A 57,671-nucleotide genomic window follows, 5' to 3' on the forward strand; every position below is an offset into this window, starting at 1 on the left:
GCAATCGGGACGACAGGACGACGCCTTCCGGCTTTGGAAGAGCAATATCATGGAAAGCATGTACCATGGTATAAGTCCGGGTAATTTTCAACAATTGTCGCATTACGATGCCTTCCGCGGCGAACTATACCGGGATTTTGCAGATCCCATCGGGGTGGCTTCACGGACGCTAACGGAAGGCCTTTTCGGGTTTTACCCCAAACTGTTGGATGAACATATATTGGTGAAGCCAGGATTCCCGGAGGATTGGGATTTTGCCGAGATTGAGCTTCCCGAATGGCGTTATGCCTTTCGGCGAGAAGCGGAGAATCTCTATTACGACATCCATACGAAATATACGAAACCGGTAACCCTAAAAATGGAAGTGCCGCTTAATTTTGCCTATATAAACGCTGTAGAGGTGAACGGAGAGCCGGTAGATTGGTCGATTAAGAGGTCGTCTATCAATAAGCCCGTGTTGACGTTTGAAGCTCTTGCCGCAACAGATTTTTCTGTAAAAATAAACGGTTTGGGTCAGTTGGATTTCCCGGGGAATGCCTTGATCGAACATCCCTATACGGAGGAATTTACGCTTCCGCTATCAACAAATGTGAAACTTGTCGATATCTACGATCCGCAGCAGCTCATTACCGCGCAAACAGAACAAGTTTTTTCCTTTGTACAGAAAGAGCATAAAGGTACTTTCTTTGCGAAACTGAAGCAGGGAAACGTGACTTGGTGGCACGCGGTAGACCTTTCTTTGACGGCACCGGTTGACACGGATGCACAAATTAAGAAGGGGATGCAACAGCTGCGTCTACGAAATTATACGGATAGGCAATTGGATGGTCGCATTGAAAAAGCCGGGTTCGAGCAGGCCGTATCGTTTTCGCCATCAAATATTACGGAAATCGAATTGCCAAGTGCTTCGCTGACGAAGGGTACCAATGTTTTTCAGATCGATGTGGCGGGAACGCAGATACCGGTGAAACATGTACAGTGGGAGCTGCAAAACGAAGGGACATACCGTACGCAAGATCTCTCAACGCATTATAATGCGCAGCTCAGCGATATTTTTAAGCAGCGTTACTTATCGCCACGGACGACTCTCCCTACACTACAGTTGCCGTGGCAAGGTGTTGGCAATTGGTGCTATCCACTGGTAGAGCCTTCGATCACTGATAGCGGCTTAATGGCGGCGCGTAATAACGAAGAAGTAAATTATCTAGGTATTCCATTCTTGATTAAAGGGAAAACAAAAAACGTGACGTTTGTCAGCCAATGGGATAATTATCCGACGGTGCAGGAAATACCGTTAGCCGGCAAGGCAGATAAGGTATACCTATTGATGGCTGGCTCGACTAACCCGATGCAATCCCAGATGGTAAATGCGCGGGTCAAAGTGCTGTATGAGGATGGGGAAGAAGCTGTTTTGGAATTGAAAAACCCGACAAACTGGTGGCCGATCGAACAGGATTATCTGGATGATAATTATGCTTTCGAGATTCCCGATGAGGACATCCCTTATCGTGTAGCACTCAAAACAGGAGAATTATATCGTGGGGGTGAATGGAAGAGGTACACGGAGATTAAAGGGCTTAATAGTAGAGGGATTGACGGCGGTGCGGCAACCATACTCGACTTACCTTTAGATAGTTCGAAAAACTTGAAAGCATTACAGCTTATTGCAGAGACAAACGACGTGGTGGTGGGGCTTATCGCCGCCACATTATTGACAAAATAAAATCTATTGCTAACATACAAAAAATACATATAGATGAGCAGAAATTTGATAACGGGACTTGGAGCGGCCCTCTTGATCTTCGCCTCCTGCCAGACGACGCCCGAGAGCGAAAAAATTGATAGAAAAGCGGTTGTGCAGCGTCACAATATCGTTAATCAATCCGCCGATACGCTGGCTTCACTAACCGTTGGAAATGGTGTGTTTGCTTATACGGTAGATGTCACCGGGATGCAGTCCTTTCCGGTATATTACAAAAAAGGCGTCTCATTGGGTACACAATCGGAATGGGGATGGAATACCTTCGATAACGATGAAAACTACTTGTTTGAAGAAACCTTAAAATCATATGATTTTAATCATGAAGGACGGGATGCAAAATACAGCGTTCAGCACAAAGAAGGTGGACGGAATACCGGAGCGACAGAATATTACCGGGTGAATCCCCACCGCCTGCAGCTTGGAAACGTAGGTTTGGCGTTTACTTTGAAAAACGGTGAGCCGGCGAGTGTAGAGGATATTCAGCAGGCTGAACAAACATTGGATTTATGGACAGGATTAATCCATAGTAAATTTACGATCGAAGAAGAACTGGTAGAAGTGTGGACAGCGGCGGCACAATCAGCCGATAAAATTACGGTAAAAGTATCGTCACCGTTGATCGCAGCCGAACGCCTGCGAGTGTTTGTACGTTATCCTTATCCGTCAGGGCAGTTTCTGGATGAAGCCGCTTATTACGGTCAGGCGGAGGAACATGAGAGTAAGATTGTTGCCCAAACCGGTGAATCGGCTGTATTGGAGCATATTCTTTCGGGAACAAACTATTTCACGGGTTTGAATTACAGCAAAGGAGCGATCGCAGAGGCAGATAAACATTATTTTGTCTACCAACCGGCGTCGGATTTGGATACATTTGAATTTTCTTTCGCCTTTGCAGAGGAAAACAGTTTTACCGATACTGCGCCGACCTATGAAAAAGCTGCTCAAGAAAGTCAGGAAAGTTGGAAAGCGTTTTGGGAAAGCGGAGCCGCAGTAGATTTTGAAGGAAGTACCGACCCGCGGGCGCATGAATTGGAACGCCGTTTGGTGCTATCTCAATACCTGACAAAAGTACAGTGCGGTGGAGACAACCCTCCTCAAGAGACAGGACTTACCTTCAATAGCTGGTATGGCAAACCACACACCGAGATGCACTGGTGGCATGGTGTGCATTTTGCACTCTGGGGGCGTCCGGAGATTATGGAAAAGACATTGAACTATTATTTCCATACGTTTGAAAAAGCAAAAGCACTGGCAGAACGTCAAGGATATAAAGGGGTGCGGTGGATTAAAATGTCAGACAACGATGGGAATGAAAGCCCTTCGTCGGTAGCGGCCTTCCTCATATGGCAACAACCGCATATCATCTATATGACAGAATTGGCGTATCGCGATCAGCAGGATAAAAGTGTTTTAGAAAAATATAAAGACCTCGTGTTTGCTACCGCCGAGTTTATGGCAGATTATGCCTATTATGATGAGGAAAATGATCGGTATAACTTAGGATTGGGTGTGATTCCAGCACAGGAAGTTTTTCCCGCTGCGAAGACCATCAACCCTACCTATGAGGTTGCTTATTGGGATTGGGCGTTACGCATAGCACAGGAGTGGAAAGAGCGTTTAGGAGAGCCACGCGTGGAGGCTTGGGATGAAGTGATCAACAAGCTGGCTGTATTACCGATGCAAGACGATGTTTATTTGGCAACCGAAACAGCGACAGACTCATACACGTTCCCCAAATGGATGACGGACCATCCAGCCGTACTTGGCGCGTTGGGCATGGTTCCTGAATCGCCTAAATTGGATAAAGCCATAATGAAGAATACGCTGGATACCGTATGGGCGAAATGGTCGTGGGAAAAAACGTGGGGATGGGATTTCCCGATGACGGCGATGAACGCGGCTCGCTTGAATTTACCTGAGAAAGCGTTGGATGCGCTCTTTATGGATATCCAGACGAATACCTATCTCAAAAATGGACACAACTACCAGGATGGACGATTACGTATCTATCTGCCCGGGAATGGGGGTACACTGACCGCCGTGGCGATGATGCTCGAAGGGTGGGATACTTCGGACGGCGAATTTCCGGGTTTTCCGAAAGATGGCACATGGAAGATAAAAAAAGAAGGATTTAAAAAGATGCCGTAGTGTAATATGAAGAAGCTATTTCTATTTATTTTATTGGGTTGTGGAAGCATTGTTTCCACAGCCCAAAACTTCACGACAAAACAAGAGGTGGTGAAGCAATTGCGTTTGGCGAATGATTATTTCATGAAAAAGTGGCCCGATCCAGGGAAAAATATCATCACCAATAAGGAACGTCGGGCCAATATCTGGACACGTGGAGTGTATTACGAAGGGCTCATGGCTTTTTACGGGATAGACCCAAACAAACGATATTACGATTACGCCATAGAATGGGGTGACAAACACGACTGGAAGCCTGTTCGTGGCGAAGTGTATACCCGACATGCGGATAACCAAAATTGTGGGATGACCTATATTGATCTTTACCGTATTGATCCACAGCCAATCCGGATCGAAGCGATTAAAATGAATATCGATTCGGTGATCAATAGCGGCCGTTACAACGACTGGACCTGGATTGACGCGATACAAATGGCGATGCCGATTTTTGTGAAGCTAGGTGTGACGTTGAATGACACAAAGTATTTCGATTACATGTACAAAATGTACCATCATATTAAATATGTGGAAGGCGGGAATGGACTGTACAATTCGGAAGATAAGCTATGGTGGCGCGATAAGGATTTTATACCGCCATATACCGAACCGAACGGTGAAGATTGTTATTGGTCTCGTGGTAATGGTTGGGTGTTGGCAGCATTGGCGCTTGTATTGCAAGAGTTACCGACCAGCGACCCGCACTACGCGGAGTATCTACAAGATTTTAAGAACTTGGCTGAGGGCGTAGCGCCTTTGCAACGTGCAGATGGCTTTTGGAACGTGAGTTTGCACGATCCGAATCACTATGGCGGGAAAGAAACAACGGGCACAGCGCTTTTTGTATATGGCATGGCTTGGGGTTTGAACAACGGTATCTTGGATAAAGCGACATATTTGCCTGTAGTAGAAAAAGGTTGGACAGCGATCAGCAGCGAAGCGATCCAACCGAATGGATTTTTAGGTTACGTGCAATCCACGGGGAAAGAGCCTAAAGATGGCCAACCGGTTACTGTGGACAAGATGCCTGACTTTGAGGATTATGGTTTAGGCTGTGTATTGCTTGCCGGAACGGAGGTATATAAGATCGTAGAATAAATGGTAGGTGCCGATTACAAAGTCGGCACCACTTTTTTTATTTTTCCGTCTTCATGAAACGCTAAATTATCAATACAAACTTCCCGATGATACCCTGCAGCTCGTCCCATATCGATGCCGTCTGGACGGCTAAAGCGATGGTAGACGATGTACCACTGATCTGTACCGGGTATTTGCAGTACGGAATTATGCCCAGTGCCATATATTCCCTTTTCAGGGACTTTTGACAAAATAAGATTGTCTTCCGGAATTTCCATAGGTCCTGTCGGAGATTTAGACATCGCGTAGCGAACGCGGTAGTCCTCACTGCGGGTGTCGTTTTCCGAATAGAGGAAATAGTAAATCCCCTTGCGGTAAAAAACTTCCACCGCTTCCCGGAAGTGCGGTAGAGAAAATGTTTGCAATGTCTCTTTTTTCATCGATACCATGTCGTCGTTTAATTCGACAACAGCAACGTAACCATTGCCCCAATAGAGATAGTCTTTTCCCGATACCGGATCATGGAATATATCGGGATCTATTTCGGCACCCCGGTTTATTCCCTCCGGTTTCCAGTCGACCAAAGGCTTGCCCGAATCGACAAATGGCCCGGTCGGCTTATCCGATACGGCTACGCCGATTTTCCCTGCACCGGTGTAATAATAATAATATTTGTAGCTGCTATTTTTTTCTTTCTCGATGATACACGGAGCCCAAGCCTTCTCACGCGCCCAGGGAACATTCTTTGCCAGATCCAGGATCACACCCTCATCCTTCCAGTCCACGAGATTTTCAGAGGAGAACGTCTTAAAATAATGACCACTCCATTCCATAAATCCATCACTGGTTGGGTATAAGTAGTATTTTTTGTCTTTCTGCGAATACATAATCTCTGGATCAGCGTAATAACCGGCTATAATGGGATTTTTGTTGATCTTCGGAAAACCTGCTGGTTTGTCCCATTTGTCAATCAGTCTTCGCAGCTCTTCGTTGGTAACCGAAACGATCGAGCCATGGCGCGGTTTGAAATCCATCGATACCTCTTGATCAATGGATGTGAAGTTTTCCAAGTCTTCACTTTTCGTAAAGTGAAATTCCTTTTTGCGGTAAACATCGTACATCAGGATATAAGTATCCGAATTGTTCAGCTTAAAGACGCTGGAGCCCTCGACAGACTCCTGCGTTTGTTGTTTATATCCGTCTTTTTCTTCCCATTTACCTGAGGTAAGCGACGCCGTTGTAGCCAGTTTGATACCGTCCCCATGGCCTTCGGTTTTATAGAACATGTAATAGAGGCTGTCTTGATAGTGGATAATATCGCCATCAATACATGGTTTACCATCTTTCGGAAAAAACAATTGTTTTGGCTCCGTTTCCAGATCGGTAAAATCTGCATTTGCGTAGGCATAATAAATAATATCCGGGCCATCTCCATGTTTCATCGACCAATAGATCATGTATTTGCCAGCTTCTTTATCATAGATCGTCTGTGGCGCCCATACCCGTTTTAGATCTTCCTGTCCACGATATTTCTGTTGGATATTGACAATATTGGAACTCCAGTTAACGAGATCGGTCGATTTTAATAGCACCATAGCGCGATTAGAATCCCATCCTTTGGAAGCCATCATGTCCGTCGCGACCATATAGAATGTCTTTCCATCTTCAGCACGCAGAATATGCGGATCCCGCAGTCCACCGGCAGAGCTAATTTCTTTGCTATTCAAAACAGGTTGGTTGTCATTGAGTGCAAAATAGTTGTACCCATCTAAGCTAATGGCAAACCGGACTGCCTCACCGTTTTCACCTCCTCCGAAATAAGTAAAGAGGTATCCAGTAAGGTCTTTTTCAATGGTGTTGTCTTTATTTTGAGCAGATAAAGATGTGCTCAATAGGAACAAGAACGATAGGAGGACAGTTGTTTTGATTTTTTTCATATAACAGGTTGTATGAATAAGTTACACTATTTACAATACTATACTTTTTTTATCATGTAGGCAACCTGTGGTATCCTAGTCAATGTATGATAAAACGCCGCAATTCAAATACTTACAGCAGGTGTTTTGTAGGCAGGACGGTGCAGGTTGCCATCGATATAATATATGGTTATATTCGTGAATACCAGATGTAAATCCATATATCAAAAGGAATTTATTCTACAAAAACACACACTATGACGCGTATCAAAACCCTTTGTTGTATCGTATTGACGTTGCTCCTTATAGCTCCTGCCTTTTCACAAGATACCCGAGAACGCCACTATATGTATGAGATTTTAAAACCAAACCATGCGACCAAGCCGGAAGTGAATGGGTTTGCATCGAAACGGGCCGTGGAACCTCTTGGTCGTGGATTGACGTTGGCACATATGAAAGAGAAAGGTGCGGTTCATATCAGCTGGCGGCTGTTACAAACAGATGCGGAGACGGTGTCGTTTAATGTATATCGCTCTGTGAATAACAAAGAGAAAAAACTGAACCAAAAACCAATAACCGCTACAACAGATTTTGTGGATACGTCGAGTAAAGCTGCGCATGCAACGTATTGGGTGGAGAGCGTCAACGGGGAAGAGAAAACGAGAAGTGAGAAAATATCTTTAACACCAGTTGCTGGCGATGAAGCAAACTACCATTGTATAAAATTGAAAGACCCAAATGTAACAGCGGGTAGAGTAGCAGTAGCGGATTTAAATGGTGACGGAAAATACGATTACATCATTCGCCATCCGAATAGTAATGTAGACCCCGGCGTTCCTACACCGGATGACGGTACAACTTATAAGATTGAGGCCTATTTGCACGACGGTACGTATTTATGGACGAAGGATTTAGGACTAGGGATTGAACCGGGTGTGTGGTATTCACCCTTTATCGCGTATGATTTTGATGGAGACGGAAAAGCCGAAATTGCCTTAAAAACTGCCGGAGATGATTATCTAAAGAACGATGCTGCACGCATATATGGGGGCAGTGAATATTTGTCAGTCTTGGATGGGATGACCGGAGAGGAGATAGTCCGTGTGGACTGGCCGGAACGGAATAACCGATACGGGGATGTAAATCGTCAGAACCGGAATCAGATCGGTATGGCTTATTTAGATGGTAAGACGCCTTGTATTCTCGCAACACGAGGCACTTATCGACTGATGGTCGTAGATGCTTGGCAGCTTAATAACGGTAAATTAGAACGGTTATGGCGATGGGACGGTGACGAAGAGAATCCGGTTGTACGAAGTCAGGGAGCGCATAATATGGTGAGTGGTGATGTGGATGGTGATGGAAAGGATGAGATTCTGCTTGGCTCCTGTATGCTCAATAGCAACGGAACATTACGCTGGTCAACAGGTCTAGGGCATTCCGATAAAGCCTATCTTACCGATATAGATCCCAATCGGGAGGGTATGGAGGTCTTTCTCGCTATTGAACCTTGGATAGACAACGGCTATGGCGTGAGTACGGTCGATGCAAGTAGCGGAGAGCGAATCTGGGGAGTTGGGCATAAAACTTTTCACGTGGGAGACGGCATGGTGGCAGATATCGATCCTACCCGCCCGGGACTTGAATGTTTCGCTTCAGAAGACAAAAAAGGTGGCTCTACAGATAAATATATGTTGAGTGCGGACGGAAAAAAGCTGGCTTCCAATGCGGATGTCCCGCCTTGCCGAAATTGGATTTGGTGGGATGCCGGAAATATCCGCCAACTGTTTTTCGGGGATGATAACCGTTGGGGAGCAGAGTCCACGTCGGGAGGAAGGAGTCAGTCGATAGGCTATTGGAAAGGTGCAAAAATTGCTAATGGTATCTACGGCGATATTATTATGATTGCAGACCTATTTGGTGACTGGCGTGAGGAGGTGGTGACTGCCCTGCCGGGCGAACTACGGGTTTATCATACGGATATTCCGGCGAAGGATCGTAAGGTGACCTTAATGCAGGATCCCATTTATAGAAGTTATGTACTCCAACGCTCACAGGGTTATCCGCAAGCACCGGTTCCATCGTATTATTTGGGAGATTAAGGATAATAGTCGTTTTAATAATTTTTATAAAATATAGGTCGTCACGAATGCGATAATATAGAAACATCGTAAAATACGATTCCACGGCATAAACCAAATATAAGCATGGGTGAGAAAAGATTTGTATTTTAGCATGCTTTATACGGACACAATATAGACTATATAGTGGAATGGAAAATACCATCTTTATAGATGATTTGCGTAATGGAGAGGAAGAAGGATTGGTTGCGGCATATCGTCTTTATCGTCAGCCCTTACTTTTTTTTGTGATACGTTATGTGGGAAGCCGGGAGACCGCGGAAGATATCGTGGCCGATGTCTTTGTTAAAGCATGGAATGCGCGCGATATTTTCCATCGTGTAGACAGTTTACGAGCCTACCTTTATACCGCTGCTAAGAACGCCAGTTTGAATTATTTGCGCAAACCCCAGCCTGTATCCTTGGAAGATGTACCGGCCGACTTTCAGGAAACGGGCTTTGATGAGGATATATTTTCGGGCATACTACGTACCGAATTGATCAAAAGCATTTTGGAGGAGGTGGATAAATTACCGCAGAAACAACGTGAGGTCTTTCAGTATACCTTTTTGGAAGACCTAAATGTGGAAGAAATCAGTGAAAAGCTGCAGCTCAGCGCGACGGCAGTTTATGCGAATCGTTCCCGTGCTATTGCGACTCTGCGCGAATTGCTGATGAAAAAAGGAGTCGTAGTGACATTGTCTTTGTTACAAGCCCTGTTTATGAGATAATGCTATTCTTCGCTTGTCGAGATAATATTTTCTTGTTGATAATCAATTGTTTAAAATTATTTTCATTTTTTGTGTAAGATTTTCCCGTCTTGTGTGTCCCACTACTACAATACGATTATAAATCCATGCAACGAATAGATCAAATTGTCCTTCAGTGGAAACGATATTTTATACATACAGCTCCTGATAAATCTGTTGAAGCTGATGTCAGGGCCTACGTCGAGGAGCATCCATCGTTGAAGGAATTGTTCGACGAAATGGGCGACAACGATCGGTTTATAAGAGCGGTTAAGCTCTATAACAGTTTGTCCCAAGATCGTGATCAAGGAGCCGATGACCCTCTTTTAGCAAAGATTCTCGATCGGATACAAGAAACGAAGCGGATACAGCGTGTGGATCAAAGGAAGCGACTTCGCTACTGGCTGGCGGGTGCCGCTGCATGTATTGCGTTGGTGTCGGGTATTTTATTGTTGAAACCTTCGGAGGACGTTCAACCTGCAGATGCCATGGAAGTAGCAGCGCATATTCTGCCAAGCCAAAATGGGGCCGTGCTGTCTATTTCGGACGGGCGGAACATACAACTACGCTCGGAAGAAAGTGGGATTATTACGGGCGAGCAGCTCCGCTATGCTGATGGAAGCCCCTTGTTTGAAGACGGAGCACCAGTGAACGATGCCATGATGACCCTATCCGTACCCCGGGGAAGTGACTTCTATGTGGTTTTGGCTGATGGTACCAAAGTATGGATGAATGCCGAAAGTGAGCTACGTTACCCACAGACGTTTACCGGGACAAAGCGCGTAGTACAACTGACGGGAGAAGCCTACTTTGAAGTTATCAAGAATAAACAAAAGCCCTTTGTTGTGGAAACACCAACGGAGCATATTGAAGTTTTAGGGACCCATTTTAACGTCAATTCCTATCCGAAGGAGCGTAAATCATCGGTTACACTTGTGGAAGGAAAGGTAGTGGTTTCGGTGGATGGACAGGATCGCCAGGTACTTCATCCGGGTCAACAATCCATCGTGCAAGGTAAACAGTTGCGGGTTCAAAATGTGAATATCGACGAATATATCGCCTGGAAAAATGGAGAGTTCATGTTCAACGAAGAAAGCTTGATGAGCGCTGGGCGTAAGATTGGGCGATGGTATAATTTGGAAATAGATGTTGATCCCGCTTTGAAAGATCTCTATCTCTGGGGTTCTGTACCACGAAAGGAAAACTTCGGTGAAGTGTTAAAGCTGATCCAGCTGACGAATAAACATGTAAAAGTAAAAATTGAGGGAAGGAGGGTGTACTTTATGAAATAAAGACTTTTACGCATTCGGAAGGAGAAACGAAGAACTGGGAAAGGTGGAGCTTCCCCAGTCAAGATGGTTTAACTTCCATAAACTGTGTTATAAACTATTCATGTAAACTTAAAAACCAATCAAAAGTAATGAAATTTTGCGTTTTATTCCTATGGTGGCGCTATCTATTGCGCGACTATAGAAACTTAATCATTATGAAATTAATCCTATTTCTTATCGTTGCCTTTTCCGTGCAAAGCTATGCAAGTGCACTGGCACAGACGGTCAGCCTAAACCGGAAGGAAGCAGCAATGAAGGATGTGTTCCGGGAAATTAAGAAGCAGACGGGCTATACGATTATCTGTGACGTAGCTATTTTAAAACAATCCGATCCGGTGACGGTCAGTCTCCAAAATGTTCCTCTTCGAAATGCTTTGAATACGATTTTCAATCACCGCGGATTGACTTACGTTGTAGATGGAAAGTCGATCGTGGTGCAGGTAGCGGAAGAAAAATCTGCCAAAATGTTTGTGCAGCCACTCATAACAACACAACAGCAGGTTACGGGTACGGTGAAAAGTGGGGAAGGATTTCCTTTGGTAGGTGTGAGTGTCGCTGTCAAAGGAAAAAATAACGCAACAGCAACAAATGAAAATGGCGAGTATACCATTGCAGCACAACGCAGTGATGTGTTGACTTTTTCCTCGGTAGGTTTTGTGGACCAAGAAGTGACGATAAAGTCGGTAATTGTCGATGTGGTTCTGGAAAGTGAGGAGTCTAGCTTGGATGAAGTCGTGGTGGTGGGATATGGTACACAGCGAAAGTCTGATGTTACGGGTGCCATCGGATCAGTAAGTGCAGAAGCAATAGCGCGCGCTGCGATGCCGAATGCTGTCGGTACATTGCAAGGTCAGGTTCCCGGCGTAGTGATTACGAAGAATGCAGGAAAGCCGGGCGGCAGTTTTAATATAAATATTAGAGGAGTTAGCTCCATAGGCGGTTCAAACGCTCCGTTGTTGGTCATTGATGGGGTTCCATCCAGTGCCGGATTGGAAGATTTAAACCCTACAGATATTGAAAAAATAGATGTGTTGAAAGACGCTTCTGCTACGGCAATCTATGGTTCAAGAGGGGCCAAAGGGGTTATCATCGTGACAACCAAGCGCGGTAAAAGTGGAAAGACGACCATCGCTTACGACGCTTATATTGGTTCTAGAAGACCCGCTAATCTTCCTGATATGTTTGATGGGGAAGAGTACGTGCAATTTCGGACAGAAATGTTTAAGGCACAGGGCAGAGATGCCTCTCGCAGCAACTCAGATTTCTTTACACCAGAACAATGGGAGCGGATTGATGCCGGAAATTTTACAGATTGGCCTTCATTAATATTACAAAATGGTCTCCAAATGAACCACAACGTTTCTGCAAGTGGAGGAGACGATAAAACACGTTTTTCTATTGGTGCAGGTTTACTTGAAGAAGAAGGTAATGTGGCGCCGGAGGGCTTTGAACGTTATAGTATCCGTGGAAATGTAGATCGTGAAATCAATGATAAATGGAAGGCCGGTCTTAATATGTATATGGCACAAAATCTTCGAGACATTGGTAGTTCCGAAGCACTTCGGTCAGCTTATCGTTTGCCACCGATAGTTGCAGGTCCTTACGATGCAAATGGTGAACGTGTGTTTCGGGTTTACGGAGTAGATCCAGTTACTAACCCTACATTTGATCAGGAAAATGAAATTCGCCACTCCCGCAGTTTCAGAACTTTTGGTAATCTTTATCTTCAAGTTAAGCCTATCGAGGAACTGACATTAAAGTCAACTATCTCGCCAAGCTATTATGCGCGACGAGCGGGACATTACTTCGGGCCGCTTTCTAAAGAACGTCTTGGTGGAACGCTCCCCACACAGGGAAACAATACGACAAGAGAAGAGTTTACTTGGGTGTTGGATAATCAGGCTATCTATGAAACACAAATAGACGTTCATAAGTTGACGGCAACTGTCGTGCAGAGTATGCAGAAAGATCGTATGGAATCCAATTTGATCACAGCAGAGGGGCTGCCTTATAAATCATTATGGTACAATCTGGCGACGGGACCGAATGTACGGGAATATGGTTCAGGATTTACACAATCTACGCTCGTTTCCTTTATGGGACGTGTTAACTATAGCTTTGATGAGCGATACTTATTAACGGCTACCGGAAGATGGGATGGATCCTCGAGACTTGCGGAGGGGAATAAATGGGGTTTCTTTCCGTCAGCCTCCTTCGCTTGGCGTATTTCACAAGAAGATTTTCTGACTGATATTTCGACTATTCAGGATCTGAAGTTACGTTTAAGTTATGGTGTGAGCGGGAATGACCGGATAGACCCTTATTTGACACAAGCAGCTTTGGGGCAAGCGTACTACGATTTTGGAGGTATAAATTCTCCTGGCTATGCGCCAAATCAATTACCGAATAAAAATTTAGTATGGGAGCGGACGAAGGAGCTAAATGCCGGTCTAGATTTCTCCTTTTTTCAGGGACGGATTACAGGGAATGTAGATGTATATGATCGGAAAATTGATAATATTCTCCTTAACCGGTTATTGCCAGCACCATCTGGATGGGAGTCTATTATGGATAATATTGGAAAATTGCAGAACAGCGGAATAGAAGTGGGATTGTCTACCATTAATATCAATACTGGAGAATTTATGTGGAAAACTGATTTTGTCTTCGATAAGAATAAGAATAAAATTCTTGAGCTAAGTGGAGGAAAACGGGATGATATAGGTAATAAGCTTTTTATCGGAGAACCTGCGCAGGTAAATTATGACTATGTATTTGATGGTATTTGGCAATCGGACGAGAAAGAAGAAGCCGCAAGATATAATCAGACACCGGGACAGGTTAGAGTTAAAGACTTAGATGATAATGGTATTATCAACGCGAATGATCGGGCGATTATCGGTAAGCGATTGCCGACATGGACGGGCGCTATAGGAAACACATTTAAGTATGGAGATATCGACTTATACATATTGGTATACACCCGTCAAGGAGAACAGTATAATAGTTCATTTGATGCAACGCTGATGAATTATAATTCACCTTACAATCAGGTTCAGGTAGATTATTGGACAGAAAATAATCCGTCGCAGACACATTTTCAGCCGGGAAATCCTGGGCCTTACGCGGGGATTATTAATTATCGTACGGTAAACTTTGTGCGTGTCGGTAATATCACATTAGGGTATCAGTTGCCCAAATCATTAATCAACCGAATTGGCTTACAAAACCTTCGGGTATATGCCACAGCAACCAACCCATTTACTTTTAGTAAATATGAAGGCTTTGATCCGGAATGGCCGAGCCAAAATAGTTATGGCACGGCAATTGGCTCAGCGTCTTACCTTTTCGGTGTTAATCTATCCTTTTAATTCTTAAATCGATAACATGAAAAAGATATTTTATTATATAGCGATTAGTCTCCTTACTGGCAATATGGCTTCATGCACCAAGTTTTTGGAGGAAAATAATATGTCGGGTATTACTGCCGAAAATTTTTATATTGACGCCGAAGGTTACGAATCGCTCGTTAGATCGTGTTACGCCTCACTCCGCAGTATTTATGATATCAATCCAAGCTTATTTGAGTATGGAACAGATATCATGACACGAGGAGAAATTGAACCGGTTAGTGGAACAGTGGGGGACTTAGTGATTCGTGCTACCGCGCTCAACGAATATAAAACGCTCACGGCGGATAATTCGGCAATAGATCGGTTTTTTAAAGCGGCTTATAGCGGTATCCAGCGCTGTAATACGGCAATAAATAGAGTGGATGACATACCCGATTTATCGGGTGAACTACGGGACAGACGTCTAGCAGAGGTACGCTTTATCCGTGCTTACTATTATTACCTGTTGGTGGAGAATTTTGGTAATGTTCCTATTGTGGAGGAAGAGATCAATACCGCGATCACCCATTTTGAGCCCCGAAGTGAAGAAGAAGTTTACAATTTTATGATTGCTGATTTACAGCAGTCTATCGAAACGGCAGATCGCACAGCAGTAGAATTCGGTCGCGTGACGCGTGACGCGAGTAAGCACCTCTTAGCACTGATACATCTTACGCGAGGATATAAGAATTTTGGAAATACCGATGATTTTCTCAAAGCAGTTAAACTTGCAGAAGAAGTAATCGATGGAGGCGTATATGTTTTGCAGCCAAGCTTTGCCGCTGTTTTTGATCCGAAGAACCAGCAAAATAAGGAAATTATTTTTTCAGTACAGTATGACCAAACAAGCCTAAAGCCGTCGTTAGGGACTGGGAATGGACAAAATGTACTTTTCGGCTGGAGACAATGGCGTGAAGCCGGCTTTCATGAAGAAACAGATATCTACAATCGGCGCTTGTCGGATTTTATGCCAACACAATTTTTGTACACACTTTATAATACTGCAAAAGATGCCCGGTATGACGTCACGTTTATCAGCAATTTTTACGCAACCAAAGACGACCTTTTAGGAAATGTACCGATAAAGAAAGGAGACTTACGTTTCTATTTTCCTTACCCGGATCAACCTTTTACCGATCAGGATGCACAAGCATTAAAAGCCGCAAATCCTCATGTAGAAATTGTTCGTTTCGAGGCATGGAAGCAAGATTTTAATGGAATAGGCGGCGAAATGAAATTCCCCATGGTTGGTAAATTTTTTGATCCAGAGGCAACAGCATTTGGAAATTCAGAAAACAATCACCGAAGTTCTCGTGATATCTTTATTTTCCGGTTATCAGAAACGTATCTTATTGCTGCAGAAGCCTATTTTAAAGCAGGACAGCCAGATAAGGCAGCCGAAATGCTGAATATTGTTCGTGACCGTGCGGCAAAGGAAGGGCAAAATCTTGCTATATCGGCGGCGGATGTAACATTGGATTTTATTTTGGATGAACGCGCTCGTGAGCAAGTGGGAGAGTATAAAAGATGGTTGGATTTGAAGCGTACGCATAGACTAGAACGGGCATTTGAACATAATATATTGACCAAAATGACAAATCCTGCCGGTACAGTGGATGAAAAATACTATCGGAGACCAATTCCGCAAACGGTTATTGATCGCGACACCGGAGAATATCCACAGAATGAGGGGTATTAGATAGCAACACCGCAGGTTGCCACAGGTTGCAACCTGTGGTGTTATTACATACATTTATAGACATGATCCAAAGACTGATAATAATTTTTTTGTTTGCCTGTATAACTATTTGCAGCGATGGGCAAACTCATTTTAAACAACCGGCCTACGACGCGATCCATTCCGGGGTTCCTTGGTTTGACCAGCATAGGAATACCGTAAGTGCGCACGGTGCAGGTATAATAAAAGAGGGGGATCGCTATTATTTATTCGGTGAATTTAAGACTGATTCGGCCAATGTATTTAACGGTTTTGCCTGCTATTCCTCGACGGATCTCTACAACTGGACATTTGAGTGTATGGCGTTGCCTGTGCAAGAAGAGGGGAAGTTAGGACCGAACCGGGTTGGTGAACGTCCGAAAGTAATGAAATCACCAACCACAGGTGAGTACGTCATGTTTATGCATGTAGATTCCTTAAACTATAAGGATCAATATGTAGGGTATGCGACAGCACAACATATCACCGGGCCTTATACGTTCAAAGGTCCTATTCTGTACGAAGGGAAGCCGGTCCGGAGATGGGATATGGGCGCGTTCCAAGATGAAGACGGAACGGGGTATCTCTTGGTACATCACGGAGACATTTACCAGTTGACAGCCAATTACCGTGGAATTGAAAAGCAAGTCGCCAGCAATGTTCCGGGTATGGGCGAATCCCCTGCGATGTTAAAGAAAAACGGTGTGTACTTCCTGCTGAGTTCCAATCTGACCAGCTGGGAGCGCAACGATAATCAGTATCATACCGCACGGAACATCGCTGGCCCGTGGACAGAACAAGGTTTGTTTGCACCCGAGGGTAGCTTGACCTGGAATTCCCAGTGCTCTTTTGTACTGCCAATTATGGGCACACAGGATACCACTTTTATGTATATGGGCGACCGTTGGTCGTTTCCGAAGCAGAATTCGGCGGCGACTTATGTGTGGCAGCCTTTGGAGATAGATGGAGAACATCTGTCTATTCCGGCTTATCAGGAATCTTGGACGGTCGATTTGTCCACAGGGCAATATAAACTCTTGCAAACGCAAGGAACGGAGATCGAAGGGAAAGTTCTGGATGCGGTGAACTTTCAAGGCAATTGGAAAGTAGACAGCATGGCGATTTATCGATCAGATAATAAAGACGATCATTTTTCGCACACGTTTACCGGAACAGGTCTAAAATTATACGGTGTGGCGCGGCCGGACGGTGGGTATGCGAAAGTTTGTATACGGGATCAAAAAGGTAATACGATCATAGAGTCCGTTGTCGATATGTATTGTTTATATCCTACCGAAACGCTCAAATTTGTGAGTCCGGCATTACCGAAAGATACCTATACTGTGGTCGTCACCGTAATGGGTGAACGCGGCAACTGGTCGGATAAAAGAAGAAGCAACTACGGTAGTGCGGGGTATGCGGTTGCTTTGAAGAGTATATGCATACAGCCCTAATCGTGAATATAATCTTTACATAACGAATAAGTTAAATGACGATGATGAAAACGAGGAATACATATAGGATGATATTGCTCTTGGTTCTTTTTTTCCTTACCGGAGGCAGACTTGCTGCTCAGAAAAACCAAGTAATACTACAACAAGTCAGCGTGGAGGCACCTTTTAAGATGCCGAAGATCAAAACACCGAACTTTGCACGAGTTGCGGATTTTGTCATTACGGATTATGGTGCAGAACCAGAAGATAAAGAAAAAAATGCTATAGCCATTGAGAAAGCCATCGCGAAAGCTGCCATTGCCGGGGGAAATGTGATTATCCCGGCGGGCGAATGGAAAACCAAGAAAATTCATTTGAAGAGCAATGTGAATCTCCATCTTTCCGAAGGTGCCGTATTGTTGTTTTCGCCCGATCCACAGGATTATCTACCGGCTGTATTTACCACTTGGGAAGGATTGGAATGCTACAATTATTCGCCACTGATCTATGCGTTCGAGGCGAAGAATGTCGCGATTACGGGAAAAGGAGAGGTCAGGGCAGATATCAGCCAATGGCGTAAATGGTTCCCGCGTCCGTCGGCACACATGGAAAGTATCAAACGCTTATATAACTGGGCGCAGGATCGCGTGCCGGTAGAAGACAGAAATATGGTCAATGATACATCGAATATGCGCCCGCAGTTTATCCAGTTTAACCGTTGTGAGAACGTATTGGTCGAAGATATCCAGATACGCAACAGCCCATTTTGGACCTTACATCTTTATCTGTCCAAAGATATCATTGTCAGGGGTATCGATATGTATGCCCACGGACATAACAACGACGGCATTGACCCGGAGATGAGCCAGAACGTGTTAATAGAAAATTGCGTATTCGATCAAGGAGATGATGCTATTGCGATCAAGTCGGGCAGAAATCCGGAAGGCTGGCGACTGAAAACGCCGTCTAAAAATATTGTCGTACGGAACTGTCTGGTCAAAGACGGACACCAATTACTCGCGATAGGCAGTGAATTATCCGGAGGTATCGAAAATATCTATGTTGAAAATTGTAAAGTGGCAGATGATAACGAGAAATTGATGCACCTATTATTCATCAAAACGAACGAGCGTATGGGCGGCCATGTTAAGCATGTATATTTCAAAAATATTGACGCCAATGCGATCCGGGAAGGTATTCTAGGAATTGATACGGATGTATTATATCAGTGGCGTACGTTAGTGCCAACCGTGGTTCGGAAATTGACACCGGTTCAGGATATCTACTTAGAAAATGTACAGGCAAAGGACGCCAAGTTTGTCGCCAAGATAAATGGGAATGCGGATTTGCCCGTACGCAACATCCACTTGAAAAATGTGACGCTTGTTAACGCTTCCGAAGAAGAAATTCAGACAAAGAATGTAGAAGGCTTTGTGATGAAATAGCAGGTTAAGAGAACACGATGAAAATATTTTTTACAGTTATTTTGTTTTGTTGCCTGATCTGGGCGAATGCCCAAGATATACCGGAAACATTCCGTAATCCGATATTGCCTGGTTTTAATCCAGATCCCTCTATTTGTAGAGTAGAAGATGATTACTATTTAGTCACTTCTTCGTTTGCGTGGTATCCGGGGTTACCGATTTATCATAGTAAAGATCTGACGAATTGGAAGTTGATAGGGCATGGTATTGAGCGATCGGATCAGCTGGATATGAGTTCTGTTGTAGAGAAAAATGGAATATGGGCACCCACTATTCGTTATCATGAGGGAGTATTCTATATTATTACAACATGTAATACGTGTGGCGGAAATTTCTATATTACAGCAAGAAATCCAGCGGGGCCTTGGTCGGATCCGGTTTGGATAGAGGATGCTCCGGGCATTGACCCGAGCTTATTCTGGGATGAGGACGGTAAATGCTATTACACCGGAAACAGATGGGATATTAAGTATGATGATAGTTGGCCGGGAAAATGTACGATATGGATACAGGAGATAAACTTAAAAGAACAAAAGTTGATCGGTGAGCCGAAAATGTTGATCCACGGGCATGCTAATAATGCCCGGTATGCGGAAGCACCACATATCTATAAGGTGAACGGTCGCTACTTATTGATGATTGGGGAAGGTGGTACCGACGAGAACCATTCTGTTTCGGTACATCATAGCAATTCTATTTTTGGACCTTATGTCGCTGATCAAATTAATCCGGTACTGACCCATCGACATTTAGGTGAAGATTATCCGCTGCAAGCTATCGGTCATGCGGATCTGGTACAAACGCAGTACGGAGAATGGTGGTCGGTCGTGCTTGGCAAGCGTACTGTTAATAATAAAGTGCCCCTAGGGAGAGAAACGTTTCTATGCAAAGTAGATTTTGAAGGGGAAACGCCAATATTTAATGCCGGGTATGGTAAAGTTCTTTTAGAACAACAACGTCCGAATTTACCTTGGACGCCTTGGAATGAAAAAAAAGTACTGCATCATGGGGATAAAAGCTGGTATTCTGTTCGTGCTCCTCGATATCCGTTTTATAAACTAGTTGGGAATAAGTTAGAGATGCAATTGATGAAGGAATCTGTAGACAGCTTATCTGCTGTTCCAATATTGCTTCAACGGGTGACGGATCATTATTTTCAGGCAATGACTAAATTGTCTATGAAAACAACATTAGCCAATGAACATGCTGGACTTATACTCTATCGGGCTACTGATAATTATTATTTCTTAGCGAAGGAAAAATCAACAGTAGCACTCTATAGAAAAATTGAAGGGGAGAAACAGTTGGTTGAACAGGTTCCGTATGATAAAGCCGATGTATATTTTCAGGTGAAGGTAACAGGCCTGGATATAAAATTCTATTTTGGAGCGTCCGAAACACAGATGAAACCAATCGGAAAAAGACAGGATTTGACGGCATTGGCAGATAGCCCCATTAATCGATTTAATGGCTTAGGAGTGGGGCTATACGCCAGCAGCAATAATCGGTTGTCTAAAAACAAAGCGGTATACAAAGTATTCGTATACAGGAAGTTAAAAAAATGAATCGAAGAAATAGTCATAACGGAGCAGGCAGCCTGCTCCACTTATAAAATTTAAATTTACAAGATATGAGAATATTCGGAATCCTATTTTTCTTGTTTGTCAATGTAGGAAGTTACGCACAAGACGGATTTAAGCTGATTAGCAAAGGACAAGGGACATCCATATATTACGGTGGGCAAACCGCCTTGGTACAGACTGCTTTGGAAATGTTGCTGAGCGATTCGGAACATGTTGCCGGACACCCTTTTCAACTGGCGAATAAGCTTGATAACGGAGCCATATTGGTGGGTATTCCCGGCGAAGACAAAACGTTTGATAAGCTGCTCTCCACTTACAAGATCGATGTAACATCGGTCGTAGGACAATGGGAGGCATTTCATATACAGTCTATACAGCAAGGTAACGAAAATTACCTGTTCGTCATCGGAAGTGACCCGCACGGTGCTGCCTATGGCGTATTGGAACTTTCCCGTTTAATTGGTGTCTCGCCGTGGGTATGGTGGGCTGACGTGGTACCCGAGCGTCAAACAGAAGTGGTCTTGCCGGCCGGTTTCCAGGATACCCAACGTCCCGATGTACAGTATCGGGGCATTTTCCTGAATGATGAAGATTGGGGGCTGACACCCTGGAGCGCCAAAACATTCGAGCCGGAAGCCAAGATAAAAGAGGGCATTGATCCAGATAAAACAAAAAAGATGCAGACCATCGGTCCAAAAACCTATAGCCGGATTTTTGAACTCTTGCTGCGGTTGCGTGCAAACACCATTTGGCCGGCGATGCATGAAGTAACCGTTCCATTTTATTTTGTTCAGGGCAACCGGGAAGCATCGGAGAAATATGGAATCTATATCGGGTCCTCCCACTGCGAGCCGCTGGCGCGAAACAGTGCTACAGAATGGGATATCGTTGGCGAAGGACGTTATAATTACCTTACAAATAAAGAAAATGTGGTTTCGTATTGGAGTGATCGATTGAAAGAACTGGGTAATTCCAACAATATCTTTACCCTTGGGATGCGCGGGAAACACGATGGCAGGATGGAAGGTGTAAAGGGAGTAGCAGAATATAAAGAAGCTATTGATCAAGTTATTGTTGACCAGACCGAACTTTTAAAAACCTATATCAATCCCGATCCCTCACAGATTCCACAGGTGGTTATTCCCTATAAGGAAGTATTGGATGTATACCGTGCTGGGATGAAGGTGCCCGATTATGCAACGTTGATGTGGTGTGACGATAATTATGGATATATCACCCATTTTCCGGATGCGAAAGAGAAACAACGGGCCGGAGGCAACGGCATATATTACCATATTTCCTATTGGGGCAGGCCGCATGATTATCTCTGGCTCTCCACGATGAGTCCTGCGCTGATCCACCAGCAGATGAAGATGGCTTATGAGCATGACGTGCGTAAGATATGGATCGTCAATGTGGGCGATATCAAACCCGGCGAATATCAAACAGAGCTCTTTTTGGACATGGCTTGGGATATCGATCGCGTGAACACCATGGGCGTAGCTCAGCATCTTCAAAATTGGTTGGCGCGTAGTTTCGGAGCCGAAGTAGGTAGGGAATTACTGCCGCTTATGCAGGAACATTATCGCTTGGCGCATATCCGTAAACCGGAGTTTATGGGCAACACACGCGAAGAAGAGGCTGATCGTGCATACTACCGGACGGTACGTGATCTGCCTTGGAGTGAAAGAACGGTGAACGATAGACTGACCGCATATTTAACGCTCTCGGCACAGGCAAACGCGTTGTCCGATCAAGTTTCCTCAGAGAAGAAAGACGCATTCTTTCAATTGGTAGCCTATCCGATACAGGGAGCGGTGGAGATGAACAAAAAGATACTGTATGCACAGCTGGCACGCCATGGAAAGGCGGACTGGCAGCAGAGCCATGATGCTTTCGAGCGTATCGTGTCGCTCACGCAAACATATAACCAGCTGAACGGTGGCAAATGGAACCGCATGATGGATTATAAACCGCGCAACCTGCCGGTGTTTGATCGCGTAAAAGAGGAGGTAGCATCCAGTCCCATGGTTGCAGATATACAACCGCCGATGAAACTCAATGGAACGGACTTTCAGGGATATACACAAGCTGTTGAAGGCTTGGGCCACGAAGGAAGAGCAGTCTCTATAACAGAAGGTACGGAAGTTTATTACGATATGGCCAGCCTAGTTGGCGATTCGTTGCTTGTGGAGGTCAGGTTATTGCCGGTACACCCTGTATCAGGAAGCGATATCCGGTTTGGTATTGCCTTGGATGATGAACCGCTTCAAGTGGTGTCTTACAAAACTCAGGGACGCAGTGAAGAGTGGAAAATGAATGTTTTCCGAAACCAGGCTATCCGCAAAATAAGCCTCCCGATCAAAGGGAAAGAAAAAGGGCGAATCAAAATCGCTGCGTTGGATGAAGGTGTGCTGTTGGATCAGATATTGGTATATTATAGCAGTCTTTGAAGCGAAGTAACACATAGGTGTTACTTTGGTACTGCGTAAAGTAAGAGGGCATGTTATTACAGGTTGCAGTCTTGCGCCTATATAATACTTGTATCTTATTTAGCTAACTGCAATTTAAAATGATTAGTTTATACACATAGAGGGATACGAATTCTGACAGGATTTTTCCTGTGATTTTATAGGCAGATGTTGTAAAAGTTATTCATTAAATGTAACTTAAACCGCTAATTGCATATTTATGCAACCGGTTTCCTTTAATCTGTTACCAAAAGATTAAGGGGAGTTAAATGTACCTGTATAATTAAAAACTTATATGATGAAAAGAAAAAGTTTTATTAAAAGTGCTGCTGTGTTAGCGGCTTCCACCATGTTTTATAAAGCAAATGCTTTTTCCGCCGAAAGCAAAACACTTAAAGTGGGGCTCATCGGTGTAAAAGGGATGGGATGGGCTAACTTAATGGCCTTACTGAAGCAACCTAACGTGCAATGTACGGCCTTATGCGATGTCGACGAACGCATTTTAGACCAGCGTATAGAGGAACTCCGGAAGAAGCAGATTGAAGTCAAACGCTTTATCAATTATAAAGAGTTGTTGGAAGGCGATCTCGTGGATACCGTCATCATCGGAACACCTGACCATTGGCATTGTCTACAATTAGTAGATGCAGTAAAAGCGGGTAAGCATGTGTATGTGGAAAAGCCAATAGGAAATTCTATCGGCGAATGTGAGCTCATGGTGGCCGCGGCACAAAAACACAATAGTATTGTACAGGTCGGACAATGGCAACGTAGTCAACAACATTTTAGGGATGCCATAAATTTTGTGCATTCGGGCAAACTGGGGAAAATTAGGTTGGTGAAGGCCTGGGCCTATCAAGGTTGGATGAAAAGTATACCGGTAAAACCCGATGAGCCAATTCCGGCAGGTGTCCATTACGATCAGTGGCTAGGTCCGGCAAAAGAAAGGCCGTTCAACCCTAATCGTTTCCACTTTGAATTTCGTTGGTTTTGGGATTATGCCGGTGGGCTGATGACCGATTGGGGCGTGCATATGTTGGATTACGCATTGTTAGGCATGAAGGTGTCCGATCCGAAATCGGTGATGGCTGCAGGGGGGAAGTTTGCCTATCCCGATGATGCGGCAGAAACGCCAGATACGTTAACGACGGTATTTGAATTTGATGATTTTAATATACAGTGGGAGCATGCTACGGGTATAGACCTTGGACCTTATGGCAAAGATCACGGGGTTGCGTTTATCGGTAATAACGGTACACTCGTACTGAACAGAAGGGGATGGGAAGTTATCCCGGAAGGCGAGCGGATGGCGGCCGTGTCGTTTCAAAAAAGTCAGGATAGTGGTCTGGACAACCATATGGCAAATTTCGTACAAGCCATACAGCGTAATGACCAAACTTTATTGCATGCGCCAATCGAAGCAGGAGCACATATTGCGATCTTTTCGCAGATGGGAAATATTGCTTACCGAACCGGAAAGAAACTCTACTGGGATAAAGAAAATCGAAAATTTACGGACATAGAGGCGAATCGTTATCTGGTATCGGCATACCATAACGGTTATAAACTGCCCCAAATTTAACAACACGGACTACGCAACTTATAAATAGATAATATGGCTCGATTAGTAACATTATACTCGCTCCAATGGGGAGATCTATCCTTGGAGGATGTATGTATCAAAGCAAAAGAATTTGGCTACGACGGACTGGAACTTGGATTACCCGATCATTTGGACGTACGGCAAACGGATGCCGAATATTATAAGGGCATCAAAGACCTGTTGGGAAAGTATGGATTGCAGCTAAAAACGATTTCTTCGCACTTGGTCGGACAAGCGGTATGCGATAGAATTGACGGGCGGCATAAAGGTATTTTGCCGGATTATATATGGGGCGACGGCGAGCCTGAAGGTGTTCGGCAACGTGCGGCAGCTGAATTGATATTAACGGCAAAAGCCGCAAAAGCATTAGGTGTAAATACGGTTGTCGGATTTACCGGAAGTCCGATATGGCATTTGCTATATGCGTTCCCTCCCGTTCCCGAATCGATGATTGAAGAAGGGTATAAAGCATTTGCCCACCGTTTCATTCCCATTCTGGATGCGTTTGAGAAAATAGGTGTCCGTTTTGCGCTGGAAGTACATCCTACGGAGATTGCGTTTGATACTTTTTCGGCTCGTCGCGCATTAGAGGCAGTCGATCATCATCCTGCTTTCGGGTTTAATTATGATCCGAGTCATCTAGGCTATCAACGTGTGGATTACGTGGATTTTATTTACCAGTTTCCAGAGCGGATTTTTCATGTCCACATGAAAGATGTCTATTGGAGTGATACACCCAAACAAGTAGGTGTTTTTGGCGGGCATGTCCCTTTTGGTGACCCGCGTCGTTATTGGAACTTCAGAAGCGTCGGAAGAGGTAAAATCAATTTTGAAGAGATTGTTCGCGCACTGAATGTTATTGATTATCAAGGGCCATTATCTATAGAATGGGAAGATAGTGCGATGGACCGTGAGCATGGTGCGCGGGAATCCTGTGCGTTTACGAAACGTATCGACTTTCAAGCTTCAAAGCATGCTTTTGATGCTTTTTTTGCAAAAGATTAACCTTGTTTATCGTGGAATATGAAAAGTAGAAAGTTAAAGATGGGCATGGTTGGTGGTGGTCTCACCGGTTTTATCGGTGCCATTCACTTGCGGGCCGCCCTTATGGAAAATAAGATCGAACTGGTTTGTGGTTGTTTCAGTTCAAAGCCGGAGGTCTCTAAAGAGTCGGGAAGGTTTTATAACCTTCCCGACAACCGTATATATAGCTCCTATCAGGAGATGTTTGCGCGGGAGATCGCACTACCGGAGGAGGAGCGGATGGATTTCGTCGTTATCGTCACGCCGAATAACCATCATTTCGAACCGGCTATGCTCGCCCTGGACAACGGTATGCATGTTGTGGTGGATAAGCCTATGACATTCTCTTTAGAAGAGGCAAAGATCTTGCAGCAGAAAGTAACGGAAACCGGATTGATATTAGCGGTGACACACGTCTATGCTGGTTATCCCGCGGTGAAGGAGATGAAGACGAGAATAACCGCAGGCGAACTTGGTAAGCTACGCCGCATCTATGTAGAATATCCGCAAGGCTGGCTGGCAGAACGTATCGAAATCGAAAGCGGAAACAATGCCGGTTGGCGTACAGACCCCAAGCTGTCCGGAAAGGCAGGCTGTATGGGCGATATTGGCACGCATGCATGGCATCTTTGTGAATATATCTCCGGATTGAAGGTTAAAGAGATGTGTGCCGAACTGAACACCTTTGTCCCCGGGCGTCCTATTGACGACGATGGCACAGCCATGATGCGGATGGAACAGGGTGTAAAGGCTTTGCTAGCGGCCAGTCAGATCGCTATTGGCAATGCAAACAATATTAGTATCCGTGTCTATGGCGAGAAGGGCAGCCTAAAATGGGTGCAGGAAGATCCCAATAAGTTATTCTTCAATACCAGCCATACTCCCGAGCAAATTATTTATATCGGTGGAGACTATCCTTATTTAAGCCAACGCGCGCAATGGAATATACGAACGCCGGGAGGACATCCCGAAGGCTTTATCGAGGCTTTCGCTAATATTTACCGTAATTTCGCGCTTACGGTAGCCGCGCATAAAGCAGGCGAACACCCAACAGCGGAAATGTTGGATTTTCCCGACGTGAACGACGGGGTGAGAGGCATGCAGTTTATTGAAACGATTGTGAAAGCGGGTTGGAATGACGATACAAAATGGGTGAGTTGGGTGGAGTAAGAGCTTTCTGCATGAGGTGAAAGTACGGGGTGGAGGAACAGGTTACCGCAGGTTGCCCGGGACAGCGCAGATCGATATCTTTGGAAATACCAAATGTGAATCGATTATAAAGACGATGGCTGCCATGTATAGATATTTGTTTTTTACCGCCCTTTTTCTGCTTACTGTTTCCGCTTTACAAGCGCAGCAACATTTTCTGGATCTCTCCGGTACCTGGCGTTTTGCGCTCGATAAAACAGATCGGGGTATAAAAGACCAGTGGTTCAATCAACGTCTTGCAGACGATGTAAAGTTGCCGGGATCACTGATCGAGCAAAATATTGGCGACGACATTACACTGGAAACGCAGTGGACAGGAAGCATCTATGACAGTTCATTCTATTACCATCCACGGCTGGAAAAATTTAGGCAAACGGGCAATATTAAGCTGCCGTTTTGGCTTAGCCCTTTGAAACATTATGTCGGACCGGCATGGTACCAGCGGGATTTTCAGCTTTCAGCCAGCGACCTGAAACAGCATCTGAACCTTTTCTTGGAACAGCCACATACCGAAACGGCGGTATGGGTGAACGGTCATTTGGTGGGTGCACAAAACAGCATGGTTGTTGCACACCAATTTAAACTTGCAGATGTGGTGAAAGCCGGCAAGAACACATTGACCATCCGGGTGGACAATCGGATCAAGGAGATCAATGTTGGACCAGATTCGCATAGCCTGACCGATCATACGCAAGGCAATTGGAACGGAATAACGGGTCGTATCGGTATTGAAAAGCGATCGAAAGTTCATCTAGAGGATATTCAGATCTATCCGGATATCCATCAGAAAACGGCCGCTATTCGGCTAAATGTGCAGACCACTCGTCCCAGAAAATTACGGATACGGTATATCGCAGAAGCCTTCAACAGCAATAACCAACACACGACTGCGGTCCACACGGAGTTGTTGCACGTGACAAACCAAGCCGATACCGTAAATTTAACAATGACGTTAGGAGAAGATATGCTATTATGGGATGAGTTCAATCCTAACCTGTATCGAACAACGTTCCGTTTATACGATGGAGAAGAGTTGCTCGATGAGCGAAAAGTGACCTTTGGTATGCGGGAATTTAAAGCAGTGGGGCACTATTTTTACGTGAATGGTCGGAAGACATTCTTACGGGGTACCTGTGATAATGCGGTATTTCCGCTGACAGGATACCCCAATATGGATGTGGAAAGCTGGTTGAAGATTTTTCGAAAAATCAAATCGTACGGACTGAACCACGTTCGCTATCACTCTTGGTGTCCGCCGGAAGCGGCTTTTCAAGCCGCCGATATCGTTGGCATGTATTTACAGCCCGAAGGGCCAAGTTGGGCGAACCACGGCTCATCATTAGGGCAAGGTCACCCCATCGATCAGTATATTTACGCGGAAACAAATCGTATGGCACAGCAATACGGCAATTACGCCTCCTTCTGCATGATGGCGTATGGAAACGAACCCCGAGGCAATCAAATTCCTTACTTAACTACCTTCGTCAACTATTGGAAAGCGAAGGACTCGCGCCGCCTCTATACGGGAGCGTCGGTAGGGGGAAGTTGGCCTGTCATACCCAATAATGAGTTTATGGTACGTGCCGGTGCAAGGGGAGTGGAATGGGATCGGAGACCGGAGAGTGAGCGTGACTTTAGTGCTAAAATTGCACAGTTTGACGTGCCTTTTGTAGCACATGAATTGGGGCAGCACTGTGTGTTTCCTAATTTTGAAGAAATCAAAAAATATACCGGTGCGTACCGCGCCAAAAACTTTGAGCTTTTTCAGGAAGACTTAAACGACCACCATATGGGTGATCAGGCAAATACGTTTCTTCATGCCTCCGGAAAGCTTCAGGCATTGGCGTATAAGCATGAAATGGAACGCGCTTTCCGTACGCCCAACTATAGTGGTTTCCAACTGTTATCCCTGAATGATTATCCGGGACAGGGTACGGCGTTGGTGGGTTTATTGGATGCCTTTTGGGATGACAAGGGATATATCGACGCCGCAGAATTCAGAAAAGCTTGTGATACAACGGTACTGCTGATGCGGACGGCAAAATTTGTTTACGATAATTCCGAAAACATTCGTTTTTCTGTCGATGTGGCACATTACGGTCAAGATGCCTTGAAAAAACCGACCCTGATTTGGCGTTTGTTAAATGACGAAAGAAAAAAATATAAAGAAGGGAAATTGACCGTAGATAGCGTGTCGCTTGGACTTAATGAAAATATCGGCGTTATCGATATTCCGTTAGATGGTATCGAAGACGCCCGGGAGATGAAATTGGAAATTCGGTTGCTGGGATCGCAGATCAGCAATGATTGGGATTTTTATATTTTCCCGAAAACTTTACCTGCTCTTTCCGGTGAGATTTACTATACAACATCGTTGAACGATACCGTGCGTCAGGTACTGGAACAAGGCGGAAAAGTATTCTTGAACTTAGCCGGGCAGATTACACAGGGCAAAGAGATAGCACAACATTTTCGTCCCGTATTCTGGAACACCTCTTGGTTCAAGATGCGGCCACCGCATACCTTGGGCATCACGCTCGACGAAACACATGTAGCTTTCGCTTCTTTCCCGACACAGAACCATAGCACGATGCAATGGTGGGATATCCTGCATCAAACACAGGTGATGCATTTGGAAGATTTCCCGACCACATTTCGTCCGTTGGTACAGCCGATTGATACGTGGTTCCTGAATAGACGGCTGGGATTAATTTTTGAGGCGAAAGTGGGAAAGGGCAAGATCATGGTGACCTCGGCAGACCTCTCCGATAGCACGAACAATCTGGTCAGAAAAAATCTATACCATAGTCTTGTCAATTATATGACGTCGTCGTCCTTTCAGCCAGAACAGGAAATTGGACTGGAACTGATTGGAGGGTTAACCCATAATAACTCTAAATTGACCTTCGAGGCCTATACGGAGGCGAATCCGGATGAATTAAAGCCTGACCTAAAGGAGATGTTACAGCAGTAGAGAGTATACATTAAATAAGGCAGGATACCGCAGGTTGCTAGTGATTTAACAAAAAGATAACTTCGTAAGGAATAAATTGTAACAGCAATTTTACGGCAAATTAACTCCGTAAACTTAGTGACGAGGGCTGTAGGAAGCGGTCAAGGTATTTCAAATTATAAACACATATTAGAACATTGTTTCATGAAACATTTTACGCCAAAAAAACTTATTTCTCGAATGCTGGCGGTGGTATTTTATATCACCTGTAGCATGTTTTATGCATCTCTTTTGGCTGCACAGACACAGGCTGTCAGTGGCAGGGTAACGGATGCATCAACCAATGAAGTTATCCCTAACGCGACGGTATCGGTAAAAGAAAGCAGTATCCAGTCCAGCACGGATGCAGACGGTAGCTTTCGTATCGAGGCAACGCAAGGACAAACGCTCGTTATTAGCGTAATAGGCTATTTATCCAAAGAAGTAGCTGTCAGTGGAAGTCAAATCAATATTTCGCTGGAACCGGATCAACAGGATCTGGAGGAGATTGTGGTGGTCGGTTACGGTACGCAGCGTAAACGAGACGTAACCGGTGCGATCTCACGCGTTTCGGGAGCAGAATTGCAAGAGCGACCGGTCCAAAATATATCAGAAGCCCTGCAGGGAAAAGCAGCAGGTGTAAGTGTCGGCAGTAATATACGGCCGGGAGAAACACCCGCGATTACCATTCGCGGAAACCGTTCTTTGAGGGCAGAGAATGATCCATTGATTGTCGTTGACGGTATTCCGTTGATAAGTGGTAGTTTAGGCGATATTAGCCCCAATGATATTGAGACCTTGGATGTACTAAAGGATGCTTCGGCAACAGCGATTTACGGTTCCCGAGCGGCTAACGGGGTGATCTTAGTGACCACCAAAAAAGGACAGGTGGGCAGGGTTACCGCAAACTATCGTGGTACCGCGACAATCGATCATTATAAATCCCTCACCGATTGGATGAACGGTGGACAATATATTGATCGTTGGCGTGAAGGCCTCATGAACGGCGGTATGTATAACACCAATATTCCTGCTGACGGTTTTTCGCCTACGGCGATGTGGTTTCCTGACCCATTTTTAGATGCGAGTCAGATGGGGCTTTCACAGGATATCATTACACGGAATAATGTATGGCAGGGTTACGAATGGGAGGTATTTGGCGAAACCGTGAAAATGCGGCCTACTACAGAAGCCGAACGTTCGATGGGCTGGCCGGAAGAGGTACCGATATACAATTCGGGTAATATTCCGACCTACGACTGGGTAGGTGCGGTGACAAGACCGGGCGTAACCCAAAACCATCAGGTGTCGGTGTCGGCGGGTACTGAGAAATCACGTTTGTATGCATCGTTAGACTACTTTGATCAACAAGGTGTGTTAAAAGATCAAGATTATGAACGTATTAATTTAAATCTGAATGGGGATATCAAACCGACCGATTGGTTGACATTTGGCGCAAGTATCATGGCGTCGACTTCGTTACAGAACTATGGTATTCTTGGCAACAATACCTCGAACACAGGTTCCAAGGATCTACTATCAAGAGCGTTAAATCAATTTCCTTATGCGGTACCGCAGAGTGAAGATGGTAATTGGATTGTTAATCCGGGTGGAAACCTGCAGTTGTACAATCCACTGATCGATATTGATCAGGTGAAGAATGAGCGCAAAGCGTATGCTGTGTCGCCCACTTTATTTTCGGAACTCCAATTGTTACCATGGTTAAAATACCGGTTTAATTTCGGTGCCCAGTTTCGTAATTATCGATCTGGCGCCTGGACAGGTCCAGAAGCGACAACGCATTTAACCAATCGCCCCAACACGGCGGGATATACCAATGAACAGCGTTTCTCCTGGGTAGCTGAGAACTTGCTCTACATCGATCAGAATTTCGGGGAAGACCACCGGCTGAATGTTACTCTGCTACAGTCTGCTCAACGAGAGCAAAGAGAAAATATAGCCACCAATGTAACGGGGACAATCTACGACATTAGCTACTGGTACGACCTTGCTGCGAATACCAATGGTAAGCCGAATGGCTATGGTTCTGGGTTTTCAGAAGAAACAATGATGTCTTGGATGGGGCGTGTGAACTATGGCTATAAAGGGAAATATTTGATTACGGCTACTGGCCGTTACGATGGAGCGTCGGTATTAGCTCCAGACCATAAATGGCGTTTTTACCCCTCTGTTTCCGCTGCCTGGAACGTAATGGATGAAAACTTTATGTCTTCCCTTACCTGGGTCAACGAGTTGAAACTACGTGGCGGATACGGGGTGACGGGAAATTCAGCTGTTAACCCTTATACCACGTCGGGTCCGCTGAGTAGAAACCCCTATGCATTTGGCGATGTGGCGGCTGTTGGGTATTTACCGCAACTGGTTCGAAATCCATTTTTGGGTTGGGAGCAAACCGCGCAATACAATATTGGTATAGATTTTAATTTATGGAACAGTAGAGTCAGTGGTTCATTGGAAGCTTATCAGGGAAATACCAGTGATCTTATCCTAGAACGGTCGTTACCTCCGGTATCTGGCTATGTTGAAAAGCTGGAGAACGTAGGGAGAACACGGAATACCGGATACGAGGTCACCTTGAATACGGTGAATATTCAGAAAGAGCACTTTACCTGGTCTACGTCTATCAACTGGAATACCAATAAAGAGGAGATTGTAGAATTGCAAAACGGAAAACAGGATATGTTGGCGGATCGCTGGTTTATTGGTCAACCTCTACAGGTTTTTTATCAGTATGATAATGCCGGTGTGTGGCAAAATACGCCGGAAGATCTCGCGGAAATCGAACAGTTTAACGCCAACGGACACCGTTTCTATCCAGGTACGGTACGGGTAGTCGATCAAAATGGCGATTATCGTATTACGGCCGATGACATGGTGATTCGGGGGACAACAAGACCGAAATGGTCGGGCGGTATTACAAATACATTCCGATACAAGGATTTGACTTTAAGTACGTTTATATACGCGCGCTGGGGACAGACTTTCTTTGGTGGATATCCGAATTCATATGGCGGTATATGGCCGAACGGACGGGTGGAGAACGATCTATGGTCTTGGGATAACCCGAATGGAACTTGGCCGATGGCTAGTAATTTACCAGGCCGTGAAAACACCAGCGTGGCGATGCAGTTCCACGACGGTTCTTTTATATCGGTTCGTAACATCTCCTTGACCTATGATTTGCCGAAGGAATGGCTAGCCAATCAATTTGTTAAAGGGTTGCAGTTGAATACACAGGTCATGAATCCGTTTATTTTTGGTAAGTCAGCCGTCAAAATGGGATATAACCCAGATGATGACACCAATTGGGAAAGACCTTCCGGAGATGGTAATCCGTTGGGGGGAAGTAATAACAATACCATCTTACCACAATCTTATGTGTTTAGTATCAGAGCGAATTTTTAGGGTGTTAAACAAGAAAAAAGAAAAGTCATGAAAAGATATATTATAGGGTTATTAATTGGGTCAATGTTCTTGTCGTGTAAAGATTTTTTGGAAGAGCGACAGGTATCTAATCTAACACAGGATTTTTACAACAACGAAGGCGGCTTGGAATCGTTGATCAAAGGGTTGTATGTGTACGCTCGGAATAAACACGAATGGGATGGCAGCGGTGCGCGTCTTATCGAAACGGAAACCGATGGTTACCAAACCGCTTCGGCACCTGTAGCACAATTTAATAGCAGTGAATATGGAACCGATGTGAGTCGTATTGCGGGAAATATCAACAACTTCTTAGGCTCAGAAAATAGCAACTATGCCCCTATGGGAGCCTATCCGCATATCAATAACTGTAATATCGCGTTGGCGCAGATCGACGAGGTGGCACCGGGTAGATTTGGGGAGGATGAAGAATTCAGAAATATCCGTATAGCAGAAATACGCTTTTTGCGGGCATGGGCTTATTATTTGATTTCAAATCAATTGGGGGCGGTACCTTTACTCTTGGACGCTAAGCGCGAAGACAATGGAATTTATTATTACCCCAAAGCAAGTTTGGAAGATATCTATAAACAGATTATTGCCGATGTAAGATTTGCTTATGAGTATTTACCGACAACGCAACCCGATCAGGGTAGGGTAACAAAACTAGCAGCAGGTCATTTTTTAGCGAAGGTTTATCTGAACCGGGCGCAGGCGGCCGGATTTCAGTCCAGTTCTGAAGAGCATTTGAAAATGTTGTATAAAGGAAATGTTAGTACAGATTTGGATTCCGTCATTACTGTGGCAAGTGAAGTTATCAACTTGGCTGGAGGACCGACAGGTTTGGCTCCAGATTATTGGACGCTGTTTGATCCGGCGGTATCCGAGACAAATCCACATCCTGAAGTTTTGTGGGCAGCACAATTTGATGTGAACTTGACCTTGCACAGCCGCTTTGGTAATCGTTCGGCTAACTACCATACAGGTAATTATACCAATCAATCGGGTGTACAGCGTTCGATGAAATACGGAAGACCTTTCGGAACATTTAAACCAACGGATTGGGGATATGATAACTTCCACGATCGGATGTATGACTCGCGCTATGCAAAGACGTTCGAACATCAATATATCAGCAATATGCCAGCGGCGACCAGTACTTCCTATGCATGGAATACCGCTGCGGCCAATTGGTGGAATGCAAATAAGCCGGCTGATGCGCCTACGGTAAGAGCGAATGAACAACGTATCAAGGAAAATCAACCTGCCATTATTTATGTGGAGAACACGAAAGAGACAGCGTTAGATTCTGCCATGGTACATAGCCAGCCGTATCAGTTTATTGTTCGGTGGGTGCGCTCGGCAGTTACGGGTAGATATTATTACCGACTGTTTATTGACGGTTCAAATTTAGGTCTTGCTACAGGGGCACCAGCACCATACTTAGCGTCTAGAAAACATGTAGACCCCTTGCGTGGAGGAAGCGCCGATGAGGCTAATTTTAATAGTGAATCGGGTACGCGCGATGCGATCTTAATGCGCCTCGCGGAAACCTACTTAATCCGCGCAGAAGCCTACGGACGCAAAGGAGATTATGGATTAGCGGTAGAAGATATTAACGTCGTGCGCCGGAGAGCTGCTTTCAAAGCAGGCGAGGAACGTCCACAAGTGCTCGTGAACTGGGACGCGGAGGCAGAAGATTTATTGCCTGAGGAGCGCGAGGCGCCTTATCAAAGTGTAGCGAATACGTTCGATAAAATAGCAGTATCGGAAAGCCATTTTACGGCAGGTACCGCGGAAGCCGAAAAAGAAAGTTACATGCCAACTATTACGTCTAAGGCCGATATGTTTATTCATTTCATTTACAATGAAAAAGCAAGAGAATTCATGTCGGAAGGATTGGCTTGGGAGGATCTTCATAATGCAGGTATTCTTTACGAGCGAACAGTACACTTTAACCAGATGGCTTCGAATCGCGCAGGTTTGTGGCCGGTGGCAAGTAACACCGCAAACGGGAACGGTCAGAATGGAAATGGAAAAGGACAAATGGAGAAATTTCATACGTTCCGGCCATGGCCTGATGCCTTCTTAGTGAGGCTTACCGATGAAAATGGTACGACACTGGATGAAGCGGCTCGAAAGGCTTATCAGAATCCGGGGTATTAATTCATAACTATATGGGGTATTCTTATTTATAATTTAGATAGGAATATCCCTTATAGAATATATGCTCCTCCCACCTAACTCCGACCAAATTCTGGTCACGCAGAGGCTTAAAAATTTGATTATTTGTTGTTCTTTACACGGAAAGTTCCATTTCAGCAAAGGGAACTATCGGCGATGATGCTCTTATTATTGAAGCAGTAACCCTTAAGAAAAGCAAATCTTAGACGTTAACAGGGGCTCGTTAGAGTCGGAGCGCAGGATACCGCAGGTTGCTATCAATTTTACAAAAGAATAACTTAGTTTAGTTGTTAAGTCGATAAATACGTACGTTATCAATCGCTTGACGAGAATATGTAGACCGCAGTCCGAAATAGCCTTGTGTCAATGGATCCGGATCACGGTGGCTGAATAGTTCTTGACCGTCTACGGAGAAGGTGGTAACGCCGTCAATCACTTCGGTACGGATACGATAGGTATGGTTTGCTTTCAACTTATGGTCGTGTTCGTAGAGTAGCGGTTTGGTTCCGCCACCTTCATATTTCCGGAAACGGGTTGTCGTATTGGTGTTGCCACCCATACCTACATAATATAATGATAAGGAGTCATAGCTTTCAAATACACCGGATCGGGAAAACAGGTTTTCATTGGATGGATCGCTGGCCATCCAAAATTGATTCAAATCGGAAAGTCGATCATTTGCACCGGTGTCTACGGCTACCGTACGTTCATATTCAATGGCATAATTGCCATCCAGTAGCTGATTTAACCATACAGTTACGCCGCCATAGGTGTCGAGCCAAAGTTTACCCTCCGCTACGTAGACGTGTGAATTCGGCTCCGGTGCTATTTCGGCTATCCATAAGGTACTATCCAACCCTTGTTCAAAAGAGTCTTCGAATAAAAGTTCGGGCTCACCGGAACGCGTTGAATTGGACTGGCATGCCAAAAACGTAGCAGTTATACCGATCGAGAAGAATATCAGATTTATCCATTTCATAAACCAAAAATAAACAAACAAACGTCAAAAGCCATCATGCATAGACCAGAAAAAAAAACGAACCAGGAGTCCAGGCGACAGTTTCTCAAGCAATCCACCGTATTGTTATCCAGCTTACCATTCCATGGTAAGGCCTCTTTCTCTGCGTTGCTTCCGACCACAAACTACGAACATGGAACAAACTTACGTTGGTTAGGTGATCATGTCCCCGCAAATAAACGTGGTGTAACTTGGGGTGTTCCGTGGAGCAAAGGGGAATTGAAGGCGGCGGAAACGTTGGTACTGTCCGCGGCAGGAAATCCTAACCTATACGTACAACATTGGGTGACGGCCCGATGGCCCGACGGATCGGTTAAATGGTCGGCGCATGCTGCGGTATTAGGACGTGAAGATTCCCGAGCAGATCTTGTTTTGCATAAAAAAGAAGGGAGACCCGTGCGAGCAGACAGATCAATTGTTGTCGCAGAAGATGATGACGTAATTCGCGTGGATACAGGTTCCATGCAATGTGTCTTCCCTAAAAATGGAGGTAAGCTAATCCAATCTATCCAATTAGGCACGCGAATAACAGCCACCGATGGCCAATTGGTACTCCAATGGCAAAATCTGCCGGAACCCACGGAAGGGGAACCGTTGCTGAGCGAAGCGCTCACGAGCGAAATCCGGAATGCGGTTGTAGAACATGCCGGACCTGTCCGGTTGGTTATCAAAACTACAGGCATACATCGCTCGGATACTGGACGCGAGTTGCTACCTTTTACCGTACGTTGTTATTGCTATCTTCATACCTCATCGATCCGAATGGTTCATACGTTGGTATATGATGCAGACGAATATAGCGATTTTATCCGTGGGTTAGGGGTACGGTTCACGGTACCGATGACAGATGCACTATACGATCGACACATCCGCTTTTTGGGGGATAATGGAGGGGTGTTCGGAGAGGCGGTAAAGGGGTTGACGGGATTGAGGCGTGATCCGGGTAAGGAAATTCGGGATGCACAGGTTATCGGGAAGGCAACACCTCCAATTTCAACATTCAATCCGCGCGTGGCAAATGGGCTATCCTATATACCCTCTTTTGGTGACTACTCGCTTACCCAACTCACGCCGGATGGTTTTGAAATCCGTAAACGAACAACGGCCGGTCACGGTTGGCTTGCGTCGGCTCACGGTCAGCGTGCCGCAGGAGCTGGGTATATCGGGGGTGCCAGCGGCGGATTGGTGTTCAGTATCCGAAATTTTTGGCAAAGTTTCCCGGCTCAGGTAGATATTCGGCATGCACATACCGAGGCGGCCAACCTCACGCTCTGGTTATGGGCTCCTGATGCACCGGCCATGGATCTCCGGTTCTACCACGACGGCTTGGGCCAAGATACTTATGAAAAGCAATTGGCAGGAATGGACGTCACCTATGAGGACTATGAACCGGAATTTGGGACACCTCACGGAGTTGCCCGGACAAGCGAGCTTGAAATTTGCGCATTAGATCATACACCAACGCACGAGGAACTTGCTAATAGGGTTAAAGATATGCAGGATCCTCCAGTGTTAGTATGTAGCCCAAATGACTATGAAACAAGTGGTGTTTTTGGAGGGGCTTTTACCGCTGGTCCACCAAAAAGCACGGCTGAAAAGGCTATTGAAGAGCAGCTTGCCTTTTATATTGACTACTATAAGAAGCAGATTGAGCAACATCGATGGTACGGCTTTTGGAATTACGGGGATGTGATGCACAGTTACGACTACGACCGACATATGTGGCGGTACGACGTGGGCGGGTTTGCATGGGATAATTCCGAGTTGTCTACCGACCTTTGGCTATGGTTCTATTTCTTGCGTTCTGGCCGACAGGACGTATTCCGCATGGCCGAGGCGATGACGCGCCATACCGGAGAGGTGGATGTCCATCATATCGGTCGTTTCGCACCTCTAGGATCGCGACACAATGTTATGCATTGGGGCTGTAGCGCGAAACAGTTGCGGATTAGCACCGTTATTAATCGGCGTTTTCTCTATTATCTCACTGCGGACGAGCGTATAAGTGATCTGATGCGGGAGCAGATCGAGGCTGTCCATACCCTCCAACGCATTGTGCCCGGTCGGAAGGTGGGCCAGATTGCCGCCAAGGACGGCGATAAAGTCAGCATGTCATTCGGCACCGATTGGGGAGCTTTGGCATCGGCTTGGTTTACCGAATGGGAGAGAACAGGTGACAAAAGAATAAAACAGCGTTTGCTAAACAGTATGAAAAGTATTGGTAATCAGCCTTATGGTTTTTTGACGGGTTCGGCAAATATGGATGTAAATACAGGGACGTTTGATCGGGCCGGACACCGTAATATACGTGTATCGCACCTTAACGCGGCGTTTGGCTTGTCCGAAATATGTACCGAACTTATTGACGCATTTGATGTTCCAGAGTTTACAAAAGCTTGGTTGCAATATTGTGAAGCTTTTAATGCCGACTCGGCCTGGCAGAAAAAAAACTTAGGACAAACCTTTCCTAAACCGAATTTAGGTCAGGGACACAGCCGGCTTACGGCCTATGCCGGATGGTTTTTGAAAGATCGAAAACTGAAAGAACGCGCTTGGAAGGAATTTTATGCCGGTGCCGCGGGCATGCAATTAAGTATACCGCCAACAATTCGTTGGGTACCGCCGGAGGTGTTCAGTGAGCGGGATGAGGCGCCTTTGTCTACCAATGCCGTGGCGCAATGGTGCTTAGCGGCAATGCAATGCCTAGCTTTGGCCGGCGATCCAATGGAGAATGGAATCTAAATAGCAGGATGCGGCAGGTTGCCGCTTTTAAAACGATGTAATATATTTGATATATACAGAAAGAACTAACAATCGAAGAACTAACAATAAACTATTTAAAAGAAAATACAACTATAAAAGTCCAACAAGTAACTAATAAATAATAGAATTTTAGACGAAACGGTAACGATGATTTGAATAGGATGATTAACCATGCTGTCAAGGTTTGGTATGCCGTACTGTCTTTCAGTAAATTTTTATAAACCTATAAAACTATGGTATGCGTTTTTACAAATTAACCTTTTTATTGGGGCTATTAACGGCATTCTGCTTGAGCTGTCGGAAAGAAGCATTCGACGACTATTACAGCCGCCCGGATGATCTGGAATCACCCATATATACTCGACTGGAAGAGGAAGGGAGGTTTTCCCAGTTTCGCCGTCTGATTGAAAAAGCGGGTTATATGGAGACTCTTAACCAAGCTGGATACTGGACACTTTTTGCGCCAAATGACGATGCGGTCAATAAATTTCTACAGGAGAGAAGTTATGCAACGGTAGAAGAGGTACCGGATGCTATCGCGGAGCAAATTGTACGCTATGCTCTGGTGTACAATGCTTTTCAAACCAACCACATTTCCGATTACCAGTCTAATTTGGGATGGGAAGAGGGATTGGGCTTTCGGCGACGTACTGCTTATTACGATGGCTTTCGGAAAGAAAAAGTGAAGATTGACGGCGTAGAAAAAGAGATTATCGTCGGGGCATCAAACCGGAATAACGTGACGGTGAACTTCGGAACACCGTATTATGTGGATGGTGATAACAACAATAAATATGTGACTTATTTTCACGAGAAGTACAGGCAGTTTAATAGTCTCCCTGCGGATGACTACCAGTTCTTTTACCCTTCTTTGGCGGCATCCAACTTTTTCTTTATGGGGGGAACGGTGGCGAAAACCGATATCATCGCCGAGAATGGGGTGATCCATGAGGTCGATGCCGTGACGTTACCCCGTCCGAGTTTGGATCAATACCTGAAAGAAAACGAAGAATACAGTTTCTTCCGGGACTCCATCCTACACCAGTTTTTCGTGACTTACGAATACAGTCCTACAGCAAGCAAAACCTATGAATACCGTACTGGACAAGTAGAAGAGGTGTACATCAAGGTGTATGATCCACTGTTAGCCTTTTCGCCTAACAATGAGAATTTTCTAAAAGAGGAGGATAATGACGGACAGCAAGATGGTTATAGTATGTTCATCCCGACCAATGATATCATAGAGCCCTGGATACGAAACGTATTTCTGGAACATTACAAAACGCTGAATCGGGTGCCCAAAGGTGTCATGGCGGATTTTGTGAACACGATGTTGTGGAAGAGCATGGTGTGGCCCAGTCAGTTTGACGGGAAAATGAATCTACATGAAGAACCGGCCCGCTTTACCAAAACCGATATTACGGACAAACAACTATTGAGTAATGGGTTCTTCTATGGTACGAATAAGATACAGGAGTCTGATTTATTTAATACCGTATATAAACACGTGATTTTGGATCCAGATTATTCGTTGATGCTGATGCTGCTCGAACGGGAACATAAACGTTTGGTCATCAATCCCGGCACGAATTTTACCCTGTTTTTGTTTTCCAACAGCTTACTCAATAGCTTGGGCTATAGCTATAATGAACGGCTGAGCGAATGGTCCTGGATAGATCGCAATGGGAATACAATAGGACATGGTCAAACAGAGACACGATTGGCTCGGCTGCTCTATAGCCATATCATCGAAACACCAAATGATGAGTTGGCGAATATTAATAGTACACAGGGCTTTATCCAGACCGGAGACCGTGCATTGCCAGGCGAATTTATCAAATGGAAAAACGGACATATTTACGCCGCTGGTAACGAACGTTTGCAGGAACCGGTACAGATTGTCGGGACGGCTAAATTCGGTAATAATGGACGTGTTTATTATGTAAACAACCTGTTGGAATTTTCGAACGAAACGGCGGGAGAAGCCATGGTGCGGGTGGCGACGGAAAACCCCAATGTTAGCCGGTTCTGGGAGTATGTCTCCAAATCACCACTCTACGTAGCGAACGACCGGGTGATTACCGGAGTAGCTGGTGGAAGCTTATATACCTTACTCATGCCAAATAATGAGGCAATACAGCAGGCCATAGATGACGGTATTTTACCGGCCGATCCGGCGACCGGCGATATTGTTGGTAAATTTCAGATAGAGAGTTTTATTAAATACCATATCCTGACCAATGTCAATGTTGCCGCTGATGGTAATCCGGATATTCTGTCTGCTGTTACTTTAGCGAAAAATTCCGACGATGAATCGTTGACGGTGAATGTTTCCAACGCTGTCGGTAACCTCCGCTTTGTGGATCGAAAAGGGAGAACGATACCTACAGTTTATACACCCGATCTATACCTGAGTGACCGCATCGTGTTGCACGAACTGAATGGATATTTAAACTACAACAATTAAATCCAGATTATGAGACAATTAACCTATAGTTTTACATTTTTATTGTTTTGGATGTGCTGTGTAGGGCATGCGGCTGTCGCGCAACACATTGTGCGCGGAAAAGCAGTGGATGCAATATCCAAACAGCCTTTAGCGGGTGTCACGGTATCGGAGCTAAGTGCAGACAACCGTACGGTAGCCGCAACCACAACGGATATTGAAGGTAACTATGCTTTAGCGGTTACTACCCCACTGAATCGATTGAATTTTTCGTTTATTAGTTACAATGCACAGGTCGTCCGTATCAACAGTAGAAACCAGATTAATATAGAACTGAGTACGAGTGACAGTCAAATTGAAGAAGTGGTTATTACAGGGGTCGGCGGAACACCACCCAACACGGGGTTGTTGAATATCTCCGCACGGGATTTGACCACGGCGACGGCGACGATTAATGCAAGCGTATTGCAGGACATGCAGTCGGCGTCTATAGATGAGGCCCTGCAAGGACGCTTGCCGGGAGTGGATATTGCCGCCAATTCTGGCGATCCTGGTTCGGGGATGCAAATTCGCATAAGAGGAACATCTACGTTAAGTGGAAGCGCAGAACCCTTAATTGTAGTGGATGGAATGCCGTATGAAACGGAGGTTCCCAGTGATTTTAACTTTGGATCTGCCGATGAAGATGCTTACGCCCAATTGCTGAATGTCGCTCCTGCGGATATAGAAACTATCTCGGTATTAAAGGATGCCGCAGCGACAGCCATGTGGGGATCTAGAGGTTCCAATGGCGTTTTATTGATCACGACGAAGCGGGGGACGATGTCGAAGCCGCGTGTGGGCTATTCCTTCCGTGGTGCACTTTCCTCGGTGCCCAGTGCTATCCCATTACTTAGCGGCGATCAATACTCTTCGCTGATCCCAGAAATGTATATGAACCGGACGGGATTACCTTTGAATACCTTGAACAGTAAAGAATTTCAATATGATCCGGGAGACGTCTATTACTATAATAATTATAGCCAGAATACGGATTGGATCAAAGCGATCAACCAAACCGGTCTGTCCAATGACCATACTTTCTCTATACAAGGAGGAGGAGAGAAAGCGCGTTACTATTCGTCCGTGGCGTACCTAGGGCAGCGTGGGGTAACGATCGGTACGGGTTTAAACCGTATCTCGGCACGGTTGAACCTCGATTACGATATCTCGGAACGCATCAAATTCCGCACCGACATCGCCTATACGCATACCGTAACGGATCGCAACTATGTCAATTCTAAAGACGATCAGGACAATATCCGGGGTGCAGCCTATATTAAAATGCCAAACATGAGCTTGTGGGAATACGATCCATATGGCAACCTCATGCCGGTTTACTTCTCGCCAGATCGAAATATTCAAGGGGCGTATCCGGGTACATATAACCCTGCGGCGATGGCGGACTATGCCTATAATAAGCATATGGGTGAACGGATTACACCGACATTTAACCTGCGTTATGAACTGATTAAAGGCATTCTCTTCTCGGATTTGAGTGTGATGTTCGATATGAATAACACACGGGTGAATAATTTTTTACCGCAATTGGCAACAGGTAGGCCTTATACCGAAACGGTAGTGAACCGTGCCGGAGAGTCAGATCGCGACGATTTTCGGATACAAACTAAATCGAATCTGATTTATACGCCGAATCTCGGTGATAAAATGAAGCATGATCTGCAGATGTTATTTTCTTGGCAAACGGATGATTTTAGGGGGTTGAGTTATGAGTCGATGATTTCCAATACAGCGTCCACATTGTTAACAGACCCCTCGAATCCGGGTCGGACGCAGAATAATGAGTTAGTCTTAAAAGGTGGTGAAGGACAATCGCGCTCCATAGGGGCTGTTTTCAGTACGCAGTATAAATTCTTAGACCGTTATATCGTAAATGTGGGCGTGCGTGGGGATGGAAACTCTAAATTTGGAACCAACTACCGGTACGGCTATTTTCCTTCTATTTCCACCCGTTGGCGCGTTTCCGGCGAGCGTTTTATGGAGCATCTACCGTTTATTGATGAATTCAGCTTGCGCGCAAGTTACGGTCATTCTGGGAAGGCGCCACGTTACGATTACCTTTTTTATAGCAATATTGTCAGCTTTGATCAGACTTATCTGGGTGAAGCGGGTACCGCTCCAGCGAATATGGCGTATAGAAATCTGAAATTTGAACGGGTAAAGGAAGGAAACGTAGGGTTGAACTTGGAAATGTGGAAACGGCGTGTACGGTTGGATATGGAGTTTTATCATAAACGCACGACAGATATGTTATTTGACGACCTCGGCGTACCGAATACATCCGGCTTTGAAAGTATATGGTTGAACTACGGCGTCATGGAAAATAAAGGTTGGGAATTGAATCTCCACGCTACGCCTTACCGTTCGAAGGATCTGATGGTTGATTTTTCCTTCAATATTGCACGTAATTTAAATGTAGTAAAGGAAGTTCCGGAATTCTTTGTGAATGAAGAGGGAACCGGGACGGTCAATGGCGATTACAAACGTTATCTGCAAATCAACAACCCCATCGGTTCGTTCTACGGATACCGATACGAGGGGGTTTATTCAACCCTAGACGAAACCATAGCGAAAGATGTCAACGGCCAACCTATTTATGGTCCAGATGGCGAACCCGTTTATATGCGGTTTAATTATCCTTATACCGATTATGTGTTCCAACCGGGCGATGCGAAATATGCGGATATGAATCATGATGGAAGCATTGATGAACGCGATATTGTATATCTCGGTAATTCCAGTCCGAAGTTTACAGGTGGTTTCGGTCCATCGATAACGATTAAAAATAGCCTACGCATCAACTTGTATTTTAATTTTCGTACGGGCTATGAAGTGGCGAACGATGCGTTGATGCACACGACGAAGATGACAAACTACGATAACCAATCTACGGCTGTATTACGTCGCTGGCGGAAAGAAGGCGATGTAACAGATATGCCACGTGCGCTGATGGGCGCAGGGTATAACTGGTTGGGTTCTGATCGATATGTGGAAGATGCCTCATTTCTCCGTTTCCGCTCGGCGACAGTGAGCTATACCTTTAATCGGGGCAGCGTAATCGATAGGCTCGGAATGAGTAATCTACGCTTATACGTCACGGGAGAGAATTTCTATACCTGGACAAGGTACCTCGGACAAGATCCAGAGGTGAATATAAAAGGCGGAATCTTTGGGATGGCAAGAGATAATTCACGCACGCCACCAACCATGCGCTTTACATTCGGTTTGTCGACAAGTTTTTAACCTAGAAGAAGATAGTAATGATACATATATTCAAAAAATCAATCCCTGCCTTGGCTCTTGCGTTGTTGAGTTTCAGTTCCTGTGATAAATGGCTGGATTTAAAGCCACAGGAAGGTGTCGTGGCAGAAGACTATTGGAAGACGAAGGAACAGGTGCGGTCTGCGGTCAACGGACTTTATATCTCTTTAATTACGAGTTCCTTAACGCAGGAGCTGTTTATGCATGGCGAAATCCGCACCGATATGATCGAGGTGAGTACTTTTGCGACACAGGCCTATACAGAATATCGGTTTTCGGATATGTTGTCTACCAATTCCTTTAGTAACTGGAGAACGTTTTATCGGATGATTAATTATTGTAATAACGTGATCGACAATGCACCCGATGTCAAAGCTGTGGATCCTACATTGAAACAAGCGGAATTGGATGCTTATATCGGGGAGGCACTCGCGATACGCGCTTGGATGTACCTCAACTTGGCACGTATCTGGGGCGATGTGCCGATTAAACTGAATTATACGGCCTCTGATGAAGACTTAGCATCGATTGCCAAATCATCGCAAAGCGAGGTGTTGAAAGCCGTCGTGGCAGACTTGGTTCGTGCCGAACCGATGGTACACGAAACGTTCGGGACTACGGCTGCAGATAAAGGAAAGATTACTCGTTATACCGTAAACGCGCTGCTGGCGGACGCTTATCTTTGGCAGGATGAGTACCAGAAAGCGGCAGATGCTTGCGACGAGATTATCGAGGCCGGTGTATTTGAACTGGTGTCGGGCGACCCATCGACCTGGATAAATGAGCTATTCGGACAAGGAAATTCCGTGGAAGGGATTTTTGAATTGCAATATGATCGGCAGCAGCTGAATCCATTTTATACACTGTTCCGACAAAATGCGCTCTATACCGCAGGACAAAACGTGTATGAAGATTTATTTCAATTTGATGCCACTGATCCCGAAAATTTTGATGTGCGTGGCGATCGGGGAGCGTTATCGACCGCGACCAATATGATTTACAAGTACCACGCTTTTAGCCGTACGCAAACCAAATCGCTGGAAGACTCCTATACCCATTGGATCGTTTACCGTTATGCAGATGTGCTCTTGATGAAAGCGGAAGCACTGAACGGTTTGAACCGTGGACAAGAAGCCCTAGACCTGATTTATACCATCCGGGAACGAGGAAATGCGATGCAAGGAACGGATTTGGATCCCGGAGCGGATGATGAGCAGGGAATTACCGATTTTATTGTCGCAGAGCGTGCTCGCGAATTCGCTTATGAAGGAAAGCGCTGGTTTGATGTACTACGCAACGCCCGTCGGAATAATTACGCCCGCTTGGATTTGATCACAGGTATGATCGTGAACTATGCGCCGGCAGATCGACAACAGGCGATGCTGGGGAAATACCGGGATGTAAATAGCCATTACTTGCCTATTTACTATATGGAAATACAACGCAGTGGTGGCGTATTGGAACAGAACGCTTTTTATGGAAACTAAAGATAGGAGAACGATGACGATGAGAAAAATATTAAAATTGAGTATCAGTCTAAGCCTATGGACAGGACTGTTTATGATGTTATTTTCTTGTACCAAGGAGAATTTTACGGAGACTACAGACACGAGCCCCAATATTAACCGTTTTTTGGCGGAACACGAAGATTATAGCCTTTTTGCCGAAGCACTTAGACAGGCTGGGGCAGCCTCCTATCTGGATGCTTGGGGAACATATACCGTGTTTGCACCGAATAACAGCGCGATGCAAACTTTTTTACAAAGCGAGGGAAAAGGTAGCGTGGGTGATCTCTCGGAGAGCGACGTGAAGGATCTGGTTAACCTGCATATCGTGCAGGATACCGTTTCGACAGGGCAGTTTCGGGATGGCAAGATTCAGCGGAACTCTGTTTTTGGGATGTTTATAACCACCGCTGTGCAAAATATTGACGGGGAATCCTATTTCGTCCTCAATAAAGAGTCGAAGATCATTATGCCCAATATTCGAACAGGGAATGGCGTGGTGCATGGTATCGACAAGGTATTTACGAAGGTGACGAATACGGTCATGCAGGAAATCGAAGCCGACCCAAATTTAAGTCTTTTTGCAGAGGCTTTGCACCTAACCGGTTTGGATGCCTTGCTCAATCAACGGGTAGCCGAAGAATTTTTCTCGGTACTGGCGGTGAGCAATACGGCTTTTGCACAGCGAGGTTTCAACACCATACAGGATTTAGTTGATGAGTACAATCATACGGGAAATCCGAAAAATCCAGAGGATAGCTTGTATATGCATATCGCATACCACATCTTACCCGACTTGAAATATGTATCCGATTTGGCCTTCTCCAGCTCACATACCACACAGGTACCACGGGAAGTATTGCTCGTTAAAGTGGATCGGGAAAAAATCCTGCTGAATGAGGAAGAATGGCTAGGTGAGTTGGAAGAAGGAGCGGAGGTAGACCGGGAAGCAAGTGACAATACGACTGTTAATGGTGTGTTGCATTATATTAAAGACGATATCTATATCAAACAACGGCAGCCGTTCCGCGTAGATTGGGATCCGGCGGATCAACCGGAGCTTAAAGTGGCGGGAGTCTATGGTAGAGGAGAATTAAGTTTTCCAGATGAAGCTTTTTTTAGAGATATAACATGGCCAAACACCAGTGCTAATAATTCGCCGTATTACAATGGTGTTGCAAGTGGAAGTTTCGGTGGTGCCGTTAATGGAGATTATATAGAATTTTACCTTAGAGCCTCGGTAATTCCTTGGGTTGAGTTGAAGACACCTGTAGTTGTGAGAGGACGCTACAAGGTTTGGGTAGGTTGGCGAACAAGAACGGATGATGGAGGGAATACGATTCGAACTTTTATCAATGGAAAGGAATTATCTCGGACACTGAATAATGGGGAGTACAGGATACGTACGTTACCTGAACGGGAATTGGAAGCATTGGGGTATAAAAAGCATGTATCCGCTAATGCCAATAATTACAACTGTAAAATGGTAGGTATTGTGGATATCGATATCACCGATAGGCAAACACTGAGGTTTGAGTGTAGTACAAACGCCAGAGCAAGATTCGACCTGGATTTTATCCAATTTATTCCAATCGATCAGGAGCAGATCTATCCGCAGTTTGATGAACAAGGCAATGCTGTTTATCCGTAAACCCTAATGATGAAGATAATGAAAAAACACGATATACTAACGCCAGTAATAGGATTGATTTGTATGCTATTGCTACAGGTCAGCTGCTCCGATCCATGGGATGAACATGCCCGGGATAACGAGGGACTGACAAACGAACCGCTATTGGAACGGTTGGAGAAAGAACCGGAATCAAGCGAATTTATGAAGTTGCTACATGCATCAGGCGTAGACAAAACGTTGGATGGGAACAATGCCTACACCGTCTTTGTACCCGAGAACAGCCGAATACAGGCTGTATCCTCTTCGCTGCAAAATGATGCGGAAGCCTTAGACCGCTTTGTGAAAAACCATATTGCCGTATCCACCCACCGCTTGAATGCCTCGGCGGATACGGTCCGCCTGACTATGCTCAGCGGAAAGACCTTAGATTTCGTAAACAGTGAAATTGATGGCGCAGCTTTTAGCAAGTCGAACCAAGCAGGAGCTGATGGCATGTATCATGTTATTACGGACGCATTGATACCTCGGCAGAGCTTATGGGAATATATGAGCGATCACAACGATGAACTGCAAAATGCGTTTATTTTAAGCTTGAACGAATATAACTTATACGATACAGCGGTTGTGGAAGATCCAGCAGATTATTATTTAAACAACGAGTTTTTGCGAAATGTGGGTGATATGCGGGATGAGAATCAGCGTTTTACCTATTTTGTCTTGAAGGACGCTGATTTTACAGCAGAGGTAGAGCAGTTTTTACCCTACGTAAACTACCGTAACCATGCTGATTCCTCGTATGCTATTGGCCAGTACGAAATTGTAAAAGATATGCTTTTTAAGCAGGCATACAGCAAGGACAATCTACCGGCTATGCTGCTGAGTGCATCGAATGTACCGTTCCCCGTAGATAAATCGGCTATTAGCCAATCGGTGCGATTGAGCAACGGCTGGGTACATATTTTGGATAGAGCGACACTGCCTGTTGTTAATAAGCTCGTCGATACCTATGTACAAGGGGAGGAGCCTAGCCGCTTTTCCGAATCTGTTACCGCGAGTACTTTCCATCGGATACGGAAAGACCCTTACGGTGAGTTTTTTAAGGATATCATGGTGCAAAATCATAAAGTATCCAGTTTGTCTATATTTTATAACCTGCCACGAATGTATAGTACTACCTACGATGTGTATTGGAGAGCTTTGAATGATATACAGAACAATGTGTTTCAACAGCGTGTTGGCGTTTTCGAATTTAATCCACGACCTAGCGAAGAGGATCCGGAAATACCAGTTCATGCACAAATTTTTCAATTCCCCTATACCAACGTGGAGCAAAATGACTACAACGAGGTCTATCTAGGAGAGTTTACATTGGAAGAATATGATCGAATTCTCACTGTACTGCAAGGGGCCGCAACTACTGATGAGGGAATTAACACCCTGGTGCTGGATTATCTACGCTTCGTGCCGAAACTAAAAACCAACTAAACCAATTAGATGATGCAATTAATATATAAACTATTTATTGGCGGTGCGGCATTAGCCACATCCATGTCGGTCGGGACGTTACAGGCAGGATCGGGAGCACCGTTCGTAAAACTGGAAATAACAACGGGGGCTGTTCAGGAAGTAACAATTTCGGGAACCGTTCGGGCGGCAGATAGTGGTGCACCGGTGGTAGGGGCTAACGTGCAGGTGATCGGATTCTCCGCAGCCATTACCGAAGATGACGGAACGTTTTCCCTCAAATTACCGTCGCCGACGGCTAAAATAACCATCAATGCACCCGGTTATCAGGAGAAAATCGTATTTGCAAAAGCCAGAGAATTGAATTTGGAGATTTGGTTATATGAGGACGGCTATAACCCTATCCGGCAGGAAGCGATCTTGTTTAATGAGAAACAAAGTGTCTTGTCGCATGCTACCGCCGTACAGACCGTGGATTTGGGGAAATATCAATGGAAAACGACGTCCAACGATAATACTGCACAATTTCTGCAAGGAAAAATTGCCGGTTTAAATGTGGTGCGCAATTCGGGGACGACCAATACCGGAGCAAATCTGAGCCTTCGGGGGATCAACTCGTTTTACGGTACGTCCAAACCGCTTTTGGTGGTAGACGGCGTGCTCTACGATGATGAGGATTATAGTGCCGACCTACTCGCTAATTACAGCGAATCGGGCCTGGCAAATATCGATGTGAAAGATATTGATAACATCTCCGTGTTAAAAGATGGATCGGCACTATATGGTACAAAAGGTGGCAACGGGGTGATCTTTATTACGACCTCCCGTGCGAAAGAGCTGGCGACACGGATTGATTTTCTGGCGACGACCGGTTTTAATAACAGGCCGAAGAACCTGCCGTTGCTGGATAGTAGAGGCCATCGAACTTACCTGTCGGAATTGCTGAGTACGCAGGGATTGGGAGCGGATTCTATTGGACGGTTGCCCTATTATCGGCTAGATTCGGAAAATACGGAGCGCTATAGCTATATGAATGAAACCGATTGGCAATCGGAAGTCATGGATCACAGTATCAACCAAAATTATTACCTTAAAGTGGCGGGAGGTGATAATATCGCGCAATATGCACTATCTGCGGGCTATACCAACGATCGAGGTGTTTTGAAGTACGATAACTTTACCCGTTATAACATGCGCCTCAACGGCGACTTGACATTATCCGAAAAGTTTACCGTGCAGAGCAACCTGTCCTTTTTCTATAATCGGCAGGATATTCGAAACCAAGGGGTGGACTCGCATTCCAGCCCGTTATACCAGTCGCTGATCAAATCACCTTTCTTGGCACCCTATGGTTTTGATGAGCAAGGCAATATGTCGCCAGTATTTGCAGATGTGGATGTCTTTAATCAGAGTAATCCGGCGGTGTTGGTTAGTGAGAACACGATAGGACAGAACCAGAGTTACCGTTTTGTCGGGAATTTACATTTCAACTATCAGTTTAATGAACGTTACGCTTTGCGTACAATTGCTGGATTGGTGTACGATAAGGGTCGGGAGAATTTTTTCCTACCGGAACTAGGCGTGTTTTCCGAAGAGCAACCGACGGCAGAGATACGGAACGAAGCGGGGATTCAGAACCGTAAACTTTTTGCATTGTTTAACGACACGTACTTTAGTGCGAACAATACCTTCGGGGCAAATCACCGGTTAAGCAACCGGATTGGCTTCCGTTTACAGCAGCGCAACGCGGAATATGATTATGGTTTGGCGTTTAATACGGCAAATGACAATTATGTGAACGTAACGGGTGGAAGTAACCTGTTGCGTCAGATCCGCGGTGGTTTTGGGAATGCAAATTGGGTAAATGCCTACATGTCGCATAATTATGCGTATAAGGAGCGCTATCTATTGCGTTGGGATGCCGCTCTCGACGGTTCCTCGCGTTTTGGTAACGAGGCTCGTCGAGGAACCTTGAAGCTAGGTAAGGATGCCTTTGCCTTGAATACAGCGCTCCACGCGGCTTGGGTGGTTTCGGCAGAAGACTTTTTCCGTACGGATGCTATTAATCTCTTGAAATTACGAGCTTCTTATGGTATATCCGGAAATGATGACATTGGCGACTATGCTGCACGGACCTATTATATTTCCCAAAATTTTCTGGGCATACAAGGACTTATCCGGGGCAATATCGGAAATCCGGCCCTGCAATGGGAACGTGCCTTCAAAACCAATCTAGGACTTGATCTGTCGATAGCAAAAGAAAGGGTAAATATATTGTTGGATCTCTATAACCACCGTTTCAAAGACATAATTACCTATCAAGCACTTTCGGCACAGACAGGTATGGATCTCGCCTTTACGAATGGGGCAGCGATGCAGAATAACGGATTGGATTTGAACATCACAGGACGGCTAATCAACAAACCGAATATGAAGTGGGATATGGGGCTACAACTGGCGACCTATCGGAATAAAGTGTTGACGCTGCCGGACGGTGCCTTTGAGACGACGTATTATGGTGCCCGCATGATTACCGAAGAGGGAGGTGCGGCCAACCAGTTTTACGGCTTACAGACCTATGGTGTATTCGCTACGGCACGTGACGCGGCGAATACGGGTTTGAGCAGACGATTAACGGATGGTAGTTTGTTGCCTTTTGAAGCGGGAGATGTGCATTTCGTGGATCAAAATGGCGATAATATCATCGACGAAAAGGATCGGGTCGTGATCGGTAACCCGAATCCGAATTGGTTCGGTTCGTGGCATACGACGCTACGCTACAAACGTTTTTCGATGCATGCACTGTTTACCTATTCACTGGGTAATGATGTATATAATGCAACACGCCATCGACTGGAAAGCGTATCCGACTACCATAACCAAAGCATCGCGGCGAATTACCGTTGGAAAGAGGAAGGGCAGGTTACGGATATGCCGCGGGCAAATTGGGGTGATCCGTTGAATAACGCCGAGTTCTCCGATCGCTGGATAGAAGATGGCTCGTACCTGCGCTTGCGCACGATCAATTTTGGTTACCATATACCGGTTAATCACGATATCCTGAAATCATTTGATGCTTTTCTGACGGTCAACAACCTGTTTACGGTGTCTAGGTATTTAGGATACGACCCGGAGTTTAGTGCGAATAGCTCGATCTATAGCCAAGGTATCGATATCGGTATGACACCGCAATTTAGGACAATACAGGTGGGAATTAAGGCTGGGTTTTAGGATAATAGTTAAAAGAGTGAACATGAAAACGAGAAAAATGAAACGTATTACGATATATGGACTGTATGCTGCACTAGCATGCTTGACGTTCTCTTCCTGCAGTAAATTTCTCGAGGTAGAACCGAAGGAAGTGTTGGTCAAAGAACAGATGTATCGAAATATATACGACGCCGACGCAGCCGTTATTGGCATCTATGGTAAGCTATTGTCATTAGCGGAGCAGCACATCCTATGGAATGAACTGCGTGCCGATTTACTGACCGTAACCAACCGAGCAAACCCGTATTTAAAGGAAATCAATACCAACGATGTGGGCGCCATCAGTGTTGATAATCCCTATGCTAATCCACGTAAGTTTTATGAGGTGATCCTCAACTGCAACGACGTGCTGACGAATTTTCAGGTTATGCGGGCGGAGAATAAATTTACGCCGGAAGAGTATAACCAACGCTATTCGGATATCATGGCGGTGCGGAGCTGGGTATACCTGCAATTGGGGATACATTTCGGACGTGTACCCTATATCACTGATCCGTTGGAAGACACCGATGCAGTATTGGATAAAGACAAATATCCACTCTTGGAGTTTGAGCAATTGCTGACGAAGCTTATTGCCGATATGGAAGCTGTTCCGTATAAGTTGCTGTATTCGGATACGGAGTCGTTGATGTTCAATGTGGATGGCTACACGATGGAACGTTTTTATATCAATAAGCAGGCGTTATTGGGCGATTTGCATTTGTGGAATAACGATTATCAGAAAGCGGCGGAATATTATAAGCTGGTGATGACCAGCTATGATAATCTCGGAAACGACGGCTATCGTTACGATCGGTACAAGATTAAATGGGCAGAGATATCAACCAATAATGATATTGCTGTTGGGTATTTACGCTACCGAGAACAAGACGTGCGTACGTTGATCAACAGCAAAACACAGGGCTGGCGCTCGATGTTTTCCCGTTCGCAGGATGAGCTGTGGAATACGGAGTGGGTGTGGACCTTGCCCTTTAACAGTAATTTTAATCCGCAGAACCCTTTCATTCGTTTGTTTGCGGCTAATGGGGGCGATCACTTGCTAAAGCCAAGTCAAGAATCGTTGGATCTATGGGGTAATCAAACCCAGCGCAACGGCGTGCCTTATGACGCGCGACGGGATTTATCGGTATCGATGATCGGACAGGAGGGCGTCGTGACAAAATATACCGACGAGTTCTCGGATATCGAAACCATGTTGCCAATCGATAAATTTCAGCGCGGGGGTAAATGGCATCTTTATCGGGCAGCGAAATTGCATTTGCGCTTTGCCGAGGCTGCTAATCGGGATGGGCATCATAAATTGGCGGTAGGACTGTTGAATAACGGTGTGGGGCGGATATATGACGATCCCAATCAGTCCGATAAAACGGATGTACAACAAACGCATTTGCCGTTTCCATATGATTTCGATGCACGTAATGGGAACAATCCACGTTATCGCGCCACTTGGCACCGAAATGATGGTCTTCGGGGAAGAGCTTATCTCACCTTTCGGGAAATCAATCCGACAGATAGCTTGACCCAAGTAGAAGATTACCTGATCGAAGAAGCGGCTTTAGAGATGGCGTTTGAAGGCAGTCGTTGGGAGGATTTGGTGCGAATAGCGATACGTCGTAACGATCCATCCTTCTTAGCCGATAAAATTTACGAAAAATTAAGCAAGGAAGGCCATCCACAGGCAGATGCTGTCCGCAGCAAGTTGATGAACCGCGAGAACTGGTATTTGCCGTTTAACTGGGAACAGTGATTAATTGTTAATCGTTAATGACGAGTAACTAAGTGAGATGATGACAAGGTGATGAGGTCTAAAAAACTACAATAATGAAGAAATATATTTATCTTTTTTTAATGATGTTGTTTACCATTGGTTTTTCGGTGTCGGCGCGCACATATTACATCGCTGTGGACGGCGATGATAACCAAGAGGGGACAAAATCAGCTCCTTTTGCGACACTGAACAAGGCGCAATCACTGGTGCAATCTGGAGATACGGTATACTTCCGAGGAGGAACGTACAAAATTAAGCCCGAACAGATTATGACGCCTACCAGTGGAGGGATATGGGCACATGTATTCGATATGAGTAAAAGCGGGGCGAGTGAAAACCAACGCATACATTATTTCGGGTACGAAGGTGAACGCCCCATATTCGATATGTCTGACGTGAAACCGGCCGATCGTCGGGTAATTGTCTTTTACGTCAGTGGTTCCAATCTCCATTTTAAAAACTTTGAAGTGATCGGCACACAAGTGACTATTGTGGGACATACGCAGTCGGAATGCTTCCGTAACGATGGGGGGAACAATAATATCTATGAAAACCTCGCCATGCATGACGGTATGGCGATCGGATTCTATTTGGTGAGAGGATCCAATAACCTCGTTTTAAACTGTGATGCTTACAACAACTGGGATTATATCTCCGATGGTGGCCGTGGAGGGAACGTTGACGGATTTGGTGGGCATCCGACGAATGCCACGAGTACCGGTAATGTGTTTCGTGGTTGCCGGGCGTGGTGGAACAGCGACGATGGCTTCGATTTAATCAGTGCTTACACCGCTTATACGATTGAAAACTGTTGGGCATTTTATAATGGTTATAAACCGGGAACTTTTGAAACTGCGGGAGATGGAACCGGTATAAAAGCAGGAGGCTATGGTATGGGAGAGAATGCGGACGCACCATCGGCGATCCCGATGCATGTTGTCCGGAATAATATTGCCTTTCAAAATCGTAACCAGGGGTTGTATGCGAATCACCATCTTGGTGGAATCCTATGGGAAAACAATACAGGTTATAGAAACCCTTCTAATTTTAATATGCTGACCCGTAAGTCTAGGGAAGAGGCTGTTGATGTAGATGGATATGGACATATTATCCGCCATAACCTATCCTATAGCCCGCGTACCGCCGGGCAACATATCGTGAATGTAAATCAGGAACTTTCTCAAATAAGCAATAACTCTTTTCTACCGGTGAATATGGAAGTAACGGCAAACGATTTTATGAGTTTGGATGAGGCTCAGCTTTTGTGGCCGCGGCAGTCTGATGGTAGTTTACCAGATATTGATTTCTTGAAATTAAAGACGAGTAGTACATTTTATGCCGCTGGGATGGGCTATTTCTATACACCCTTGGGTAGTGCCGTTTCGTATGAGTGGATTGAAGAACCGACCATTGTCGTTGAGCATCATGTGGCGCGGATCGTCGGGAATGGTGCGGGACGTTTTAACAGCTTTTTTGTCAACGGTACACGGACTCCGTTTAATACGGGACGAGTAGACTTAACGACGTATGAAGGGGAGGTGGATCTACGTGCGGTTACCGCAAGTGGCGATGTGATCCGATTGAAAATAACAAAGTAAGGGGGATAGGATAAGATAATTATGAAAAATAGTACAGATAGACACTTTATCATGCTTTTGCTGTTGTGCGGAAGTATATGGACAGCTTGCGAAAAAGAGAAAGCGGTACCGCTACAGGCGCTGGAGCTGGATAAAAATAATATCGAAATTCTGGAAAATTACACGTCAACCGTAGAAGTTATAAGTGGTAACGGAGATTATACCGTTTCAGAGCCCTCGCTGGTCGAAGTGGAGGTGAACGGGAATACGATTACGTTTACCGCGACGGAAAATTATGGTGAGGAGCGTCTATTCATCATGGATGGGACAGGGAGAAAAGCAGCGGTGGATGTCAAAGTAATTCCCGCGGTACTCAGCGCGGACGATCCCCGCTTTTATTGGGATGGATTGGTTGAACTGGAGCAGGCTAACCAGTGGAGTACAACGGTTATGGAAAATAAGATTGCCGCAACCAATATCACCGAAAAGAAGCAATTTGTACTGTCGTGGAATGGCGAGTTTGCAATCGGTGTAAAGCCAAGGGCAACACTTCGTATAATAGATGATGAAGGTAAACAGGATATCAGTTTGACGAAACTGGAAATCCTGGCAATCGATAGAAGTAAAAATTTATGTACGATTGTTTTCTATAAAGATAGACAGAAGGGCGAAGTGGTGTTCGTGTTGCCGTAATCTGGTATGGCGAGGCATGACGCTACAGGATAGTTTCTTGCGTATAAAATACTACACTTGTCTATGAACCTATAGTGAACTGCATTTTATTAAACCGTTATGGTTCACAAGGAGATGTTTAGTTTATTTTTAACGCGTTACGTTTGGTATGGCTTTACCTCCAGTAGATCCCGAGACTATCTGCCGCTTAAAGCATGGCGATGAGGCAGCATTTGAGGCGGTTTTTAATCGGTATCATACGTTGTTATATCAGTTTGCGCTGAGTTACGTAAAGTCCGAGGAGCAGGCGAAAGAGATCACACAGGAAGCGTTTATCCAACTTTGGACAAATCGCGATAAGCTTTCGCCAGCGCTGCCTTTATACCCTTATCTGTTCACCCATGTGCGGAGAGCAACAATAGACGCCTTTCGAAAGCATGCGATCGCGACCCGCTATGTACAAGACTACATGCATTCTGGTCGTGATTACCACGAGGAGACAGAAGCTTATCTCGGCTGGAAAGAACTGAAAGAGCTGACCGATTCTGCTATAGATAACC

General features: G+C 45.2%; 31 protein-coding genes (2 of these 31 cut by a window edge). 29 read left to right on the plus strand and 2 right to left on the minus strand.

The window, feature by feature from the left end; all coding sequences use genetic code 11:
* The 3 genes in view from H8B17_RS03840 to H8B17_RS03850 are tightly spaced (at most 33 nt apart) and all read left to right on the plus strand, a layout consistent with a single transcriptional unit that may run on beyond the window.
* A protein-coding gene (locus tag H8B17_RS03840; RefSeq protein WP_223816351.1) for a DUF4450 domain-containing protein crosses the window boundary here: on the plus strand, nt 1–1,723 show its final stretch. The gene continues 1,865 nt to the left of window position 1, outside the view; only the last 1,723 of its 3,588 coding nucleotides appear in the window; the start codon falls outside the window, past its left edge; it ends in the stop codon at nt 1,721–1,723.
* Between the two features lie 33 nt (nt 1,724–1,756).
* Nucleotides 1,757–3,910 carry a hypothetical protein gene (locus H8B17_RS03845; RefSeq protein ID WP_190307819.1) on the plus strand — a complete coding sequence of 718 codons (2,154 nt, stop codon included), beginning with the start codon at nt 1,757–1,759 and terminating at the stop codon, nt 3,908–3,910.
* A 6-nt stretch (nt 3,911–3,916) separates the two neighbouring features.
* A complete protein-coding gene (locus H8B17_RS03850; RefSeq protein ID WP_190307820.1) occupies nt 3,917–5,044 on the plus strand; it encodes a glycoside hydrolase family 88/105 protein in 1,128 nt (375 codons plus the stop codon).
* Between the two features lie 14 nt (nt 5,045–5,058).
* Here the strand turns inward: H8B17_RS03850 and H8B17_RS03855 are convergent, their stop codons facing one another.
* Nucleotides 5,059–6,960 carry a family 43 glycosylhydrolase gene (locus H8B17_RS03855; RefSeq protein ID WP_190307821.1) on the minus strand — a complete coding sequence of 634 codons (1,902 nt, stop codon included), beginning with the start codon at nt 6,958–6,960 and terminating at the stop codon, nt 5,059–5,061.
* A gap of 236 nt (nt 6,961–7,196) precedes the next feature.
* On the opposite strand from H8B17_RS03855, the gene H8B17_RS03860 reads away from it, so the two are divergent.
* From H8B17_RS03860 to H8B17_RS03930, 15 genes are all read left to right on the plus strand, one after another.
* Nucleotides 7,197–9,041: a rhamnogalacturonan lyase family protein gene (locus tag H8B17_RS03860; RefSeq protein WP_190307822.1), complete on the plus strand. Its 1,845-nt coding sequence runs from the start codon at nt 7,197–7,199 to the stop codon at nt 9,039–9,041.
* 170 nt (nt 9,042–9,211) lie between these two features.
* Nucleotides 9,212–9,790 (plus strand): RNA polymerase sigma factor, encoded by a 579-nt coding sequence (locus H8B17_RS03865; RefSeq protein WP_190307823.1) that lies wholly within the window; start codon nt 9,212–9,214, stop codon nt 9,788–9,790.
* Between the two features lie 125 nt (nt 9,791–9,915).
* Nucleotides 9,916–11,100, plus strand: coding sequence for a FecR family protein (locus H8B17_RS03870; RefSeq protein ID WP_190307824.1), 1,185 nt, complete (start codon nt 9,916–9,918; stop codon nt 11,098–11,100).
* 194 nt (nt 11,101–11,294) lie between these two features.
* Nucleotides 11,295–14,510, plus strand: a complete 3,216-nt coding sequence (locus H8B17_RS03875; protein WP_223816352.1) for a TonB-dependent receptor — start codon at nt 11,295–11,297, stop codon at nt 14,508–14,510.
* A gap of 16 nt (nt 14,511–14,526) precedes the next feature.
* On the plus strand, nt 14,527–16,230 hold the full coding sequence (locus tag H8B17_RS03880; protein WP_190307826.1) for a RagB/SusD family nutrient uptake outer membrane protein: 1,704 nt from the start codon (nt 14,527–14,529) through the stop codon (nt 16,228–16,230).
* A gap of 62 nt (nt 16,231–16,292) precedes the next feature.
* Nucleotides 16,293–17,702, plus strand: coding sequence for a family 43 glycosylhydrolase (locus H8B17_RS03885; protein ID WP_190307827.1), 1,410 nt, complete (start codon nt 16,293–16,295; stop codon nt 17,700–17,702).
* Between the two features lie 41 nt (nt 17,703–17,743).
* Nucleotides 17,744–19,126, plus strand: coding sequence for a glycoside hydrolase family 28 protein (locus H8B17_RS03890; RefSeq protein ID WP_223816353.1), 1,383 nt, complete (start codon nt 17,744–17,746; stop codon nt 19,124–19,126).
* A gap of 17 nt (nt 19,127–19,143) precedes the next feature.
* Entirely contained in the window at nt 19,144–20,730 is a 1,587-nt protein-coding gene (locus H8B17_RS03895) for a glycoside hydrolase family 43 protein (protein WP_190307828.1), read from the plus strand.
* A 65-nt stretch (nt 20,731–20,795) separates the two neighbouring features.
* Nucleotides 20,796–23,201 carry a glycosyl hydrolase 115 family protein gene (locus H8B17_RS03900; protein ID WP_190307829.1) on the plus strand — a complete coding sequence of 802 codons (2,406 nt, stop codon included), beginning with the start codon at nt 20,796–20,798 and terminating at the stop codon, nt 23,199–23,201.
* A gap of 313 nt (nt 23,202–23,514) precedes the next feature.
* The gene (locus tag H8B17_RS03905; protein WP_190307830.1) at nt 23,515–24,801 is read left to right on the plus strand and encodes a Gfo/Idh/MocA family protein; all 1,287 of its coding nucleotides are present in this window, start codon (nt 23,515–23,517) and stop codon (nt 24,799–24,801) included.
* 33 nt (nt 24,802–24,834) lie between these two features.
* Nucleotides 24,835–25,827, plus strand: coding sequence for a sugar phosphate isomerase/epimerase family protein (locus H8B17_RS03910; RefSeq protein WP_190307831.1), 993 nt, complete (start codon nt 24,835–24,837; stop codon nt 25,825–25,827).
* Nucleotides 25,828–25,845: 18 nt separating this feature from the next.
* Entirely contained in the window at nt 25,846–27,015 is a 1,170-nt protein-coding gene (locus H8B17_RS03915) for a Gfo/Idh/MocA family protein (protein ID WP_190307832.1), read from the plus strand.
* 16 nt (nt 27,016–27,031) lie between these two features.
* The gene (locus H8B17_RS03920) at nt 27,032–30,028 is read left to right on the plus strand and encodes an exo-beta-1,4-galactosidase (protein WP_317170984.1); all 2,997 of its coding nucleotides are present in this window, start codon (nt 27,032–27,034) and stop codon (nt 30,026–30,028) included.
* 183 nt (nt 30,029–30,211) lie between these two features.
* Nucleotides 30,212–33,472 (plus strand): SusC/RagA family TonB-linked outer membrane protein, encoded by a 3,261-nt coding sequence (locus tag H8B17_RS03925; protein ID WP_190307833.1) that lies wholly within the window; start codon nt 30,212–30,214, stop codon nt 33,470–33,472.
* A 27-nt stretch (nt 33,473–33,499) separates the two neighbouring features.
* Nucleotides 33,500–35,656: a RagB/SusD family nutrient uptake outer membrane protein gene (locus H8B17_RS03930; protein ID WP_190307834.1), complete on the plus strand. Its 2,157-nt coding sequence runs from the start codon at nt 33,500–33,502 to the stop codon at nt 35,654–35,656.
* 301 nt (nt 35,657–35,957) lie between these two features.
* Here the strand turns inward: H8B17_RS03930 and H8B17_RS03935 are convergent, their stop codons facing one another.
* The gene (locus tag H8B17_RS03935; protein ID WP_190307835.1) at nt 35,958–36,653 is read right to left on the minus strand and encodes a DUF6250 domain-containing protein; all 696 of its coding nucleotides are present in this window, start codon (nt 36,651–36,653) and stop codon (nt 35,958–35,960) included.
* Nucleotides 36,654–36,689: 36 nt separating this feature from the next.
* Between H8B17_RS03935 and H8B17_RS03940 the strand changes: the two genes are divergently transcribed.
* The 11 genes from H8B17_RS03940 to H8B17_RS03990 all read left to right on the plus strand — a co-directional run.
* Nucleotides 36,690–39,434 carry an exo-rhamnogalacturonan lyase family protein gene (locus H8B17_RS03940; protein WP_190307836.1) on the plus strand — a complete coding sequence of 915 codons (2,745 nt, stop codon included), beginning with the start codon at nt 36,690–36,692 and terminating at the stop codon, nt 39,432–39,434.
* Between the two features lie 259 nt (nt 39,435–39,693).
* Nucleotides 39,694–41,922 carry a fasciclin domain-containing protein gene (locus tag H8B17_RS03945; RefSeq protein WP_190307837.1) on the plus strand — a complete coding sequence of 743 codons (2,229 nt, stop codon included), beginning with the start codon at nt 39,694–39,696 and terminating at the stop codon, nt 41,920–41,922.
* Nucleotides 41,923–41,931: 9 nt separating this feature from the next.
* Nucleotides 41,932–45,204 (plus strand): SusC/RagA family TonB-linked outer membrane protein, encoded by a 3,273-nt coding sequence (locus H8B17_RS03950; RefSeq protein WP_190307838.1) that lies wholly within the window; start codon nt 41,932–41,934, stop codon nt 45,202–45,204.
* A 17-nt stretch (nt 45,205–45,221) separates the two neighbouring features.
* Entirely contained in the window at nt 45,222–46,709 is a 1,488-nt protein-coding gene (locus H8B17_RS03955) for a RagB/SusD family nutrient uptake outer membrane protein (protein ID WP_190307839.1), read from the plus strand.
* Nucleotides 46,710–46,728: 19 nt separating this feature from the next.
* Nucleotides 46,729–48,378, plus strand: a complete 1,650-nt coding sequence (locus tag H8B17_RS03960; protein ID WP_190307840.1) for a fasciclin domain-containing protein — start codon at nt 46,729–46,731, stop codon at nt 48,376–48,378.
* Nucleotides 48,379–48,396: 18 nt separating this feature from the next.
* Complete coding sequence (locus tag H8B17_RS03965) at nt 48,397–49,845, plus strand: fasciclin domain-containing protein (protein WP_190307841.1); 1,449 nt, start codon at nt 48,397–48,399, stop codon at nt 49,843–49,845.
* 9 nt (nt 49,846–49,854) lie between these two features.
* Complete coding sequence (locus tag H8B17_RS03970) at nt 49,855–53,055, plus strand: SusC/RagA family TonB-linked outer membrane protein (RefSeq protein ID WP_190307842.1); 3,201 nt, start codon at nt 49,855–49,857, stop codon at nt 53,053–53,055.
* 22 nt (nt 53,056–53,077) lie between these two features.
* Nucleotides 53,078–54,841 carry a RagB/SusD family nutrient uptake outer membrane protein gene (locus H8B17_RS03975; RefSeq protein ID WP_223816354.1) on the plus strand — a complete coding sequence of 588 codons (1,764 nt, stop codon included), beginning with the start codon at nt 53,078–53,080 and terminating at the stop codon, nt 54,839–54,841.
* Nucleotides 54,842–54,915: 74 nt separating this feature from the next.
* Nucleotides 54,916–56,460: a right-handed parallel beta-helix repeat-containing protein gene (locus H8B17_RS03980; protein WP_190307843.1), complete on the plus strand. Its 1,545-nt coding sequence runs from the start codon at nt 54,916–54,918 to the stop codon at nt 56,458–56,460.
* A 21-nt stretch (nt 56,461–56,481) separates the two neighbouring features.
* Nucleotides 56,482–57,132 (plus strand): hypothetical protein, encoded by a 651-nt coding sequence (locus H8B17_RS03985; protein ID WP_190307844.1) that lies wholly within the window; start codon nt 56,482–56,484, stop codon nt 57,130–57,132.
* A gap of 148 nt (nt 57,133–57,280) precedes the next feature.
* A protein-coding gene (locus H8B17_RS03990) for an RNA polymerase sigma factor (RefSeq protein WP_190307845.1) crosses the window boundary here: on the plus strand, nt 57,281–57,671 show its 5' portion. The gene runs 191 nt beyond the window's last position; only the first 391 of its 582 coding nucleotides appear in the window; it begins with the start codon at nt 57,281–57,283; its stop codon lies off the right edge, out of view.

Origin of the sequence: Sphingobacterium arenae (assembly GCF_014692505.1) — a bacterium.
GTDB classification, from domain to species: domain Bacteria; phylum Bacteroidota; class Bacteroidia; order Sphingobacteriales; family Sphingobacteriaceae; genus Sphingobacterium; species Sphingobacterium arenae.

Bases quoted from the DNA above. Each gene is read 5' to 3' on its own strand.
- H8B17_RS03845 (WP_190307819.1), top strand. From the start codon at position 1,757: ATGAGCAGAAATTTGATAACGGGACTTGGAGCGGCCCTCTTGATCTTC.
- H8B17_RS03850 (WP_190307820.1), top strand. From the start codon at position 3,917: ATGAAGAAGCTATTTCTATTTATTTTATTGGGTTGTGGAAGCATTGTT.
- H8B17_RS03855 (WP_190307821.1), bottom strand. From the start codon at position 6,960: ATGAAAAAAATCAAAACAACTGTCCTCCTATCGTTCTTGTTCCTATTG.
- H8B17_RS03860 (WP_190307822.1), top strand. From the start codon at position 7,197: ATGACGCGTATCAAAACCCTTTGTTGTATCGTATTGACGTTGCTCCTT.
- H8B17_RS03865 (WP_190307823.1), top strand. From the start codon at position 9,212: ATGGAAAATACCATCTTTATAGATGATTTGCGTAATGGAGAGGAAGAA.
- H8B17_RS03870 (WP_190307824.1), top strand. From the start codon at position 9,916: ATGCAACGAATAGATCAAATTGTCCTTCAGTGGAAACGATATTTTATA.
- H8B17_RS03875 (WP_223816352.1), top strand. From the start codon at position 11,295: ATGAAATTAATCCTATTTCTTATCGTTGCCTTTTCCGTGCAAAGCTAT.
- H8B17_RS03880 (WP_190307826.1), top strand. From the start codon at position 14,527: ATGAAAAAGATATTTTATTATATAGCGATTAGTCTCCTTACTGGCAAT.
- H8B17_RS03885 (WP_190307827.1), top strand. From the start codon at position 16,293: ATGATCCAAAGACTGATAATAATTTTTTTGTTTGCCTGTATAACTATT.
- H8B17_RS03890 (WP_223816353.1), top strand. From the start codon at position 17,744: ATGATGAAAACGAGGAATACATATAGGATGATATTGCTCTTGGTTCTT.
- H8B17_RS03895 (WP_190307828.1), top strand. From the start codon at position 19,144: ATGAAAATATTTTTTACAGTTATTTTGTTTTGTTGCCTGATCTGGGCG.
- H8B17_RS03900 (WP_190307829.1), top strand. From the start codon at position 20,796: ATGAGAATATTCGGAATCCTATTTTTCTTGTTTGTCAATGTAGGAAGT.
- H8B17_RS03905 (WP_190307830.1), top strand. From the start codon at position 23,515: ATGATGAAAAGAAAAAGTTTTATTAAAAGTGCTGCTGTGTTAGCGGCT.
- H8B17_RS03910 (WP_190307831.1), top strand. From the start codon at position 24,835: ATGGCTCGATTAGTAACATTATACTCGCTCCAATGGGGAGATCTATCC.
- H8B17_RS03915 (WP_190307832.1), top strand. From the start codon at position 25,846: ATGAAAAGTAGAAAGTTAAAGATGGGCATGGTTGGTGGTGGTCTCACC.
- H8B17_RS03925 (WP_190307833.1), top strand. From the start codon at position 30,212: ATGAAACATTTTACGCCAAAAAAACTTATTTCTCGAATGCTGGCGGTG.
- H8B17_RS03930 (WP_190307834.1), top strand. From the start codon at position 33,500: ATGAAAAGATATATTATAGGGTTATTAATTGGGTCAATGTTCTTGTCG.
- H8B17_RS03935 (WP_190307835.1), bottom strand. From the start codon at position 36,653: ATGAAATGGATAAATCTGATATTCTTCTCGATCGGTATAACTGCTACG.
- H8B17_RS03940 (WP_190307836.1), top strand. From the start codon at position 36,690: ATGCATAGACCAGAAAAAAAAACGAACCAGGAGTCCAGGCGACAGTTT.
- H8B17_RS03945 (WP_190307837.1), top strand. From the start codon at position 39,694: ATGCGTTTTTACAAATTAACCTTTTTATTGGGGCTATTAACGGCATTC.
- H8B17_RS03950 (WP_190307838.1), top strand. From the start codon at position 41,932: ATGAGACAATTAACCTATAGTTTTACATTTTTATTGTTTTGGATGTGC.
- H8B17_RS03955 (WP_190307839.1), top strand. From the start codon at position 45,222: ATGATACATATATTCAAAAAATCAATCCCTGCCTTGGCTCTTGCGTTG.
- H8B17_RS03960 (WP_190307840.1), top strand. From the start codon at position 46,729: ATGAGAAAAATATTAAAATTGAGTATCAGTCTAAGCCTATGGACAGGA.
- H8B17_RS03965 (WP_190307841.1), top strand. From the start codon at position 48,397: ATGAAAAAACACGATATACTAACGCCAGTAATAGGATTGATTTGTATG.
- H8B17_RS03970 (WP_190307842.1), top strand. From the start codon at position 49,855: ATGATGCAATTAATATATAAACTATTTATTGGCGGTGCGGCATTAGCC.
- H8B17_RS03975 (WP_223816354.1), top strand. From the start codon at position 53,078: ATGAAAACGAGAAAAATGAAACGTATTACGATATATGGACTGTATGCT.
- H8B17_RS03980 (WP_190307843.1), top strand. From the start codon at position 54,916: ATGAAGAAATATATTTATCTTTTTTTAATGATGTTGTTTACCATTGGT.
- H8B17_RS03985 (WP_190307844.1), top strand. From the start codon at position 56,482: ATGAAAAATAGTACAGATAGACACTTTATCATGCTTTTGCTGTTGTGC.